The following is a 57,141-nucleotide window of genomic DNA, read 5'->3' as shown; positions in this document are numbered from 1 at the left end:
TCCGATCTGGTACCCGCTCCGCGGGTACCCTGCCGCTGGCGCGGCAGGCAGCGACGCGCCTCCGCTGCGCTCCGGCGGAATTGCGCGCAAGCGCGCAATTTGAATTCCGCAAGCGGAATTCAAAAGCGAATCAATTCCGCGCAAGCGCGGAATTGGTGAATCCCCGCAAGCGGGAATTCACGGCAGCAAGGAAGGTGGCGACGAGAGGGTGCCGGCCCCCCTCACGCGCGGCCGTGATGAACTGTGTAGAGACTGCAACTCTCCTTCGCGCCCGTAGAACTGACAGACCGTCAGTGCGCGTTGCCCAGGGGCCGGCCCCCGCAGAGACGGGACTCCGCTGCGCTCCGTCCTACACCCACCGACGCCACCTGACGAGCCATCACACACCCCCTCGAATCACCGAACCAACCCCGCCAGACTACACCACCACACCCCCATTCGGAAGCAGAACACGCCACCCGAAAGGAACGCCAACCGATCCTGTCAAGCCTGATGTATCACTGTGATGCACTGTGTAGACTCAGCCATACCGCTGCACCCCCCTACCCCAGTCCCATCGGAGCGGCACGCGCGCCCCGGAGCCGGGAATGCGGAGCCCCGTGGATAATCCCAGAACCGCACCCAATAATTCGGCGGAATTCCCGGAAAGCGAAACCGGGAAAGGAGAAACAGGAAATGGCCTTAAAGCTGCGGGACCACCAGAAAGAAGCCGTCGACGCGATCATCCGGGGACTCGACATCCCGCCCGGGAAACGCGTCCCCGCGAACGGATTGCGGGCACAGGTCCACGCGGCGTGCGGCACGGGCAAGACCGTCATCGGCGCTACCGCGGCGAAGCGGCTCGTACCCAACGGACGGGTGCTGATCCTCGTCCCCACCCTCGACCTGCTCACCCAGACCGTCCGCGCGTGGCAACAGGCCGGCCACGTGGGGCCGTCCGTCGCCGTGAGCTTGGGTGTCCACCCCTCCAGTGGGGTGAGATGCGCCAGGGCTGGGGCTGCGGGGGTTGGACTGCAGGATGCGCGCCCATTTCAGATATAGGGCGAGGGACAAAGAACCGCAGGTCAGAGGCCTAGTAGCGCAGCTGTTGTGTACCCCCAGGAGGGACAGATCGTCTTCGTTGTGTCCCTCCTGGGGGTACACAACGCGCTCCAAATGTCAGCAGGACCGACAGGAAGAGGTGCGAAACGTCGGCGTGGCTGACATTCCGAGCGCGCATGTGCGGCGTGGGCGGCGAGTTGGTCGAGGGGGGAGTTCTGTCCCCCCTGAGGGGACACAAGACACGCGGAACGTCAGCGAGACCGACGTTTTTGTCGGTCTCGCTGACATACTGCTGCCTCCGCGACGGTTGGGTGTTGAGCGCTGAGAAGGGGTGCCAGTGGTCTCCGAGCCTGAGGGCAGCGCGAGGGCCGGGGTTCCGCGGCCGCAGCTGCCGGTCGACGACGCGCTCCAGGCATGGAGCCGGCCTGTGGCGCCGGTGAAGGACCTGGATGACGTCGCTCGGCGCTATCCCGGCCGGAGCCTCTCGTTGGGCCCTGAGCGGCAGTCGGTGGAGTTCTACGGCACGCCGGACCGGCCCAACGCGTTCGCGATGGACAGTCTGGAGTTCCTGTTCATCTGCGCGCAGTACTTCCGCGAGGCGCTGCCGCTGCGGATGATCTTCCTGCTGATCTCGTGCCAGCGCGCCGGTGGCCGGATCCCTCTGACCCAGGAGGAGATGGCGTATGTCCTGGACGTGTCGCGGTCGAAGGTCGCCGACGTCATCAAGGAGATCGCCGAGCACGGCATCGTGTTCAAGGTGAAGCGCGGCGTCTACCAGTTCAATCCGCCGTACTCCTACCGGGCGGCGGAGTTCATCCCGGGCACCGAGACCGCTGGCAGGAAGCCGGAGTACATTCGCGTCGAGCAGTACGACGCGATCACCGAGATCCGCGAGAACAAGACGCTGCCGGAGCGGGTGCGTTACCCGTCGCTCGCGCACATGCGCGTCGCCATCGAGGAGCGGCGCCAGGAGCGCGCCGAGCAACGCGCCGCGCGCCGCCAGGCCCGCGCCGCCCAGCAGGAGGAAGGGACACTGTCGTGAGCACACTGCGCTTCGCCGCGGTCAACGCCGACGGCCTCCTGGCCGACCTGGACCTCCCGCCGGCCGCGTACCGGGCCCTGCTCAAGCTGCGCTCGATGAGCGAGGCCGGCGGCCTCATCACCATCGACCAGGCCAGCATCGGCGCCCTGCTGGGACTGAGCCGGTCCAGCGCCAACGCCGCGCTGCGCACCCTGGAACTGGCCCGCCTGGTAACCAAGTTGCGTAACGGCGTCTACCAGATCAATGCCATGGTGGCCGGGCACAACTCGCCCCAGGACGCCGTAGCGGCCGTCAACGCCATGCCCGCGGCCGACCGCTTGGACGCGCCCGACTTCGTGGCGAACTACCACCGCGCGGTCGCCCTCTACCAGGACCAGCTCGCCGAGCAGCGCAAGAAGCGCGCCACTCAGGCCGCGGCGAAGAAGGCCGCCGACGCCAAACGCCGCAGCACCCTCCGCGCTGTCGTCAGCTGAGCACACCGCCGAAGAAGCACATGGCACCTGCGGCCGCATTCTGTACGAGTTAATCTCCCTACCGGACGCGGTTGGTGTGCAGACATCGGTCGGCCTCCTTTGCCATCGTGAGCCGCACTGATCCGACGCGTTACGAAACTCGCCAGATGAAGGGGCAAGTTTCAGGAGGCGCGCTGACCTGGGCGAACGCGCGAAGAGGCAGATCTGGCACAGGAGTTGACCATCCTGTATGCTGCTTTCAGAGCGGGATACGTGTGCCCAGACGCCACGGTCCTCTTACCCCCGAATCTCGGGGGTTTCTTCGTTTCAGGCCTCCGCAGGTTTCCTGCGGAGGCCTTTCGCGTTTCTGGAGGGGTGTTCATCATGGTGGACATGTCGGCGGGCGTCGCCCTGGTTGTCGCGTGGATGTCTGTTGTCCTGGTCTTGGCAGGCTTGGTTGGCTTTGTGACGTGGCACGCAGTGGGGAAGGCCCATCCTTCGGACATTCCGGCTGTGCTGTCCGAGGTGCGGGGCCTGGTGGCTGTCCTGACGATGCTGCTCCCCCGTCCCGGGCCCTCAGCTGCCAGCGGGATCGAGGGAGCTTCGGCAGGACCGTCATCGCCGCAGGTGATCCCGGGGGAGCTGGCCACCGGCGAGGAGCACCGCCCCGCGATCCGCGGAGGGCAACAATGAAGCGGCACCGACAGCATCGAGACCCTACTCCGCAACGAGCACTCGACGTGAGTGACCAGTTCGCAGCGGCGATGGGGAGCCTCTCCGACAGGGATGCGTCCGTCTTCTATCAAGTACTCATCGACAAAAAGACACTGGATGAGGTCGGCCGCATCTTCGGCATCTCCCGGCAGCGCGTGGCTCAGGTGCTGCGCGCGGCGGCCAAGCGGATGGCCATCGCGGAGCGCTCCGGTTGGTTGCGCTCAGAAGACGGCGGCATCGATCTCGATTTCAGCGTTCGTAAGTTCTTCAAGGAGGTCGAACGGGAGAACGCTGAGTGGGAGGCTGAGCTCGCTCGGATCTATCAGGAGGGGTACGTCCCAGGGCGCTGCTCTCACTGCAAGGGACGCTTGACAGCGATCAAGGAATCAAGGGTCGGGCGACCTGCCCAGTACTGCAGCGGGCGCTGTCGGCAAGCTGCATACCGGGTGCGCAAGGCCGCTCGGACGCCCGAGGCCTCGAACTCCCCTGGCACCATTGAAGAGTGACCGGCCGATGTCGAAGGCAACGGTCTCATTGCAGTGGTGGTCCGGGCAGCCTGGACTGCGGCACTGGTCCTTCCGGATGCTGGCTGGCTCCTCGGCACCGTTGGTGGGCTTGCCACCTACGGTGCCACCAGCGAAGCACGGCCCGTGCCGGAAGCAGATGATTTCGCGTATCTCCACCGTGTGGAGACTGAACTCGACTCACGCGGTTCAGTTCACGCGATGGAAGCGATCGAGCCGAGGGTGACGTTTGGGTGACGTCGGCACCGTCACCCAAGCCCGCCGTGACCTGCGGTTTCCCGATGAGAATCTGGAGACCACCTACCGCTTGGAGCTCTGTTTCGCTGGCGAGCGGTCAGCCGAGCCAGGAGACGTCCAGGACGTTGATCCGCTGGCGTATCCGGTTCACCCAGAACACGACGACCAGCGGGCCGACGGAGGCCATGCGCGTGTCTTCGCCGTCGGGGTCGGTGGGGTCCCACTGGGCCACCCTCAGGGGGCGCGGGAGGCGATGCCGAGGACGTCGCGGGTCATCTCCTGTGCCTGCGGCGGGAGTTCGGCGAGGACCTTGACGGCGTGCTGGGAGAGAAAGGCTGGCCATGCCTGGTCGGTCTCCGGCGGGCGCCGATGACGGACTCGAGGGTGACGGCGTTGGCGTCGTCCAGGCCGTGGTCGACGAACGCGTCGACGGCGGGCGCAGTGTCCAGGCGGCCCTGCCAGGTGCGGACAACCTCGTGCAGCGGGGTCAGGTCGAAGGTCTGGCGGGAATCCTCCAGTGCCTTGGCCCAGTCGCGGACGAACGCCGGTTCCCAGCGGAGCGCGCGGTGGTCGACGCGGATGCAGGCGAGCAGCTGCGCGGCCGCGGCGGGAGCCGGGGGCGGGGCGGGCGTGTACTGGGGCTGTGCGCTCATCGGGTGCCTGCCTTCGGGGCGGCCACGGTAGCGACTGCGACAGTAGCTTGACCGCCCGTTGGTGGCTTGCTCAGCAGGTCTGGCTGTTGCTTAAGCACCATCTTGCAAACGGCTTGCTCAGCGACGCAGCTGCCTCGATCATCGCGGGATGGCCGCTTTGCGATCCCCCCGCCTCAATCAGGTTTTCGGCGCCGAACTGGCCGACCTGACGACTGCCAACGTCGAAGCCCTGGTGACTGGTGGAGTCACTGAGGCCTTCGACTTGGACTTCAAGGTCGCTTTGTACAGCGGCAACGACAAGGGCAAGCGGGACTTATGCGGTGATGTGGCCGCGCTGGCGAACGGCGCTGGCGGAGTGATCGTCATCGGCGTCGGCGAAGACGACCAAGCGCGTGCGTGCGCAGCACCTGGCGTCGCGCTGAGCGACGACGAGAACCGCAGAATCCGCCAGGTGGTTGCGGCAGGGGTCTCCCCGCTTCCACGGTTCGACATCGTCACCGTGCAGGGGTCGGCCCCGGAGCACGGCTTCGTGCTGATCGCCGTGCCGCCGAGCCCGAACGCACCGCATGGAGTGTCCGTCAACGACGGGTGGCGCTACCCGCGGCGTCACGACACGACGACGGTGTACCTGTCCGAGGCGCAGGTCGCTGCGGCGTACGCGGACCGCGCGGCAGGGCAACGCGCCCGTGCCGAGCGGGCGGCAGGCTTGCAGGAATCCCTAGTCGCGACCATGAACGCGGCCGAGATGCCGTATGTGGTGCTGACGCTGATCCCGGACACCCCGGGCAGCTTCACGTTGGACACCCGCAGTTTCCGCGAGTTCCGCAACCAGGTCATCGGCAAGCGCCCCCGGATCATGCGAACGGATGTGGACTGGACGCGTACGCGGGTGCGTGCCGGACATCTGGCGGCGGATGCCAGCGACGACCGCATCGGGCCTGAGGGACAGTGGCTCGGATGTGAACTTGCAGCAGACGGCGCGGGAACGTTCGCCGCGCAGGTCGGCTTCTGCGACGACAGCGGCACCAGGGTCTCGGAGGAGTACCTGGCTGAAGGCATCATCAGCGGTTTGCGTTTCCTTGCTGGCCATGCACGAGACCGTGCGTCCACTGGTGGCAGCGCCACTATCCGCGCCGCCATCTGGCCAGTGTCCTCACAGTCTCCGGCACGGCTGGGACACGACCGCGGGTTCAAAAACCAGTACGGCCCAGCCGTAAGCACCGCTCCCACAGCCGAATCCCTAGCGAATCTGGACGACTTGGCTGCGGACGGGCCGGAGCTGGTGGTCGCCGCCCACGCGCTGATGACCGGCATTGTCCACGGCTTCGGCCAACCGGAGGCGCTACAGCTGACCCCCGACGGTCAGCTACGGTCGCGCTACTGGGGCGGGACGCATCTTCAGGCGATCACTCCGTGGGCCAATTCTGCCGGAGTCCAGTTGACCGAAGAAACCGTCGGTTAAAGGCATCAGAGGTTCTTCTGTGGTCGGGATACATGTCCACCTGATATCCGCCCCGGGCGCTTCCCGCTCAGAATGAAGCGTCGAAGAAATCGATATCGATCAACTCGACTTCGAGGCCTTGGGCGCGGTTTCCGCCGTCCTTGAAATACACCTCCTGGAGTCCTTCGGCAACGATACCGCGAAGTTCACGGTCGCTCGCACCCGCGTCCTGTGCGTTGAGCAGTCGCGCGGCGTAGTCGGGCGGCAGGTGCTGGGTCAGCCGGCGCATCCGGGGGTCGTCGGTGGACCCGGCGGCGGACGCGTACCCGAATCGGGCGCGCAGCTCGATCGTGATGCCGCCGGACGCGGCGGCCTGACGGCGGGCGCGCTTGCGCACTCGCGGCTGCCAGGCCTTGCGGACCTCGCGTTCTAGGGCGTCCAGGAGCGGCTTGCGGGGGCGTTTGCGGGTCCCTGCGAGGTAGCGCTCGACCGTACGTCGGGAGACGCCCAGGCGGGCCGCCACGGCCCGTGTGGAGCCCTTCTCTGCCTTCATGAGCAGCCGGAACCGGGCGGCCGCCGTCTTGGGCGGTTCGCGGGTGACCTGCTCGTATCCGGCGCGGTCCAGGGCGTCGTCGATCTCCCCCACGGCCCTACTCTCCTTCGTCCAGGACGGCGTCGCCGCCCTTGATGTGGCGGGCGGGGTTCAGGCCCTGCTCCATCTGGTCGATGGCGGTGAGCAGCGGCTGGACGCCCTCCAGCTTGGCCAGGCCCGGCGTAGCGCCCAGGCGGAAGCTGCCGGGCACCACGTGGCCGGCGCCGAGGGCGTGGTCGGCGTCGGTGAGCGGCAGGAACCCGAGCGGGTCGGCGGTGGGGCTGGCGTAGACGGCGCAGTCCGAGAGCACCGCGAGGGGGTAGTGGCCGGTCAGCCGGGCGGTCGTGGCCATCTTGCGGTGCATGTTGACCCGGGCCTTGGAGATCACCATGGCGCGGATGTCGGGCCGCCAGGTGGGGCGTTCCAGGGCTCCCCAGCGCTCGCCTTCGCGGTAGTGGCGGCCCTGGGGGCGCTCGCGGAGCTTGCCGATGCCGCCCTTGACCGTTGCCTTGATCGCCGAGAGCACCGCGGCCATGCCGGGGTCGACCTGCTTGTGGTGCTCCATCGCGTCCAGGAAGTCGCGTTCGTCGACGACGTCCTTGCTGTCCTTGGGGATCGGCACGCCGAGATCGGCCATGGTCGCCAGGTACGCGGTCTTGAGGCGGTCGTGCCACGGATCCAGATAGGCGCCGGTCTCCTCGCGGACGAACGCCTCCAACGGCCGTACGCGGGCGCCCAGTTCCTCGGCGTAGGCGACGGTGGGCGTGGCGTACCAGGCCGGGCCGTCGGGGCGCTTGCCGGTGGGGGTGAACGGGCTGGGCAGGCGCGGGTCGATCTCGATGCCGGACAGATCGACCAGCCAGCAGCCCGGGACCTTCTTGTCGAAGGCCGGCGCCACGCGGTGGACCGGCGCGCCCAGGCCGACGTTCATCCGGGACGCGGCGGCGAGGAACGCGGTGTTGATGTCGATGCCGACCGCGAACTCCAGCAGGCACTCGGCGTCCTCGAGGAGCGAGGGATCGCGCACCCACTGGTACGCCTCCTCGTCCAGGAAGCCGCGGTCCCAGCCCTGCGCGACGGGGTGCTCGGTGGGGGCCTCGGGCGGGGCCGGGTCGATCGGGCGGACGAGGGCGCCTTTGTTGGTCGCCTGCACCCATTCCTTCTCGCCGGTCTCGTCCCGGGCTGCGCGGGTGGGCGGCCGCAGCGAGGACATCAGCTCCAGGCCGCACACCGCGGTCGACCCGCGCGGGGTGAGCACGCGTTCGGCGTAGGTGCCCAGGATGCGGGCGACCTCGGGCGCGGCGAAGTCGCCGGCGTCGGACCAGGCGCGGGAGTCCAGGGCGTCCCAGGACAGGATCGCGAGCTGGACGCAGGTGCGCTGGTGGCCCTTGGCCGGGCGGTAGATCCGCGGCCAGGGGCCGAACCCGCGCTTGGTCAGCTGCCACTTCGCCTTGGCGATCTGCTTGACCACCGGATGGTCGTCCGGCAGCCGCAGGCCGCGCCGGGCCTCGGCGCCCTCCAGGCGGGCCGGGAGCCCGAGCCGCACGGCGGCGGCCTCGGTGAGGACGACCAGGGGGTCGGAGTCGCGGCCGTGGTGGTGCAGGCGCTCGGCGCCGATCCCGGCCTCCGACAGCGTCCACTCCACCAGCTCCGGCACGGTCGTGGCCGGGCAGGCCAGCATGACGCCGCCGACGCCGTGCGCGGTCCCGTCACCGTCCAGCACCAGCAGCGGGCCGTGCGGATACTTGCCGCCCGCGGCCGCCGTCCTGGCCGCCGTGGGGGTCTGAGCGGGGGCGGTCTTGCGGGCCGGGCGGCGCGACGTCGACGGCGGCCTGGTCGCGGTCGTGGTCGGCGTCGTCGTGGTGGTGGCCGCGGCGTCCTCGGCGTGCGCCGGGGAAGGTGTCGCGGGGGCCTGCGGGGCGGCCGCGAAAGTCGGCGGGATCTCGGGCGCGGGTTCCTCGACGGGCGGCGCGCCCGCGGCGAAGGTCGCTGCAACGGGATGGGCGTCCCCGGTCGGCGGCGCAGGGGCGGGGTAGAGCTCGGCGAGCTGCGAGAGCAGGCGGGCATAGGCGTCGCGCTCGGGCGGCTGAGGCTCGGTCTTGCCGGCCTCCCAACTGCTCATGGTCGCCCGCCGCACCCCCAGGGCCACGGCGACCTGCTCCAGCGTCAGACCGTGCGCCAGCCGCAGACGCTTGCGCTCGGCGGGCGGCGGCAGCGGGGACCGCGACGCGATCAGCGCGTCCACCGCGTTGAACAACTCGGACATCGAACACCTCCTATGCGCATCCTAGACCCTAGCGCGTACGGATGGCGTACATATCGCGTACGAAGCACGTGCATCACTCGTACGAATCGCGTACATTCCTCGGCGTGGACGTAGATCGCACGGGGATACGGACGCTGCGACCAGGCGCGTTACCCGCCGCCGAGGCGCAGGAGCTGCTGGCATCGCGGATCCTTCCGACGTCGGCAGCAGCCTCGACGCGCCAGCAGCCGGTGGTGGTGCTGGTCGCCGGCCAACCGGGCGCGGGCAAGACCGTGACTGCGGACCTGGTCCAGGCGGCGCTGGAGCGGCGCGGCCTGGTGGTGCGGGTGTGCAGCGACCTGTACAAGGCGGCCCACCCCTCCTATGCCGAGCTGTTGGCGGCGGATGTGCGGCTTGCCGGGATCGGGGTGCGCGGGGACGTACGTCGTCGGCAGGCCGAAGTCGAGGAACACGTGCGTGTTCACCGCTTGGACGCGGTGGTCGAAACAGGTCTGGCCGATGCCGACGAGGCGCGGGCCGCGTCGGCGGCCTACCGGGCGGCGGGGCACCGGGTCGAGCTGGTGGTGGTCGCGACTGCGCCGGCGGCGAGCGCGCAGGGCATCCTGGACCGCTACCTCGCCACGCACGCGGACGGCGGCGGCCGGTGGGTGTCGTGGGAGAACCACGACACCTGCGTGGCCGGGCTGCTGTCTACGCTCGCGGTGGTCGAGGACGAGCGCCTGGTCGACCGGGTCACCGTCGTACGCCGCGACCACACCGTGCTCTACACGAACCACCTGAGCCACGACGGTCGGTGGACCGGCACGGCTGGAGCGGCGGCGGCGGTCGACGCCGAGCACCGGCGGTGGTGGACAGCCCCGGAGACGGCGGCGTTCCGGCTGGGGCTGACGCTGTCGGACCGGCGGCTGCACCGCGAGGTCGTGGACGAGGACCGGCGCCTGGCCGTGCAGCGGGACGCCGAACGTGCGGCGGCGCTCGCCGAGCCGGTGCGCCGGACCGCGCAGGCCATCCGGGAGGCCCCTGGGGTGCACTACCACCGGCTCTCGCCCGCCGAGCACCGTTGGACGTTCGACGCGCTGATCCTGCCCGGCTACCTGGCCGACATCACCGCGCACGACCGCCCGGTGACCACCTACGTCATGGGCCAGCCCGGCGCCGGGAAGACCGACGCCGCCTACCTGGTGCGCCGCGCGGCGCGGCACCGCCGCCCGGTCGGCATCAACGGTGACAACTACAAGGCCATGCACCCCGACTACTGGAAGCTCCTCCTCGAGGAGCCACGCACCGCCGGCGCCAGGATCCGCGCGGACTACACCGCCTGGCAGCGCCAAGCCGAGGCGTACGTACGCGCGCACCGCGGCGACATGACCATCGAGATCTCCCCCGGCGACACCGAACACTTCCTCGCGTGCGCCCGCGCCGACTGCGCCGCCGGGCGCCGCATCGAACTGGTGGTCCTCGGCGTCCGCGCCGCCGACAGCCGCCAAGGCGCCGCCGCCCGGTACGTACGGCTCGCCCGCACCGGACCTGCACGGTTCACCACCGCCGCCGGCCACGACCGCTGCTTCACCGCGATCCCCCACGCGGTCGCGGCCGCCGAACAGGCCGGGCTGGTCGACGCGGTCACCGTGCTGCGCCGCGACCGCACCGCCGCCTACCGCAACGAACGCGGCCCGGACGGACGATGGCAGCACCCCCTCGGGGCGGTGCCCGCGCTGCTCGCGGAACAGCACCGCCCCTACACCGTGCCGGACGCGGCCCGGTTCCTCAGCGTGCAGAAGCACCTGACCGAGGCGCTGCCGCAGTACCGGTTCGAACTACGCGACATCACCCGACTCGCCTGGCCGCTGCTGCCCGTCGACCTACGTCCCGGGACGCTCGCCGGGCCGACCAGCCGCGCCGCGCTACCGGTCCGCACACGGGACGTGAGGGGGGGCTACGACGTGGGCAGGTCGTTCAGCCGCGCCTCGTAGTCCGCGGCGATCCGCGCCAGGTCATCCGGGTCGGCGTCCTCCAGATGGCGCTGGTCGGCCAGGCACGCCGCCAAGCCGTCCAACAGCTCCTGCAGCCGCGTCTGATCGGGGACCGCGGCGCGCTGCTCGTCGGCGAGTTGCGTGCGGTACCAGGCGATCACCCGCCCGACGGCGGCGTCCGCGTCCGCATGGCTGACGGGTTCTGCGGGTTCCTTGGGCACGGTGGGCCGCCTTGCGTGATGTCGGCTGGACTTGGCCAACGGATTCTCCGCAGCCAAGGGCCGGTTCGGCAATTCGCGTCCGTCATCGGTGGCTGCCTTGTCCGGCGCCAACATCGTCCCCACCGCAGCCGCCGATGACGGACCGAAGTCATCCGACCGGCCACCTCCCCATCACGGCTCCGAGAACGGTGAGGGTGAACACCACGGTCCCGGCGAACACCGCGCCGGCCTGGATGATGACGTCGGACCACCGCATGCGCTGGTGTCGCCGCAGCGCGGCGAAGACGACCGTGACCAGGACGGCGATGACGAACACGCCAAGCGAGACCGCGGCGATCTCGGCACCGTTGGCGCCGGAAGCGATCGACGAAGCAGTCCCGCCACGCACCGGGGTGCGTGGCGGGACGGTAGCGTCAGCCATAGCGGCTTGCTCCATACCCGAGTAGTCGCAGATGTGTTGTGAGGCCGCTCGGTGTCGTTGGTAGCGGTCCGAGCGGTCTCACAAACGCTACTGCGCGGGGCCGACCGAACTTTTCCAGCTATTCGGTTGACCGAGGTGGCTTTAGGCGGAGAAGCGGCAATTCTTCCCGCAATACCCCGGATCGCTTCGACCTCCAAGAAATCCCGGATGGTCCTCCATCGTGACGGCCTCACCGGTCCCGGACTCGCCTTCCACCGGTCCGGCACGCCTCCGACGGTGGACTCGCCCCGCTCCGGACAGTTGATGCTGCCGAAACGTACTTGAGCGGGACCGCAAGTAAGGTGCGCGTCGTCGACTTCGGCAGTTGTTCGCACCGGTCAGATGCCGATATCCGACCTTGGACGAGCACGTCGGCAACAACGTGAACGCACGGGAACTCGGTTAGCCCTCACACCCTGGAAGCCTGGATGCGGGATGCGGCCCGGAGCGCCGATGGCGGTCGATCCACGCAGCGCGGGCGGCCCGAACTCCGACGTCTGTCCGACAGTGCCAGCCCTCGAAGGTGAAACAGGCACGTAGGTTGAGCGGGACAGCTGGTTGCTCAAGGGGGATGACGGTGGCAGGGCGGGATCTGCGGGCGCTGTTCAGCACGAACGAGACGGCGTTGGACGTCGACGAGGCGTTCGTCAACCGCCAGTTGCAATGGGAATTCGCCGCCGGGTTGGTCGCCGACCAGCTGCGCAGGGCCGCCGGGCCCGGGGTCGACGTGGAGGACTTCGAGGGGCCGCGCGACAACATCGCGGTCTTCCACGGCGTCGGCGGGATCGGCAAGACCACCCTCTCCCGCGCCCTCGAAGCTGCCTTCACCGGCATAGGTCAGCGTCCCGCCCAATGGGGTGCACCGGCCTGGTCCGGCGGCCGACGCGTCCTGCCCGTGCGCATCGACCTCGCCCGCTCCGGCGGCGCCGACTTCGAACGCGTCGTCCTCACCATCCGACTCGCCCTTACCGAAGTCGGGCATCCGCTCCCGGCGTTCGACCTGGCCTTGCGCCGCTACTGGGACCACAACCACCCCGGCGAGCCGCTGGAGGAGTACCTGCGGCGCGGCGGCCTGGGCGGCAAGGTCGGGCAGGCCCTGCCCCGGCAGATGGAGAGCGCGGCCGCCGAGGTCGCCCAGGCCCTGCTCCCGATCCCCGGTGTCGGTGCCGCGGTCGGCGCGGCGACCGGCTCCCTGGTGCGGGCGCTGCGTGAACGCCGCCAGGCCGTCCGGGCGCTGGCAGGGTGCGCGAGGCTCCCGGATCTCCTCGAAGCCGAGCCGGACGTCGACGCCCTCTCGTACTACCCGCACCTGCTCGCCTGGGAGCTCGAGCAATTGCCCGCCAAGAAGCAGGTCCTGCCGGTCGTGCTGCTGGACACCTTCGAGGACATCGGCGACCGCACGCACCGCGATTTCGAACGGCTCGTGCAGCGCGTGGTCTGGCTGATGCCGAACGCGGTGTTCCTCGTCACCGGCCGCTCCCGCCTCGACTGGGCCGACCCCGCCCTGACCGGCCAACTCGACTACACCGGCCCCGACGCGTGGCCCGGCCTCGCCGCGCCCAGCACGCAGGCGCCTTCGGGGCGGCAGATGCTGATCGGGGACTTCTCGCCCGAGGACTGCGACGACTACCTCGCCCGCCGCCTGACCGCTGAAGGCCGGCCCCTCATCGAGCCGCCGCTGCGCGCGGTCATCTCCGCCCGCTCGCACGGCCTTCCGCTGTACCTGGACCTGTCGGTGATGCGGTTCCTGGAGATCCGCCGCACCGGCCGCACCCCCGCCCCGGAGGATTTCGACGCGGACTTCCCCGCGCTGATCGCCCGCACCCTGTCCGACCTCACCCCCGACGAACGCCACGTCCTGCGCGCCGCCGCCCTGCTGGACGCGTTCGACCTCGACCTCGCCACCCAAGCGGCGGGGCTTACCCACCAGGCCCCCGCGCAGCGCCTGACGGAGAGGCCGTTCGTCCGCGAGGACCCGTTCGGGATCTGGCCGTACCACCTGCACGCGCTCATCCGGTCCACGATCCGCACCGCCGACGACCGCACCGACGACCGCTGGTCCCCCACCGACTGGACCACCGCCGCCCGACGTGCCCACACCGCCGTGGGCGAGCAGTGGGCCGCGGGGCCCGCGCACGACCGGCGGATGCTGGTCGCGTGCCTGCACCAAGGACTCCGGCTGGCTCGCGACTTCCGCCTCGACCTGAACTGGCTTGCCCCGGCCGCGTGGCAGTACGTCTCCGACTCCGTGTGGGAACCCCTGGCCCCGCCTGACCACGACAGCGCCCGCCCGGTGCCGCTGTCCACGCCCGCCGGAGCGCTCGTGGAGCTCTTGGCCGCGCTGGCCCGCCGGCAGCACGAGCACCGAGCACGTACGGCGGAACGCCTCGGCGCCGTCGCCGCCTCCAACCTCCTCCCGCCCGACCTGGAGGAGATGGCCGTCTACTACGAGGCCAAGGCCCTGCGCGACCTCGGACGGTCCGCCGAATCCGCCCGGGGGATGCGGATCGTCGCGGCCGGTGGTGGCCGTCTCGCGCCCGCCGCCCGGCGTGGCCTGGCCCACCTCGCCCGGCTCTCCGGGGACTTCCCCACCGCCCTCGATGCAGCACGCGCCCTCGGCTGGCCGGGCCGGCATCACCGCGTCGAAGGCGGTGTCCGGGACGGCCGAACGCGCGCCCGAACCGGCGCCGGCACCGACGCCCGGGCGCTGGCCGTGGCTTCCGCGGTTCGTGCGGGACGTCGCCGTGGAGACGATCGGCGCGCTGCTCGCCATCGCCCTGGCGGCGCTCGCGGTCGCGTTGGTGACGTTGTTGTAGCGCGTCGGCCCGGACTCGCCCGCGCGCCGCTGGCGAGTCCGGGTCGAGGCGCATCTCTACGATATTCGAACGTTTGTACGTACGATGTGGAGGGTGGGCGAGAGGTCGAAGGCGCGCGGCGCCCTGGAGGCGTGGCGGGGTGACCGCCCGTCGCTGGGCGACCGGGTCGACGCCACCCTCGCCGGCGCCGCCCAGGACGCCGCCGAGGCCGGGCCCGCGGAAGACGAGGGCATGGAGGAGGTCCCGGCGGTCCCGATGGGCGCCGAGATGCCGATGCCGCCGCCGGGGGCTGCCGGGTCGTGGGTGTGGGTCGCCCTTTTCGAGGGGGCCGGCACGTTGTGCGCCCGCGCGGTCGATTGGACCCGGGTGACGCCCGACCCGCTCTCCCCCACCGGCTGGGCGCTGCGGGTCTCCTCCCCGTACTGGCGTGCCCTCGCCTCTTGGACCGGTGCTGGCAGGCTCCGCGATCGACGTGGAGGAGCGAGAGTCGTCCCGTCGTCGCAGGTGAGCCCGATCCCGGGCACTACGACGGCTTCCACCAGCATCCGAACTTCAGCTGAGAAGTCCCACCGCGCTCCAGCGGTTCCTCGACGTCAACCGCATCCCACGCTCACGATCCTGGCGCAACCAGCTGCCACGGAGGATTCCATCGTGTCGCGGCCAGTCACAGATCGAAGTGCTGTCGGAATGCCTCCGAGAAGCGTGTGACTTGAGGTGAGATGCCCAGAGGTCCCAAAGTGGCGTCGGCAAACCGCTCCAGCGCACGGAGAGCGGCATCAGGGTGCCCGGACAGTTGCTCTGCAATGGCCAAGTGGCCTGCTGCTACCTGATCGTGGGCTGTGCTAGCGAGTCGGGCGCGCAAGTCCTCCAGTGTCGCAAAGTGGGCGAAGAAGGCCGCTCCGACAGCCCCAACCTCTCGCGAGATCTGGTCCACAACGCCATCGATCTCGTCCTCGGAACACACCTTCCAATTGCCATGGTGCCCGCGATTCTCGTTGACGAGATCCGAGAGAGTGCGGCCGTAGGAGCACAGGGAGGGTGCGCCTGGGACGCCCAGGAACGCCGAGAAGAGCTGGCTGGTTTGCGGGTGCCGTACCCCCAGAATCGGCAGCACCGTCGGCTCGGTCATCCTGCCTGAGAACAGAAACCCAACCTGGTGTTCGAGTTCTGGTCCAGTTCTCAGAGCTGTCGGCGCCTCATCATCCTCCAGCCACGCCCATCCGTCCCCACGGAACCGAGACTCCAGCTTCTTGGCAACGAGATCTGTCAGCCGCATACCGGGCATGTCCAATGGTCGATCTGAAGGGGTAGCTGCATCTGTGTTCCCTTGGGGAACCCCAGGTGGGTCAGCCTACTAGTGTCGAGAGTGGCTCCCACTGAAGTCAGCTGTGGATAGCCGATCTTCTGATTGGCCGTGAAGCCCCCATTGTTCATCTTTGTCTCGACTCCCTTCAGGATGCCATTCGGGTCACGCGCCACGAAGTCCGCGCGGAAAGGCGTGCCGTCAGGTGCTACGAAACGGACCTCTTCGACGATGTCAGTCCAGCCCTCGGCTTCCATCTGAGATTTGCTTGCAAATTGACCAAGGTCTCCGTGGTCGAGACTGGGGTCTAGAGGGCACTTGCCGACGCTGCTGTTGTGAACCAGCAGAACCGTCGTCCCACCCTCACCAGCGACGTAGTACGTGTGGACGCGCTCGACGGTGAGGTTATAGGTGGTGATGGTCTGGCTGTAGCTGCGGACAGTGAGGACAGTGAGGAGGTCCCCGCTTGGTTGGCGGAGTTGGTCGCCCGGCTTGAGGTCTCCGGCGTCGGTCCACAGCTGGGCAGTCTGGTTCCAGTACGGGTGGTGGGTGGTGGAGGTGACGGTGTCGACACCCGTGGGGGTGGCGACAGTAACGTCGGTGTACTCCTTGTCCTTGTGGGTGACGATGACATCCGTGACTCGTTCGGCGGTGGTTTCGCCGGTGAGGGGGTCGGTGGCGGTGACCTGGTCACCGATCTGGATGTCGCTGATGGCCTTGCGGGTTCCGTCGGCGAGCAGGACGGGAGTAGCGCCGGGGAAGCTGTTGCGCCCGGGGACGGCGCAGGTTCCGGCTTCGATCAGGTCGTCGGTGTACTTGCCGCCGACTTTTTCGGTGACCTTGGCTCCGGTGCGGGCGGCTGCCTTGCCGGCACCGCCGGTCCCCGCCGTCACGGCGATGTTGAGGACGGTCCATCCGCAGTCGGCAGCCCGGTTGCCGCCTCCGCCGCCGACCATGCAGTTTTTGGTCTGGTTGTAGGTATCGCGGATGCCGAGGGTGTAGTCGTCGGCCTTCTTGACGAAGTCGCCGGCCTTCTGCCAGAAGCTCTTCTTCTTGGGCTTCGGCTTGGGATAGGGGTACTTGACGGACAGCGATGCGCGCTGTCCGGCGCTGAGCCCAGAGCATCCCGGGTAGTACGTCGGCGTCACGACGATGCCGTCGGGTGTGGCCTCGGCGCGTACCCGGCTGTTGTCGATCATTCCCCAACTGCCGCCGCGTTCGCGGACGTAGGTGTTCTTGAGCTTTCCGGTGTTGGGGTCGATGGGCTGTCCCCAGGGGCCGTCGTACGGGATCAGGCCGGTGGGGTCGGACAGGGTCGCGGGGTTGTTGTTGCCGTAGCTGTAGCCGTTGATCTGTTGGGGGTCGGACAGGTCCATGATCGGGTCGATGGACAGGAACCGGCCGAGCTGGTTGTCGTATTGGCGGGCGCCGAGGGTGGTCAGGCCGGTGGTGATGTCGACGGTGCCGCCGACGAAGCCCTTTTGGCCGGGCCAGTTGCTGGGTTGCGCGGTGCGGTCTTCGCCGAACGGCTTCATGGAGCGGCGGATGACGGCGTGGGTGGTGGCGTCGATGTTGGTGGTGTTGGTGCCGTGGTGGTCGGCAGCCATGTAGGTGCGCTGTCCGGCGCTGGTGCGTACGACGGTGGGACCGCCTCCGCTGGAGTAGTAGCGGGTGCCGCTGACGGTGTTGGCCGCGGTGTCCAGGACGATCTCGTCGCCGTCGAGCAGCAGGGTGTTCTTGCCGGGGTCGCGGCGGATGAGTTCGCTGCCGTCGGCGTCGTAGACGAAGGTGGTGGGGGCTGCGGCTTCGCTCGTCTTGATCGAGTCGATCTTGCCTTCGGTGTTCCAGGTGAGGACCTGGGAGCCGGAGGGCCCGGTGCGGGTCAGCGTGTTGCCGGACGTGTCGTAGGTGTAGGCGGCGCCCTGCGTTCCGGCGGGGGTCTTGGTGGTGACGCCGGTGACGGTGTGCGGCTGGGGGGTGCCGGGTGCGGGGTAGGTCTGGGTGATGGTGGTGTCGTTGGCGGTGTTGCCGGCCGGGTCGTGGTTGACGAGCTGGGTGCGGTTGCCGACGACGTCGTAGCTGAAGGTCTGCCAGTAGGGGTTGGGGCCGCCGACGCTGGCGGGTGCGGGTGCGCCGTTGACGCAGCCGCCGACGCCGGGCACGGACGGCGACGGGAGGGTGCTGATGGCGCCCTTGTCGGTCCAGGCGTCGGTGAGGCGCCGCTGGTGGTCGTAGGCGAAGCACTGCCGGTCGGGGGTGCCGTTGTCCTTGACGGTGGTGATGGAGGTGACGTCGCCGTTCGGCTTGTAGGTGTAGGCCGTGGTGTCGACCGCGTACGCGCCGCCTTCCTTGGCCAGGGAGGTGTTGAGCAGGCGGCCGGTGGCGTCGTCCCAGGTGTTGGTGAAGACGACCTGCTTGGGCGTGATGCCCATGGTGTAGCGGGTGGCGCGGCCGAGCGGGTCGTAGGTGGCGGTGTGCAGATAGGTGAAGTCGCCGCCGCTGCCCTTGAGCAGTCCGTTGACGGTGTAGCCGAACTCGACGGTCTCGGCGGGCAGTCCGCCCGCGGCGGGCCGGTCGGTGTAGTCCGGGTTGCCGGTGATGACGTCGTAGGCGCTGGCGGTGGTGTAGGTGCCTTGCAGCTTTCCTTCGACCGCCGGGATGACCACGCTGGTGCTGGTGGCCCGGTAGCCGACGTCGTAGGAGTTGACGCGGCTGACGTACGCGGCGCCGGTCACGCCGCCGACGTAGCGGGTGGAGGAGGTCAGCTGGCCCTTGGCGACCGTGTCGTAGACGTAGCCGGTCAGCTGCGGTCCGGTCAGGGAGCCGTCGAACGTGCCGATGACGCGGGAGAGTTCGTCGTACTTGGTGGCGACGGTCTTCCCGCGGGCGTCGGTCGTGGAGGTGACGCGGTCGGCGCTGTCGTAGGTGGCTGTGGAGGTGCCGGCGTCCGGGTCCTCGGTCTGGATCTTGTTGCCGCGCAGGTCGTAGGTGTACTTCCAGGTGTTGCCGGCGGGGTCGACGACGGTGGCCAGGGCGCCGCGGTGGTCGTAGGTGTAGCGGGTGGTGTCGTAGTCGCCGGTCGGTGTGCCGGTCTTGTACTGGCGCAGCTCGGTGGTCTTGCCCAGCGCGTCCTTGATGGTGCTCGTGGCGACGCCCCCGGTGGGCGGGGTGGTGTCGACGCGGTCGGCGCCGGGGTAGGCGGTGGTGGTGCGCCACTGCTCGGTGCCCTTGTGGGAGAACGTGGTCGCGGTGGTGCGGCCGAGGCCGTCGTAGAAGACGCCGCTCTGGCCGGGGACCTGGTTGTCGTTGGCGGTGAACAGCGTGGTGGAGGGGCCGGAGCTGTTGTAGTAGGCGTTGTTGGTCTTCACGACGCGGCCGAGGCTGTCGTAGAAGGTGTCGGTGACCACGCGGCCGGTGGAGTTGTCCGCGGGGGTGGCCTGGGTCTGCCGGGTCTTGAGGAAGCTGTCGAGGATCTCGTGGGAGACGAAGTACGTCTCGTCGCCGCGCAGCGTGCGGGTGGTGACCGAGCTGGTCGTGGTCTGGGACAGCGTGTAGGTGTAGGTGATGGAGGCCGAGGACGCTTTGGCGCGGCCGGGCTTCCAGAGCGCGGTGGTGCGGCCGAGCGCGTCGTAGGTGGCTTCGGTGGTGCGGCCGTTGGGGTCGACGACCTTGACCGCGAGGCCTCGGGCGGGCTGGTAGGTGGTGGTGGTTTCGAAGCTCTTGACGTCGCTGGTCTTCACGCTGGTCGGCGCGGCACCGGCGGCGGGGGTGTACGTCGTGGTGGTGGTCGCGCCGGTTTCGTCCTTCTCCGTCAGCGGCCGGCCGTAGGCGTCGTAGGTGACCTCGGCGACCGTGGCGAAGACGGGTTGTCCCGTGGTGTCGTAGCGGTCGATCTGCTGCTCGCTGGACGGCAGTCCGGTTGCGCCGAGCACGTTGAGCGGCTGGTTGTCGTAGAAGGTGCGGGTGTGCGCGACGGTCGTCGCTGCGGAGAGCGCGGTGCCGCAGTCGCCGACCACCTCGGTCACTTCGGCGACGCGGTCCAGCATCCACCGGGTGGTGTCGCGGGCGTAGCCGGTGGTGGTGCAGCGGCTGGGCACGCCGTCCGCGCGGTTGTGCGCGGTGGTCGGCATGCCGTACGCGTCGAAGGTGGTGGTGGTGTCGGCCTTGCGCCAGGTGCCGTCGGACAGCAGGACGCGGGAGTGGGTGGCGCCGGCGCGGACGAACTGCGCGGTCAGGTCCGGCAGTCCGGTGCGCTTGTGGCGTGAGGTGACCTCTGAGGTCCAGTAGTCGGTGACGGTGGAGGAAGTCACAGGACCGGTGTCACCGTTGAAGCTGCGCACCTCGCGCGGGCTGCCCGCCAGGGCCTCGGCGTCGGGGACGGTGACGTTGTTGGAGTCGGTGATCGTGGCCGCGGGGGTGCTGCCGTCGGCCTTGGTGTCCTGGTCCATGCCCGTGTAGTAGAGCGTGGCGGACTTGGTGATCGGCGCCGGTGCCATGCCGGCGCGGGTGATGACCTCGCGGTAGCCGCGGAAGTCGTTCCAGGTGCGGTACTTGGCCTCGGTCAGCTCGGAGTCGTCGCGGTGCCAGTACGCCGGGCCGACGTACTCGTACCGGGTGGAGCGGGCAGGACTGATCGTGCGGGCGTCGACCTCGTCGATCTGGGCGACGACGTACTTGTGGAACCAGTCCAGCGTCGGATCCTTGGCCGGGTCGAGGGACCAGTACACCGGGATGCAGCGCTGGGTGTTGGTGGCTGGCGCGGCCGGGAGGTTGCCCTTGGCGCAGTTGGTGGCGGTGTAGGTGATGTTGGTCTGGGCGCCGGCCTCGCTGGTGATGGTGGTCATGCGGCGTCGGTTCATCGCGGGGCGGTCGTCGCCGGCGTAGTCGACGCGGTTGTTCATCAGCTGGCCGGTGAACGTGGTGGCCGGCAGCTTGATTGCGGTGCCGTCCTTGCCGGTGCGGGTGATCGAGTCCAGCCACATCGACGGGCTGGTGGTGTCACCCGGGTCGGGGAAGGACTGGACCAGTTCCCAGGTGTCGACGTCCTTGAGGGCGCCGCCTATGAGGGCCTGGGTGGTGACGGCGGTCAGGCGGCGGGTGGTGAAGAACGTCGGCGAGGTGACGTTGCAGGTGCCGGTGGCGGCGCACTCCTGGTCGACGGGGACGTCGGGCCACTTGGTGGGGTTGGCCTTGCGCTGGGCCGGGTCGCAGGTGAAGCCGCCGGTGACCGGGAGGCAGCGCTCGAAGGTGGTGAAGGTGACCTTGCCGGGCGGCAGCGTGGTGAACGCGTCGGTGGTCTTTTGCCCGAACGCGATGGACTGCAGGTGGCCGCCGCGCACGTAGGAGGTGAGGGTGCGGGCGGCACCGCGGGCGTAGTGGTTGGTCTCGGCGACGTAGGTGTAGGTGGCCAGGCCGCCGTGCGGGTCGATGACGTAGTCGAGGTTCCACCGCCACGCCTGGGCGCAGGACGCCTGCTCGAAGTCGGCGTTGTAGCAACCCTCACCGGGGTTGTTGCCGTACACCGGGACGGTCCAGGCGGAGTTGGTGGCCGCGTCGGTGCCGTTGCCGCCGGGGCGGTGGTTGACGCCGAAGAAGTACTGCACGCCGTCCGGGGTCGTGATCTTCCAGTGCTCGCCGGCGTCGCCGTCCGCGCCTGCGGTGCCCTGGTCGCCGTTGTTCGCGCCGATCAGCCGCTCGACGCGGGTGGCGTCGTCGCCCTGCAGCTTCCAGGTACCGGTGGTGTCGTCCCGGATCAGCTGTCCGCTCTTGCCCTCGAACGACGCGGTCAGCGTCTCCGCGCTGCTGCGGCACAGTTCACCGGTGTTGGTGCGCCCGTCGTTGCGGCAGGCCTTGTAGGAGCGCTCCACGAAACCGGGGGCGTAGTCGAAGCCGTCGCCGACCCACGAGGACTGCGCGTTGGTGGAGGCGGTGCGGCCGTCGACCGAGGCGCTGTTGTAGCCGAGCGCGACGCTCGGAGTCGGCCCGCCGGGCACCTCGGGCATGCCCAGGGGGTAGTTCCACGAGAACGACCCGGTCGCGCCGGTCTGCGACCACGACCCGGTCGAGGACAGGCTGGTCGCGCCGAAGTCACCGGCCGGCCCGGACGCGCCGGCGGTCGCGGCCAGCACCATCGCGCCTGCGGCCGGCGCGGCGCCGCCCGCGGTTGCGGGGGCGGCCAGTGCGGACAGGTCGACGTCGGCGACGACCTGGGAGGCGTCCGCGTCGTTGACCGACGGCAGCGGCGTCTGGACGCGGCACTGCGCGAGTTCGGGGGTGGTCAGCGCGCACTCGGGCAGCGTGGCCAGCCGGACGCGGGAGCCCCAGTCGGCGCCGAACGCGCCGCGGATCGCCGCGTAGTCCACGCCGACCTTCACCCGGCCCTTCGCCGTGTTGTCGGCGGGCCGCACGGCGAGCATCAGGCCGGTGACGCCGGCGCGTTCGCCGGTCTGCTTGTCGGCGACCTGGACGCGGACCTGGCCGGCGGCCGCCGGGGAGGCCGCGAACATGCCGGTCACCGACGAGGTGCTCTCGGCGGAGGTGATCCACACCGGGGTGCCGGGGACCTTGCCGTGCGGCATGGCCGGTCCGTTGACGGCGAATGGCGAGGCCTGCGGGGCGGTCGGTGTCAGCGGCGCGGCCGCCAGGACGACGGCGGTCTCCGTGCTCGTGGGCCAGGCGGACGCGTGCGGGGTCCACGGCTTGGCGCCGTCGCCGCGCGGAGCCGGGGCGGGCGGCAGTTGGGCGTTCTTGCCGTCGACCGAGGGGGTCTTCGGCAGGTCGCCTGGCGACCACACCGTGGGGTCGTCCGGCTTCCAGTCGGAAAGCGCCTGCGCCACCGTGCCCTGCGACAGCAGGGCGAGGGCGACGAACGCAGACAACGCCCCGCGTCGAACGGCCGTCCGCCGCTTGGACGCACGACGACGAGAACCAGCGAGCATGAGACGCCCCCGACGAAGATCCAGAAGTGCGCCGGAACGTATCGACAAACTGATCACACGGGCAACGGTGACCAACTTCGCACCAGGAAACTTTGCGCAGCTCATGCGTCACATACGGTGGCGTAGGCCCCAAAGGAACCGGTTATTTGTCCGAGTTAAAAATGAAGTGAGAGTCACGCTCCTGGGACTGCTGTGACTCAAGTGGTCTAGACATGTGATGCGGATCACAACTCCGCTCAGCGGCGCCGTTGCTCCGCTGAACGCTGTCCGGCTACGGTCCGGCGACCTTTGCTCGGCATCAACTAGGAGTCCCTATGAGGGGTTTGCGCCGGCTGCGGCCGCGCCGTCCCATAGGTGCGGCGATCCTCGTCAGCACCGCCCTGGCAGCGGGGCTGGTCACCGCCCTACCGGCTGCCGCGGCCACCGCCGCGCCCGATCCGGCCGCCGCGGCGTCCCCCGGGGTTCCCCCAACCGCGCCGACCGGCAGCGGGCCCTCCCCGGAGACGGTCACCAGCGCCGAGACACGCGCGATCGCCGAGGCCAAGCGCACCGGAAAGCCCGTCCCCGTCCCGGAGTTGATGACCGAGACCGACGACGTCGTCGCCAACCCCAGCGGCACGCTCTCGCTCACCCGCCGCGCCGAACCGGTCCGTGTACAGCAGGGCACTGTGTGGCGGGACCTGGACGCCACCCTCGTCAGCGACGGCACCGGCGCGGTCCGCCCGAAGGTCTCCACCACCGACCTGGTGCTGTCCGGCGGCGGCACCGGCCCGATGGCCGTGATGGACGACCGCGGCAGCAAGCTCGCGTTCACCTGGCCCACCGCGCTGCCCGCGCCCCAACTCGCCGGCGACACCGCGGTCTACGCGAACGTCCTGCCGGACGTCGACCTGAAGGTCACCGCCGCGACCAGCGGCGCCTTCTCACACGTGCTGGTCGTCAAGACCGCCGCCGCGGCGAAGAACCCGCAACTCGCCACGCTCAAGCTGGCCACGCAGACCAGCGGCGTGACCCTCGGTGAGGACGCCGGCGGCAACCTACGCGCCGTCGACGCCGCCGGCGATCCGGTCTTCCAAGCGCCCGCACCGAAGATGTGGGACTCCTCCCGCGCATCGACGGCCCCCACCGCGGCGAAGTCTGCCGCCGAGGCGCAGGACGGCACGCAAATCACCGTGACGTCCTCTGAGGACGGCCCCGGCAGCGGGGCGCAGGTAGCGCCGCTGGAGGCACAGGTCGGCAGCGGAACCATCACGCTCACGCCCCACCAGGGCATGCTCACCTCTCCCGAGACGCGGTTCCCCGTCTACATCGACCCCACCTGGATCCCCGTCTCGCGCGGGAGTTCGGCCTGGACGTACGTGCAGTCCGCGTGGCCGGACACTTCGCACTACAAGGAGGCCGCCGACACCCTGGGAGTCGGCTACCAGGGCTGGGAGACCAGGACCGGCACCGAGATCGCCTACTGGCAGGTCGACGTCAGCCCGTTCCCCGTCGGTGACGGCCGCAACCTCACCGGCAAGGTCATCAACAAGGCGACGCTGACCGCCAAGGAGGTGTACTCCGCCGACTGGTCCTGCACCAACCAGCACCCGCTGACGCTCAAGCTCACCGACGGCATCGGCGCGGGAACCACCTGGGACACCCGGCCGCCGGCGCGCGACACCTGGGGATCCCGGACTGCCGGCGGTTCCTTCAACCCCGACAAGGGCACGCAGAACTGCGGGGAGCTGCCGGTCGAGTTCAACGTCCTCGACGACATCCGCGAACGCGCCCACTGGCCGAACGTCACCGTCAGCCTGGAGGGTTCGACCAGCCGCGACGGGTTCAAGCGGTTCAGCCGCGACACGCGCCTGACCGTCGAGTACAACAGCGTCCCCAACACGCCGACGAACCTGAACGCCGATCCCGCGCCGACCAACGCCAGCGGCACCGCGCTGCAGGGCTGCGCCGGCGCCGAGGCCGGCTTCCTCGGCATCACCAACCCGGCCACCGGCGGCATCCACCTGCGCGCCAAGCTCACCGACCCGGACAACACCCTGGTCCGCGGGCACTTCTCCGTCTCACGAGACTACGACGGCGGCCCCGTCGTCGCCTCCGGCACCAGCGCCTGGGTCAACTCCGGCACCACCGTCGACGTCGCCGTCGGACAGCTCGAATCCGGCCGCACCTACTGGTGGTCCGTCCAGTCCGACGACGACCTGAGCCGCTCCGCCTGGGCGCCGTCGTGCCGGTTCACCGTCGACGGCACCGCACCCACCAACCTCGCCGTCACCTCCACCGACTTCCCCGTCGCCGGCGGCGGCAAGAAGAGCAACGAGAACGGCGCCTTCACCCTGTCGGCGACCGACGCCGGGACCGGCGTGAAGAAGTTTGAGTACAGCCTCGGCGGCACCCTGTCCGTCGGCGGCGACAACGACTCCGTCACCGCGACCAACAACAAGGCCACCCTCACCCTCAAGCCCAGTGTCTGGGGCACCAACACCCTGACCGTGCAGGCCGTCGACGCCGCCGGAAACCGCTCGGCCGTCTACAACTACATCTTCTACGTCCCCGCCAACCCCGTGGCAAGCACCTACGGCGACATCACCAACGACGGCTTCCCCGACCTGCTGGTCGCCGACGGCGCCGGCGACCTGTGGATGCACCAGATAGGCGGCGCCACCCCCGGCAGGACCAAGGCCAGCGACACGGCCAACAGCCCCCTCGCCCCCGGCCAGGAGACCGGGACCGGCGCGGGCTGGACCGGCGTACAGACCTCGCACCGCGGCGGCAACGGCTCCACCGCGGACGACCTGTTCGTCCACCGCAACGAAGCACCGAAGCTGTACATCTACCAAAACAGCGTCAACGCCGGCGGCCTCGGAGCCAACGGCAACCTCTACTTCACCACCACCAACGTCGGCGAGGTCGACCGCAAGCCCGCCAGGAACTGCGTCGACCCATGCGTCTACAACAGCGCAGACTGGTCCGACGTCGAGCAGATCCTCGCCATCGGCGACGCCACCGGCGACGGCCGCCCCGACCTGATCACGGTCGAACGCGGCACCGACGGCACCCGCCGCCTGTGGCTGTTCCCCGGCAGCAGCCTCGTCGGCCAGGTCAAGAACCCCATCCTCCTCGGCACCGGCGGCTGGGAGAACTACACCCTGATCGCCCCCGGCGACGTCACCAACGACGCGCTGCCCGACCTGTGGGCCCGCAACCGCGACACCGGCATCCTGTACCAGTACCCCAACAGCAAGACCACCGTCGACGGCGTCGTCACCGTCACCCCCGAGTCGCTCGGCGCGATCAGCACACGCACCCAGATCGGCACCGGGTTCGCCCCCGCCGCCTATGCGACCCTGTCCTCCGAAGGCGACTTCAACGCCGACGGCAAAGCCGACCTGTGGGGCCTCGCCACCACCGACGGCTCTCTGGTCCGGCTGATGGGCCAAACCCCCTCGGGCGGCAACCAGTTCGGCGCCCCGATCACCATCTCCGCCAGCTCCTGGACCACCTGCGAAACGATCAGCGGCCAGCAGCTCTGCGGCCCGATCCTCGCCAAGTACCGCTCTCTGTCCACCGCCACCCAGACCGCCTTCGGCGCCCCGGTCACCGGCGTACTCGCCACCGCGGACGGCCGCAGCAAGTACGTCAACTTCACCAACAACGCCTCCATCCACTGGACCCCGCAGCACGGCACCTACTTCGCCAACGGCGCCGTCCGCACCCGCTGGGGCGCCACCGGCTGGGGCACCGGCCCGCTCGGCTACCCCAAGTCCGACGAGTACGCCGTCGCCGGCGGCATGCGCTCCGACTTCGACAACGGCTACATCCGCTGGACCGCATCGACCAACGTCGCCGCCGACCACACCTACACCGACGGTGAGACCTCGGCCGCGCACCTGACCGTCACCGGCGACTTCAACGGCGACGGCCGCACCGACCTGGCCACCGTCCATGACTACCAGGGCGGCGCAGCGGCCCTGTGGACCAGCCTCACCACCGACACCGGCGGCGCCTCGAAACCGTTCGAGTCGTGGAAGGTCAGCGCGGGCAACTGGTGGATCACCAGTGCCAAATGGGTGGCCGGTGACTTCAACAACGACGGCCGCGACGACATCGCCGCCTTCTACAAGTACGGCGACGGCCGGGTGAAACTGCACAGCTTCACCGCTCGCGCCGACGGCGGATTCAACAACTCCGTCGGCAGCTGGGAGCAGGCCACCGGATGGGACTGGGCCCGCACCACCTTGATGGCGGGCAACACCGACGGGACCGGCGCCGACGAACTCGTCGCCGTCCAGGGCACCGCCGACGGCCGGTTCGCCACCTACACCGTCACCGCCAAGACCGACGGCACCTTCAACGCGCCCACCAAGGGCTTCGAGGAGACCCACGCCGGCTGGTGGTACACCAGCCAATCGCACTTCGCCCTCGGCGACGCCAACAACGACGGACGCGCCGACATCATCGGCACCTACATCTACGACGACAACACCCTCAAGACCTTCACCTCGCTGGCGAACACCAACGGCACCTTCCCCGGCTTCACCATCGCCGGCTGGGCCAGCGGAGCCAACGCCTGGTGGCACAACGCCATGCAGGTGACCGCAGGGGACGCGGACGGCGACGGACGCGCCGACCTAGTGGTGATGTACGACTACGGCAGCGGCGACATGGGCCTGTGGACGTTCCCCGCCGCCATCAACGGCAACCTCAACACCCCCCTCGCCAGCGTCCGCACTACAACCGGCTGGTGGGCGTTCCGGTCCGTGCCCCACGCCGGCGATGTCAACGCCGACGGCCGCGACGACCTCATCACCCTCTACCGCCTCGCCAACGGCGGATTCATCCGCTACCAGTTCACAGCCCAAACCTCCGGCGGATTCAGCAAGGAATCCAACGCCTGGTACGCACCCCCTGGAACCTGGTAGACCGCCGGGTCACCACCGGCTGACCCACAACCCTTGCGCCAACACACGGCGCCCGGCTGCAACAGCAACCCGCAGCCGGGCGCCCGCCGCCCACCTCCACTTTCCCCCCACATCCGATCGCCCCCCGGAGCACCAGATGCACAGCCGCACCGCGGTCACCACCGCCATCGCCGTCGCCCTCACCGCCGTGCTCACCTCGTGCAGCAGTAGCAGCAACGATGACGCGGACAGCAACTCCCAGGCCTCCAGCGCCTCCAGGGCCGAACTCGACGCCCAGCAGATCGCCCTCGCAGCCCTCGACGCCGTCACCAACGCCCCGACCTACCGCATCACCACCGACGGAACCGACGAGAACGGCACCCCCACCAAAGCCGACCTGTGCTTCACCCGAGCAGGCGACTTCACCGGGACCTTCACCCTCGGCGACCACACCAGCGACATCGTCGCCACTGGCGCCGAGATCTTCTGGCGCGCCCCCGGAGCCATGTACAGCTCCCTCGCCGACAACGCGGGCGACGGTGCCCTCGACCAAGCACGCGTCGACCTGATCGACCGGGCCCTCGCCGACCGCTACGTCCGCTACGCCGGCCCCGAGGCCCGCAACGCACCCTTCACCGGCATCCGCGACCTCGTCGACCTCGTCGAACCCGCACACACCGGCGAACTCACCAAAGGCGCCCCCACCGCCCTCGGCGGCCGCAGCGTCATCCCCCTGCGCATGGACTACGACGGCGGTGCCGCCACCACCTTGTACATCCCCGTGGACGGCGACCCGTTCCCCACCCGCATCGAAGAGACACCCGGCACCGCCGGCGGCCCGACCCTCACCACCGCCTTCACCAGCCCCGCCGAACCCTGCACCCCCACCGCCCCCCAACCCGACCGCTACCTCGACAGCCTCAACCTCGAAGCCGCCTTCAAACAAGCCGCACACGGCGCGTAGCGGACCAACAAGGACGACAGCGGCACAGCCATGCCGTGCCAACAACCGGCACCCCAACGAGGGCATCCTGTTTCACCCTTCCCCCGAAGACGGCAGCCACCCGGCTGCTGCCCCTGTGCCATCACTCAGAGCGGTGGTGTGACCTGCATGATGTACACGCGTTCGTGGCGCTGGATGATCAGGTAGTCGAACATGCCGCCGCCGACGAACACCGTGCCCGGCTCGGAGAACCCCTCGTAGAGGGTGCCGTCCAGGTACTTCGCCTCGGCGGCGCGTACGAGTTCGGCGGCCTTGCCCTCGACGAGGGCGACGAACACCGGCGGCATGCCGCCGACACGCGTGTCCTCGTCGGGGTGGTACTCCCAGGCCCAACTCACCGGCCCTGGACCCCAATTCGCAGCACGGAATGAACGATCGAACGCGTGGCAGCGTGCACGTCAGTCACGGACGGCCTGCATAGCCTCGCCGAGGATGCGGGAGACCTCGTCCATGGCCGACTTCCAGTCGAGGTCGTCTTTGTCGAGGACCTGGGCGGCGTGCACGGCGTTGCGGTACCGGGTCGCGGTCGCGGGGTGGCGTTCGATCTCGATGTCCCGGGACCAGGCCAGCAGGAACATCTGCACCGGCCCCACCGAGCCTTGTTCGGCGGCCTGGTCGAACGCCTGGTCCTTCTGGGCTTCGAACTCGGCGATACGGTATGGCGCGACCTGCGCGAGGGCGACACGCAGCGCCCCGACGGTGCGCTCCGGCCGGGGAATGATCGGCTCCGAACCGTGCGGCTGCGCGGTCATCGACAAGGCTCCCTCCCCACCGTGGGGCCTCCCCCGAAGGTGTGGGACCAGACTACGGGGCTACACCGCCGACGAATGGTGTCGATGCTCCGACCTTCTGGAACCGGTGGTGGATGACCGATGCGTGCTCGCGCCTGCGACTGTGTGCCGTGGCGGTGGTTGGGTCTCCCTCGCGCGGGAGGCCCAACCACCGGCTCGTCCGCCGTTGTGGTCAGTTCCTCCAGATGGGCATGTCGCCGACCAGGGCTCGCAGGGCCGGCATCTGGTGGATGTGGACGGTGCGGTAGCTCGTGGTCAGCACGCCGGCGTCGCGTTGCTCGCGGAAGAACGTCTCGGCGCTGGCGCGGCCGGCGCCGACGGCCTGGGCGATGTCGCGTTGGGAGAACCCGAGGACCTGGCGGTCCTGGCCGCCGCCCAGGAGGTCGGTAAGGAAGACCAGGTACCGGGCGATGCGCATCCCGGTGGGGCCGCAGCGTACGTGCACGTTGAAGAAGACCTCGGCTTTCTCACGTTGCGCCATGGAATGGGCGAGCGCGGTGAGGATGGTCGGGCTCTCGGCGAGTAGGCGGCGCAGGATCTGCCGCGGGAGCACGCCGAGGAGGGAGGCGCGGACGCCGCGCATGGCCACCGATCCGCCGTGGGCGTCGAAGACGGTGGACGACTCCACGATGTCGCCGGGCAGGCGCAGGGTGGTGTGGGCGGCGCCGCCGATGAGCGGGGTCTCTCGGACCACGCCGTCCAAGACGAGGTAGAGGGCGCCGCTGCGGGCGATCTCCAGGGTGGCGCCGCTGGCCATGTAGTGCAGCCCCAGGTACCTGGAGATCCGTTGGGCGCTGGCGTCGCCGAGGGCGCCGAGGAAGCTGTGTTTGGGGAAAGGGGGCAGTCGGTCGCGCAGGTAGTCGTGGAACCACTGCGGTCGCAGGTCCGTGGCGTCCGGGCTTGCCCGCCGCTGCCGGGGGATGCGCGGTCCGCTCGTGCCGGTGTCCATGGCGTTCACCGCTGGACCGGCAGGGCGGGGGAGGCCGTAGGGGCCGCGGACGGGGTGGGGTCGGTCTGTCCGGGGGCGGCCGACATGTGCGGCGGGGTGCCGGGGGCGGCGCTGGGGGCGGGCTGCATGGCGACCAGCATCGTGGGCAGTACGGCCACCAGGGCGGCGATCGCCGCGATGACGCCGGGCAGGCGGGCCGGCGCGGACTTCGACAGCCGGTGCACGGCATAGGCGACCACCGCGCACACCGCGGCGGTGGCCCAGAAAGCGACTAAAGGCGTCGCGGGACTTTCGGACATGCTGATCCCTCTCAATTCACCGGAGCTCTTGGCATGAATTCATCGACGCCGTGGTAGGGGGCGTTGATGAGGTCATTGTGCCATGTGGCGCGAGCCAGCTTACGCCTTCGCGAAGTGGATTACCAAAGAGACAAAAAGCCTCGTCTACCTGCGGATTCTTCCGCTACCCGTGGGTAATTCCCTGACTTTAGGGGGTTGTTTTCCGGGAATCGCAGTATGGTGGGTGGGCTGACATCGGCCTCAATCACCGGAGCTCGACGCAGCATCCGGCGGCCGCAGGTGGGGGTGGTAGCCCACCGCACGCGCGCCGTCCGCCGTACGCACCGGGTCCCGTTCCCCCGTGATCGGACCCGGTGCGTACGCGCGTTGCCTCGGCCCGCTGCGCGAACTCGCGATGTGCCGGACCGCAGGGGTCTCAGGTCCGTACCGCCGGCCCGGGCGGCGGGCGGCCTCCGTGTGTCTGCGGGCCCTCCGCGCTGCGCTGCGGCGGAATGATGCCGCGGCGACGGCGGCCGTCGCCCGTGAGCGGCCGCAGCACAAGGCCGCCGCCCAGCCCGCCGCGGGGGCCGTCTTTCCTGGTGGGGACCCGCGGCATTCCGCGTTCCCGCGGCGGCTTCGCGTCGGCGTCCTCGCCGGACAGCAGGGCGGCGACGTACAGCGCGATGTCGTCCAGTCCGGGGCCGCGCTGCGTCCGTACCCACGCGGCCTTCCACCGCGGCAACATCGCGGCGGGCACATCGCAGGCCTGCACGAACGCCTCCACCAGACCCCACGACGGGGGGCGCTTCTCGCGCAGGATGTCGTTCACGGTGCTGGTCGCCAGGGGGCCCAGGCCCAGGTTCCGGGCCCGCATCTCCAACTCCTGCAGAGACGGCTGCCCAGCCGCCAGGCGCACCGCCCGCATCACCGCGACCAGGTCCCCGGGCGTCACCACCCGGTCCAGCGGGCCGTGCCGCCGCGCGTGGGGCTCCGCCGCCTGCCGCTTCCGGGCCTTCTTCCACAGCCGGACCGCCGTCGCGGGGTCGGCCCCGGACAGCCGCACGTACTCGTCCAGCACCTTGCGGCCGGGTATCTGCCGTCCGCCGGCCGCGCGTGCCAGTGTCGCCGCCGAGCACACGCGCGTGCGGGCCGCCATCTGCTGGTAGGTCAGTCCGCTGCGGCTGCGCGCTTCGCGCAGGAACTGCGCCATCGCACCGACGGGGCCCGCGGGCACCGGCACCTCCGGTCGTCCCACCGCCGCTCCTCAGCCGCGGTCCGAGGCGTGGACCGCGCTGCTCGCCACCGACATGAGCATTTCCTTCCCAAAAAGACTAAATGGACGACTCGGGACGATGCCGAAATGACAACCGCGGCGATTCCGAGCCCCGCCCATAGCGTGGACCGCCGGACTCCGCCCGTGCCACTCGTTCCCCGAATTGACGCAGAGTCATCCGGACCCAGCCTGCGACAAAGGGCCTGTTTCCCGGATTCGGACCATGCGTGCCACCGCAGCGTGCTGAACGGCATTTCCGCAGGCCACAAAGATCAAAACTGCGAGAACGCGTTTCCGTCGGCGCGCAATTGACGCAGCCCCGTCCGAGTACGTCCCACCCAACCGCCCGCGACGCAACCGTCCGGGCTCCACACACCCCACCGGCGCGCACGCCGCGCCCCGGCGTGCGTCTCGCAACCGCCCCGGCTGAGGACCGCCCCGGCGCGTACCCGGACGGGCCGCGGCGGGCGGCCGGCACCGGCGGCTCCACGGCGAGCACGCGACGGCATCGCAGGACGCGCGGCCGCACCGGGCCCGCGCGCCGAGTGGTTTCCGCGATCAACACCCATGTTCCTGATGCCCTGCCCTTCGGCCTCGAAGCGATGGGCACGAGTCTGCGGCTCCCGCACCCCGCAGGCCAGTGGGGACGTCATGCCAGGTCAGCAGGCAACACCCCGGCAGGAGAACGGTGTTGCCTAACACGCGGCAACACCCGCACCGGGTGTTGCCGCATCCGCTTGGCACCACATTCCGCAAGCGCAGCCCCCGACGACCGGGCCACAATCAGCGGTTGGCGACGAACAGCCCGGGTGCCCAGGCACGCACGGCGACCGGCAGGAACGACGAAGGAGCGCAGTGGAGCGGAACGCTGTGGCGGAGCGGACAACGCAGTCCGCCGCCCAGGCGCAGACGGAGCTGGCGGCGAACCTGACGGTGCTGTTCGGGCGCCTCGGGATGACGATCCGGCGCTTCGCGACCCGGCACAGCTGGCACGCGAGCACGGTGTCGCGGTACCTCAGCGGGGCGCGCCTGCCCTCACGCGCGTTCGTCGAACGGCTCATGGACGCCGTCGACGCCAAGGTCGGCCAGGACGGCGAGGGCGCGATCACCGACGAGGTCCGCGAACTGATCCGCCACCTCCACGACCGCGCGTCGCAGTCCTCCCGGACCCCCGCGCGGCGCGCGCAAGCGCTCGAGGACCAGTTGGTCGAGGCGGACGCCGACGTCCTGCGGCTCCAGGAACAGGTCCTGCTGGCCAGCCGGGAACTGAACTACACCCGGCTGCGCAGCCGCGAGGTGTCCCGGCGCATCAACCGGCTGCTGACCGAGCAGCGGCGCCTGCGCGCGGACAGCCTCCGCGTCTGGGTGCGTCTCCAGGCCCAGTACGAAGAGCTGACCCACGAACACGCCGAACTCAAACGGAAGACCAGCGCACTGGAGGAGCACCTGGAGCACGTCCAGGAGATCGCGGACACCGCCGAGCAACGCTGCCTCTCCCTGGAGCAGCAACTCGACCAGGCCGAAGCCGCCGGCGGCCACGCCTCCCTGGTGCGCGCCCTCGACTCCACCGAGGCGGCAGCGCTGCCCGCGGTGGTGGACACCATCGCCCAGCTCGACCCGGCGACCCGCGGCGGCATCGCCACCGAACTGGTCAAGTCCGTCGCCGTCCGCAGACCCGTGACCGAGGCGGCCCAACTGTTTCAACTCCTGGTCGACAAAAGCCTCCACGACCACGTCTCCGCCGCGCTGCCGTTCGTCGCCCAACTCAAGACCCCCGGCGAGACCGCCGTCCTCGTCGAGGCGTTCCACCACGGCAGACTGGACCGGTTCACCGCACTACTGCTGTCCACCAGCGCGGTCTCGCACTCGTGCGACGACGTCGCCGCACTGGTCGCCCAGTTCGTGCGCCTCGGCATGCCCGGCCCCGCCGAAGTGCTGCTGACCGCCACCGTCAGCACCCGCCCGGCCTCCGATGTCGTGGCCATCGCCGCCACCCTGCGCTGGGCCGGCCTGGGCGGCATCGTCAACGAGGCCATGGCCGGCGCCCACAGCGAACGCCCGCCCCACGACCTCGCCCGGCTCGTCGCCGCACTGGCCGCCGCCGGCCTGGACGGGCCCGCCGACGCGATCGTCACCAGTACCGCGGCCACCCGCCCGGCACGCGATCTGGCCGACGTCGCCGACCAGCTGTACCTGAGCGGCGAGTGCGAACGCGCCCACACCCTGCTGTGGAAGACGTTTCACCACCGCCCCCCGCACCTCGTCGCCGGCACGGTGTGCGCGCTACGCGGCAGCATCGCCGCCGAGACCGCCGACGCGGTACTCCTCGACGCCGTGACCGTGCGCTCCCTCCCCGACGTCGTCGACCTGATCGCCGCATTCGACATGGCCGGACAGCGCCAGCGGGCCGCCGCCGCCGTGATCACCGTGCTCAACCGACGCCGCCTGCGCGACATGCACGAACTCGTCACCGCCCTCCAGGACGAAGGACGCGCCACCCGAGTGCTGCAGGACACCGCCCACTTCCGCCCCGTCGGCGAAGCCGCCGCACTCGTGCACGCCCTCACCGCCATAGGCCTCCACAACGCCGCGGCCACCGCCACCGCCAGCGCCGTCGCCTACCGCCCCGTCGGCGATGTGGTCGCCCTGCTCCTGCTGATCGCCGGGGAACACAACGCCGACATCGTCCGCATCACCCTCACCCGCCGCGACCTGCTCCCCAACCGCGAACGGCGGCGCCTCGCCGCCGAACTACGGCTGGCCGGCCGCCCCGACCTCGCCGACCACCTGCACCCCGACGAAACCGAACGCCAGGCGGCCCGGCGGCCGTGAAGCCCTTCCCGGCGAAAATGGGACTCGGCCGACGACACCGATCGCCTGCGAGCCCCTAGAGGCGGGACCAGTCGGGTCGCCGTGGTGACGCGGCGGTCAGGCGGTTCGCTGGGTGGCACCGCGGCGAAGGCATCAGGACGGGTCAGGTCGGCCGTGGCCTCCTGGACCTACTCGATCGGGCGTAGCTGGTCGACGAACTCGGCGAACGAGTCCGCCACGCGGCGCAGGCCGTGGTCCGGGTCGTCGAACACCACCGCGGGTTCCGGGTCGGCCAGGTCACGGCCGTAGTCGAGCAGGACCTCGCCGCCGCCGGGCGCGGCGGCGAACACGGCGATGCGGGTGTGCCCGTCGGGGTCGCGGCGCAGCTGCGCGCCCGGCTCGGGGGCGCCGGGGCCGACGCCCAGGAGCGGCCCGACTTCGAGGGCGCCGTCCGGTGTGGTGAGGTGGCGGTGGCGGGGCAGGCCCCCGTTGCGCAGGTAGAGCAGCCGCGTGTACGCGTCTGGCAGGCGGACGCCGTCCAAGTCGGCCCGCAGCGTCTTGTGCAGCGTCCCCGGGTCGGCCGGTTCCGCAGGCTCGGGAGTGTCCTCGAACCACAGTGCGGCCAGGGCCTCGCGCTTGAGGACGCGTACGTCGTCGTGGCGGGTGACCCCGGCTGCCGCACGGGCGGCCAGAAGCTCCTTGAGCAGGCGCATCTGGGTGTCCCGCAGGAAGCCCAGGGCGGCGGGAGTGCGGCGGGCGGCGTCGTGGCACGCGAGGTCGGCGCGTTCGTACGCGATCTGGAGGTCGAGCAGCGGAGCGAGGTGGTCAGGCACGGGCACGCGTTCGATCGTATGTCCGGGACACCAGCGGTCCCGGGCGGCGCGCAGCACGCCCTCGGCAGGCGACCCCGGGGGCGGGTTGACCGATCGGTTGCGCCTCGGCGCCTCCCGCGCGACCCTGGCCGGGACGCCGCCGACCATGCCGAGCGGTAGTCCAGGGGTGACCGACAGGCTCGGGGAGAACCTGCGCAGGAGGCACCGGTGCCGCGACCTATCTGGAGTGGGGCCATCAGCTTCGGGCTGGTGTCCATCCCCTGCAAGGTGGTCTCGGCGATCGGCAGCGAGCACGCGGTGAAGTTCCACCAGATGCACAAGTCCGATCAGGGCCGGGTGCGCTACCGCAAGGTGTGCGAGCTGGACGGCGCCGAGCTGGGACCCGATGAGATCGTGCGCGGCTACACCGCCCCGGACGGCCGGGTCGCGATTGTCCGCGACGAGGACCTGGAAGACCTGCCGCTGCCGACGGCCCACACCGTGGAAGTCAGCGGCTTCATTCCGGTTCAGGACGTCGCTCCGGTCCGCTGGGGCAAGCCCTACTACCTCACCCCGGACAAGTCCGGCGTCAAGCCGTACGTCCTGATGCGGGAGGCGCTGCGCCGCTCCGGCAAAGCCGCGGTCGCCAAAGTGGCGATGCGCGGCCGCGAGCAGCTGGTCCTGGTGCGCGTGCACGAGGACGTCCTGGTCATGCAGCAGATCCACTGGCCCGACGAGGTCAACCCCGCCGACCACGTGGCACCATCGGACCGGGTGACGGTCACCGACGCCGAATTGGACGCCGCCGACGCCCTCATCGAGGCGTTGGGCCCGGTCGACCTGGACGCGATGGAGGACGAGTACCAGCGCGCCGTCGACCAGCTCGTCACCGCCCGCCTCGAAGGCGAACAGCCACCCGAGGCAGGAGCGGAACGGGAGGCGGCGCCGGCGATGGACCTGATGGCCGCGCTCCGTGCGAGCGTCGCCGACGCCACCCGCCAACGCGAGGAAGGCACCGCGCCCAAGGGATCGGGCGGGAAGAAGAGCACGGCCGCGACTGCGGCGAAGCGAGCGAAGGCCTCCCCGAAGAAGACCACCGCCAAGAAGACCGCGGCGGCCAAGAAGGCGACCGCGTCCCGCGGCGGCGGAGGCCGCCGGGCGAGCTGACCCGGGCGCCGGCCGTGGACGACGTGCTGCTCGGGCCGCTGCCCGCCGTCGCGTGGGTCGACGAGACCCGCGCCCGGGCCGGGTTCACCGTGCGGGTACCGGGCTGGCCCGGGATGCGCGCCGGCGATACCGTGCACCTGGCCTGGGGCACCCGCATCATCGAGACCGTCGTCGGCCCCGACGTCCTCGGACGGCACGGCATCGGACCGGTCGATGTCCCCGTGTCGCCACACGAGATCGCGTTCGCCGGGGACGGACACTTGGTCGCGGCGTACCACGTCGAACACGCCGACGGTTTCCGGTCCGAGTGGTCGCTGCCGACCAGGACCCTGGTGGTCACCGAAGAACCGGACGCCGTCCCCGGCCAGTTGCTCTACGCGGACGGGCACCACGTCGTCTTGGACGAGGACATCGACCCCGGCCGCGTGAGGCACGCCCGTCTGTACCTTCCCGGGCCGTTCCCGGCCGGCACCGACATCGATGTCGCCTGGACCGGCTTCGGACCCGGCGGCGCGCTCCGCACCACCACCTGGCACGGCACCGCCGCCACCTTCACCCCCGCCGCGGACATCCCCGCACCCGCCGGAACCATCACCTGGTCCGCCGGACACTTCGTCGCCTTCGCGCACACCGCCACCGAGCCCGGCGGCCGGACGCTGCGGTCACCGGGCATCGCGCTGCTCGTCGCCCCGGCCTGAGCCGCAAGACTCTTCCTCGGCCGACTGGGTACCGGGCCGGTTCCTGCCGCGTCTCCCCACACTGCAGGAACCAGCACTGGCCCCTCCCCCAGGCTGCGGGACAGTCAGGCGGGGCTGACGTTCTCGGCCTGCGGGCCCTTCTGGCCCTGGGCGATGTCGAAGGACACCTTCTGGTTCTCCTGGAGCTCGCGGTAGCCGGAGCCGTTGATCGCCGAGTAGTGCACGAACACGTCCGCGCCGCCGCCGTCCTGGCTGATGAAGCCGAAGCCCTTCTCCGCGTTGAACCACTTCACGGTGCCCGTCGCCATCGACCGGTCCCCTTCACTCACGCCGCAGACGCCCCGAAAGGGGCGCCCGCCGGGCCTTCTGCGACCCGGCGATCAAGGGCCTGCCCAGTCGGCCCACCCCGCAACCACGCCTATGCGCAGCGGTCGACGCGGCCCCGGTCGCCCACGCGGTGCGGCCCGGCCGCCGTCCCTAGCCGCGCCGGGCCACACCCCTCAGGCCGTGCGTGCACGGCCCGGGACAGCAGAGTGTGCCGCGCCCCAACACGTTGGTGGAAGAGCGATGCCCGTTCTGTTCGACATCTCGCGGCCACCGCCCAGGTCCAACGCCTCTTGGAGGTGCACGCCGACCACGCACACGACGGCCGGACACCCGCCGACCGGAACGCCGGCCGCGTGTACGCGTCGGGCCCGCGCACCTGTTGGTGTGCGGGCCCGACAACGAAGGTGGGCGGTGAGCGGGCCGCCTCTCGGCGGAAGGCTCACCGAGGCTCCAGCCAGACGGTATTCCTCAGCGGCAATAGGTGAGGCCCGGGGGCACCGAACTCACCGACCATGCCGCACAACATCACCGGGACGGCGGTCATTCCCGCGTCCAGCCAGCACATCTGGTCAGCGGGCGCGGGCGCCAGCGATTTCCACGTCCGGGCAGGCGGCGACCTGGGCGGTGAGCGCGTCGTACTCGGCCTGGTCGACCGACAGGCCCCAGCGGATCTTCATCGCGATCCAGTTCCCGGTGTACTCGCATGCGTACGCCTCATACGGCGGCATCCACTCCGCCGGATCCTTGTCCGCCTTGGAACGGTTCGACGCCGCAGACACCGCAATCAACAAACGCTCGTCGTCCAGGTCGTTCGCGTACGCCTGACGCTCCGCAGCGCTCCACGCAGACGCCCCAGCTGGCGAGGAGCGCTATTGGGAACGTGCTCTATTCCTGTCGAGAGACGAGTGACGCCGTAGGTGGTGGGCTTGCCGCATTGCTACTCGTTCCCCTGCGGATCCTGAGGGCGGGGTTTGCGTGTGGTGAGGATTCCTCACTGTGGCGTGGGGTGGTCGGGATTGAGCAGGGGGGCGATGTCCTGGTGCCAGGTGCTCATTTGGTCGAGGAGTTCGGTCAGTGAGCGGTTGCGGAAGCGGATCTGGAGGTGGTTCACGCCCATCTCGCGCAGGGTGTGCATGTGTTCGGCGATCGCGACGGGGTTTCCGGTGATGGTCGGGCCGACGAGATCCCAGGTAGGGGTGCCCACGTAGACGGGTGGGGTGATGTGGCCGATGTCCAGCGGGTCGGCGATTCCGGCTTGCTCCCGGATGCGGTGGATGCAGGCGATGTCCTCGGCCATTTGGGCGTAGGGGGTGGCCTGGGGGATCCAGCCGTCGCCGCGCAGGGCGACGCGTCGCAGGGCGGGGCGGGCTTTTCCGCCGATCCAGATGGGGATGGGGCTTTGGACGGGGCGTGGGCGTAGGCCGAGTTTTCCGCCGCTGTAGGTGGGGCCGGCGATGTCGGGGTATTCGGCGGCGAAGGCGGCGCGGATGGCGTCGAGGGCTTCGTCGGTGCGGGGGCCGCGTTGGTCGAAGGGGATGCCGAGGGCGTCGAATTCGCCGCGCAGGTGTCCGGCGCCGACGCCGAGGATGACGCGGCCGTCGGAGACCCGGTCGAGGGTCATGAACGCTTTGGCGGTGGCGAGCGGGTGCCGGTAGGCGACGGTGTAGACGTTGGACAGCAGGCGGACGCGGTTGGTGATGCCGGCGAGCCATCCCAAGGTGGCGACGCAGTCGTACCAGGTGGTGGACATGTGGTCGGCGTCGGGGCCGGCGGGGATGCCGATGTGGTCGCAGACGCCCAGGTAGAAGAACCCGGTGCGTTCCGCGTGACGGGCGACGGCGGCGAGTTCGTCGGGGCCGGCGTCGTGCTCCCACGGCTCGGCGGTGCTCGCGGTCGCGGTCTGGATGGGGAGTTGCATGCCGTAGACCAGGAGGCCGGGCGGGACGATGGATGCCATGCGGAGCTCCGGAAGGGGCGGAGGGGAAGGTGGCGGGCCGGGTCGGCGGCGTCAGCTCATGGCCTGGATGACGTCCTTGCTGAACTTCTCCAGCCTGCGCGGGACTTCGTCGTCGAGGTCGCCGCTGGGCGGGAGGAGGACGACGCGGTCGGCCCCGAGTTCCGCGCACAGTTCGACGGTCCCGGGGCGGCGGTTGGCGGTGAGGGTGACTTCGATGTCGGCGGGGTTCCGGCCGGCGTCGGTGGCGGTGTCGTGCATGACATCGCGTAGGCGCCGGTATTCGTCCGGGTCGGGTCCGGCGATGGTCCAGTGCGGGTAGAAGCCGTTGCCGCGCAGGCCGGCGCGGCGGGCGGCGGCGTCGGTGTGGCCGCCGACGACGAGCGGGACGCCGCCGTCCTGGTAGGGCTTGGGGTTGGAGACGATCCGTTCGAAGTCGAAGTAGGCGCCGTGGAATTCGGTGACCTCGGTGGTCCACAGGGCGCGCATGACGTCGATGTACTCGTCGCACCGGCGGCCGCGGTCGCGGAAGTTCTGGGCGAGGGCTTCGACTTCCTCGCGGACCCAGCCGACGCCGATACCGAGGGTTACGCGGCCCTGGGCGTACCGGTCGAGGGTGGCGAGCATCTTGGCAAGGATCATCGGATGCCGCTGCGGGAGGATCAACATGCCGGTGGCCAGGCGGATCGTGCTGGTGTGGGCGGCCAGGTGCGTCATGAGGATGAGCGGGTCGGGCATCGCGCCCACAGCCGGGAGGGGGGTACGGCCGTTCTCCTTGTAGGGGTAGCGGGAGTCGTACTCGACGTTCATCAGCGCGTGGTCGATCGTCCACACCGACTCGAAGCCGAGGTCCTCGACGAGCTTGGCGAAGCGGGCGACATAGGCGCCGTCGTCGAGCGGGCCCATCTGGGGCACGGGCATGCGGATGCCGAACTTCACGGGGTGTCCTCTCGTCGCGCCGCAGCAGGTGCGGCCGGTGCGGCAGATGGCGAAGCCCCTCATTAATTGCATCACCTATGTCGCGCGTCAACTAGAATGCAAACTATTGAGGCGTGCGTCACCCCAGGTTCGGACGTGCGCCGTTCAGTCGGCGGTGAGTTCGCCGAAGTGCCGCCCGCCCGGCTCGGCGGTGGCCGCCCACAGCTCCCGGACGGTGTCGCGGACCTCGTCGATCGGCCAGTCCGCCAGGAGGCTCGGCGGCAGCGCGGGATGCGGGTCGACCAGGGCGAACCAGTCGCGGGACAGGCCCGAGCGGACCTGGTATGCCTGCGCCGCGTCCAGCCGCGCGCCGCGCAGCGGCCCGTACAGCTCCAGGAACTCCGCCAGCCGGGTGCGGTGGCGGGCCACCTCGGGGCCGGCGATGCGGAACGGCGCGGCCTCGGGCGCGTCGACCTCCGCACGGAACACGCAGCCGCTCTCCACGCCGAGGTCGCTTAGCAGCTTGCGGGCGTGTCCGGCGCGGTCGCGGGTGGCCGCCCACAAGCCGTCGAAGAGGCTGACGAATCCGGCGGCGGACAGCTGGGCGCGCAGTTCGTGGCGCAGGTCGCGCTGCGCCTCGGGGATGCTGAACGCGACCAGGCTGAGCGGCTGTTCGGCCGGGGCCGCGGTCGCGAGCATGCGGTCCCGTTCGGCCTCGGACCCGGCGCGGGTCGCGGGCGCGAGGAGGTAGCTGGTGCGCCGCCCGTCCCGCTCGCGCACCACCTTGCCCTCCGCCTGGGTGCGGCTCAGCGCGGTACGCGTGGACGACTCGGACAGCCCGAGCGCCTGCACCGCGCGCACCAGTCCGCGCGACGGCACGGCCTCGCCGGACGCGGTGTACATCGACAGCAGGCCGACGATCACCGCCGGGCGGTGCCCCCGGGCCCGGATGGCCTCCACCTGCCGCTCCACCTGCGCCGCGCTCGTCATGTGGGCCATTGTCGCCGACCTGCGCGCGCTGCGGACGCAGGGCGCCACTCCCACCTTGTTTTGCATAGATATTGACGATCGATCGAACTCATGCAAACTTTTGAGCGTCGCGCAGGTCACATTGACGGAGGAATCATGAGAGATGCCATGAACAGGTCGATTCCGCCGCGTGGTGGCTCCGGCACCCTTGAGCCCCGCGGATGCGCGGCGCGGCGTCGGCGCGCACCGGCCGGCGTCGCCCTGGTGCTCGCGGCACTGCTGGGCGCCGCGGCGTGCTCCGATGACGCCCCGAGTCGGCCGGTTGCCACGGGCACGCCGACCACCCCCGGCGTACCGGCCCCGGCCGACCCGCACGCCGCAGCCGACAACCCCCTGGCCACCGACGCGCAACGCGAACTGCTCGCCGCCGCCGGGGAGATCCTCGCGCGTCCCGAGGTCCGGCAGGCCACCGAGGACGCGACAGCCAAGCCCGCAGCCGGCTACCTCGACCCGCAGGACCGCGCCGACGTCCAGGCGTGGGTGCCCGAGCTCGCCCGCAGCATGGCGATCTCCACCGCCAACCTCGACCCCGCGCGCCCGCGCCTCGAGTGGAACAACTTCGCCGGCGCCCGCTGGGGCGTGGACAACCCCGACACCATCTACCGGTTCGCGCCGGTGTCCGCGGACTCCACGTACACGATCACCGGCCGCCGCAACACCGCGGCCGACGTCTCAATCCAGGTCGTCGAAGGCATCGGCGACGGACGCGAGACCCGCACCCTCGCCACCTTCCCCTCCCCCGGCACCGGACTCACCACCGCACCCGACGGCACCTTCACCCTCACCCTCGACGCGACCCCGGCGAACGGGCGCCCCAACCACATCCAACTCCCGCCGGGCGCGCAGCGCCTGGTCATCCGCGACACCCTCGCCGACTGGACCCAGATCCCCATGGACCTGGAGATCGCCCGCACCGCAGGCCCGCCGCCCGCCCCGCCCGCCGACAACGCGGCGCTCGCCCGGACCACCGCCGAACGCATCCGCGCCCAGGCCCCGTTTTGGCCCACCCTGACCGCGAAATACTTCGGCGGCCCCGCCAACACTCTCAGCGCGCCGCGCGGCACCGGCGGCTCGGGCCTGCCCACCCAGGTCTCCTCCAGCGCGAACTTCCGCCTCCCCGACGGCCAGGCGCTCGTCATCACCGTCGGGCGAGGGCCCGCCGCGTACCTCGGCCTGCAAATCGCCAGCTCCGCCGCGTTCGCCTCCTTCGACCACGACGACCGCACCAACTCCCTCACCGCCGCCCAGGCCCGCCCCGACGCCGACGGCCGTTACACCTTCGTCATCTCCCGCACCGACCCCGGCACCCCCAACTGGCTCGACCCCGTCGGCCACGACCACGGACTGCTCTTCATCCGCTGGCAAGGCCTCACCGGCGCCCTCGACCCCGCCGACGCCCCCCGCATGACCCTCGTCCCCACCGCCGAACTCACCAAGAACCTCCCACCCCTCGCCGCACCCGCCACACCGACCGACCGCCAGGCCCAAACCACCCAGCGCAACGCCGAGTTCCGCGCAAGGTTCAACGGCCTCCCGGCCCCGTCGTAAGGGGTGCGCACGGACCGTCTCGGCCTGGGCTGCGGTAGCCGGGCCGCCGTCGGCCTGCCGTTGCAGCGGCGAAGAGGCCCGCCTCATGCTGTTGCGACACCGGCCCGGTCCCTCTGGCCGTCGTCATGCGCTCACCCGAACATTCGTCCTTGGCAACAGCTGTCGAGCCGGCTGCTTGCGCTCGACCTGGCCGAGCACGCGCAACGCGGCCAGTGGGGATTCGTCGGCGAGAGTCGTCAGGCGCGCCCTCAGATCGGCGAGCAGGGACGCCACCTCGTCGGGCACCGGGACCGTGGCGGCGTCGACGTCGGCGATGTGCGCCTTCCAGTCGTCGAGGCAGGCGTCGACGTCCGCGGTCGGACGCTCCGGCTCCGCGTCCGCCCTCTCGCCGTGCTCCTGGGGATTGCCGCAGGCGATCCACACCAGCGGATAGGTGCGGGTGCCGCGCCAGCCGCACGCGCACGCCGCGCGTACCGCGTCCGCCCGAGGTGCCCGCGACCAAGCGGCGCCGTCGTAGAGCCACCAGTCTGTGCGGGTCTGGACGTTGCTGCCGCTGCCCGCGTCCACATACACCGGGCCCGGCTCGATCCCGTCCGCCAGGACGACCCCGCCCCGCCCCGACGCGGTCGCGGTGATGTCGAAGGACCAGATGAAGGCCGTGACGAAGCTCGACGTCTTCGGCCTGAGCCTGGTACAGGGCGTGGTCATGATGGATCGCGTCTTCGGGGAGAAGGTCCTCGCGGCGCTCTCGCTGACCGGCGAGGCCGCCGAGGCGTTCGCCGGGCACGCCGACATGTCCCTGTGGCAGGACGAGGACACCGCGTCGCTGGTGGCGTTTTTCCGCGCCGCCGTCTCCGAGACGTCGGCGAAACGCGTCGCCCGCGCCAACAGCGCCCTGGTGAGGAAAATCAACGGCGCCCGCACCGCGCTCGACCAGTCCGAGGACTGCATTTCCCAGGCCGCGAACTCCCTGATCGAGCTGATCGACCGGATCATGCGGGAGTCCTTTTCCCAGGCCGAGGTAATGGCCTGGGTGGAAGACAATTTTTCGACGACCGCAACGGACTGGTCTTTTCCGACAACGGCCGGGCCCGGGCCACCAAACGCGCGGAAGCGCTGTGCCTGGTGTATGGGGCCGGGCCGGTCGCGCGTCCCGTGTCCGCAGCCGACGACGGCACCGGGCCGAGCCCGTTCCACGACGTCCTCGCCACGGTCCTGGTCTCCGCCCGCAACCGACTCCAGCAGATCAAGCACGACGACGCCGGGACCGAGGAGGAGCGCGCGCAGGTCACGCAGCTGTTCACCGTCAGTCGTTCACAACGGTACTCACCGTCTTGGGATGGAATCCCCCGGGCCCGCCGGCCCGGGACGAGGGACCGCGACCGATGTGGACTGCTGACCCGAAGCGCGCGGCCGAGTTCCCTGAGGGGGTGCCGCAGACCGGCGTGCTGCGAGTGCCCTCGCGAGGGGAAGAGGGGCCGTACCTGCTCCGCGAGCAGAACGGCTGGGTCGAGATCACTGGGGCTGGACCAGTGCGGACGGTGTAGCTGCCTTTGGCTTTGGCCATCAGAACCAACCGGGATCGTTTGTCCTCTGGTTCTGGGACGCGGGCGCGCTAGCGACGGGTAAAGATGTTCACGAGTTCTAAGACCGCGTCCTATGTGGTCGGATGGTCGTCGGGTGCGCATACCGCCAACCCGCCCTGAAAGGGTCGGTCTGGCGCGAACACCAAGCCGCCGCCCGCAGAAGCCACTGACGCCGACGGCAAACCACCAGCTCGGGACACGATTCCCGCCGTTTGCTGGCGCTGATTCCGATGCGTCCTGCGGGCGCCGCGTCCCTGGTCGGAGTGGGCGGCGCCGGTTCTGGCCTCGGAGGGCATGCCCGCGTTCAGCGACCTCCCGCGCTTTGAGCGCACTCAAGGCCGCGACTGCTGTTGCATTTCTATACCACCTGGCTTAGTTTGCGGCGCATGGTCAGTGGTCCTGTCGCGCGCCTCCGCCTCGTCGAGGCCGCCGAACGCCTTTTCGCCGAACGCGGCGCTCATGCGGTCTCCCTGCGGGAGATCGCCATCGAGGCCGGGCAGCGCAACACGCATGCCGTGCAGTACCACTTCGGCAGCAAGCAGGCCCTGGTCGACGCGGTCTTCGAGCACCGCATGGGAGCGATCAACGCCCGCCGCAATGCGCTCCTCGACGCGTTCGAGGCCGAGGGGCGCGGCGACGACCCGTACGCGCTGACCGAGGCGTTCGTCATGCCGCTCGGCGAGGTGCTCGGCGAGCCGGGGCGGCCAAGCTGGTACCTCCGCTTCTGTGTCCGGGCGGTGGCCACCGGCGATCCGGCACTCCCTGAAGGTCCCGCCGGGTCGGAGCGCGCGGACCTGCTGCTGTCCGGCGTACGCCGCATCCACCAGCGCACCGACATCCTGCTGGCCCACCTGCACCCGGCGGTCCGAGCCGACCGCTGGACCTACTTCACGAGTTCGTGCACGCACGCCCTGGCCGACCGTGAGCAGCGTGTCGACACCGGGCCGCACGAACCCCTCACCCCCACCGACCTGTTCCTTGCGGGGCTCGTCGACGCCGCCGTCGCCGTCCTGACCGCGCCGGCCCGCGTGACCACCACAGCCCTCGCCCCCTGGCCACCCACGCCCGAGGAGTCCGCATGACCAGTCCAACCGCGTCCACCACCCGTGTCGACGTACGTCCGCTGTCCGGCTTCATCGGCGCCGAGATCCACGGCGTCGACCTCACCGCGGAGGTCTCCGCGCCTGTCGTCGCCGAGATCCGCGCCGCGCTGCTGAAGTGGAAGGTCGTCTTCTTCCGCGACCAGCACGTCAGCCAGGCGCAGCACATCGCCTTCGGCCGGTTGTTCGGCGAGGTGAGCCCCGGCCATCCGACCCTGCCGTCGGCATTCCCCGAGCACCCGGAGATCCTGCGGATCGACAACCGGACGTCGGCGTCGGACGCGGTCGGCCGCAAGGCCGCCGACGCCGACGCCGCGGTGCAGATCGAGACGCGGTGGCACACGGACGTCTCGTACCTCGCGAACCCGCCGATGGGGTCGATCCTGCGCGCGGTCACCGTGCCCCCGTACGGCGGTGACACGCAGTTCGGGAACATGGCACTCGCCTACGAGCGGTTGTCCGCGCCCCTTCGCGACCTCGTGGACAACCTGACCGCCGTCCACGAGAACACGCTGCACATCGCGCGCGGCAACGGGCCCAGCGCGTACATGAAGAAGTTCCAGGGCAACGGCATCCGCACGGTGCACCCTCTGGTGCGCGTGCATCCGGAGTCGGGCGAGAAGGTCCTGTTCGTCAATCCGCAGTACACGAGCCACGTCGTGGAACTGACGCGCCAGGAAGGCCGCCACCTGCTCGCGATGCTGTACGAGCACCTCACCTCACCGGAGTTCTTCGTGCGCTTCCGCTGGGAGCCGGACAGCATCGCCTTCTGGGACAACCGCGCCACCGTGCACCGCGTACCCAAGGACGTGCCGCCGGGGATGCACCGTTCGATGCAGCGCATCACCCTGGAAGGCGACGTCCCCCGCGGCCCCAACGGCTTCGTCTCGCACCAGCTGCCCTCCGAGTAGCCGCCCCGCAGCGCCCTCGGATGCCCTTGACGCCGGCCCCTGCGGTCGAGGCCTTCCCGGGCGTGGGTCGGGACCGAGGCTGATGAGCATGCACCCGTACGGCGGCCAGCCGCCGAGGTAGCGGTCCTCGATCTGCGCTTGGGCGGCCATCGCGGCTGGACCAGGACACGTATGCGGTTGCGTTCGCCTTTGCGACATGCCGCCGAACGCAGTCGTGATCAGGTCATGGGCCTCGTTGCGCTGGTCGATCGGCCCGCCGACCTCCGGCACCCAAAAGCGGCAGCTGGTAGTCCGTGAACAGCGGGAACGTGTTCCCGAACTGGTCGCTAGAAACGCGTTGCGGCTCACCAATGCCGACCGCGTCGAAGCCGCCTTGTGAGTTCGCGAGTTCGCGGAGGAGTTCGGCCGCGGGGACACCACTGCCAGGGCAAGGCGGGGCACCGACGAAACTCGGTGGTCTGCCGCCTGTGCTCCACGGTCTTTGGACTCGACAGGCGACCGGTTCAGCCGGCGAAGGCGGGGCGGGACAGCCCTCTCACCACGCCGAGCACTCCCATGCTCGCAACGCAAGGGGTCGGGTGGTCCCAGAACTCGGGTTCTGGCTCAGCTTCTGGATGCTGTTGGTGATCTTTGTGGCGTCAGTCCGGATTCATGGCGGGCTGGCTGGTGGCCGTGAGATCGATGGAGATTCGGGACGCCTGCAACCGACCTGCGACGGTGGGGCATGCTGTCGGTCGTGAGCGAACCGAAGTTGGCAGTGCTTTCGCAGATGTGGGACGAGTTCAGGGCCATGGCGTTCCCGCCCGGTTTCGTCGGGTGGGATCCCGCGGGCGAGTGCATGGCGTTCACGGATTCGATGGTCGCCGGCTGTGTCCACACAGCTCTGAGCCGGGACGGTTCCCTGGATGATTGGCGCCGCGGGGTCCTGGACGACCGTATTGCCGCTCTCGGGAAGGCCCTTCCGGTCATTGCCGAAGACGAGTACGCGACCACGTACTTCACTCACATGCGCAAGGTGGCCGAGCTGGCGGCCGAGATCAGCGCGGATGGTGCATGAGATGTCTTTCGCAGAACCGTCGAAACCGTGTCGGCGACCTGGGGGTTCGTGTGTCCCAGATGCCGGGGGACGTGCTTTCGCTGAGGCGGGCGATGTTGGTTCCGACGGCGGTGAGCACGTGTTGGACATGGGTTTTTGCGCGTCCTCGGTAGCGGCAGCGGCGTAGGCCGTGCGCGCGGACGGTCTCGGAGATGGTGGCTTCGCATCCGGTCCGGAGGGCGTAGTGCCGCTGCCAGGTTTCGGTGTCCTGGTCCTTGCGGGTGCGGCTCTGGATCTCGTGCAGCGGTTGGGGCATGAGGGTGAGGTGGCGTCCGCGCCCGGCGGTGTCTCCGGTGCAGCGGACGCGGTCGTCGCAGACGCGGCAGGCCGGTTTGGGGAACAGGACTGACCACCGTGGGTGGCCGTCGGCGCGGGCGGGTTTCCAAGGTGGGCTGGTGACGCCTCGCGGGCAGGTGGCGGAGAGGGTGTCCCAGTCGTAGCTGAAGTCGTCCTTGGTGACAGATCCGCACGGTCCGGTCTTGGCTGGCGCTGGCGAGCCGGGTCCCGTCCGGGGGGATGGCCAGGTTGGACGTCGAGTCGGTGAGGGTGGTGCTGGTGCCGGTGACCCGGTCCCACAGCCGCACGGTCTGGTCGTAGCTGGCGGTGGCAAGCCAGGTCCCGTCCGGGGAGATCGCCACCGCGCCCACCGAGTCCGTGTGGCCGGAGAGGGTGGCGGCGTTGGTGCCGGTGGCCCGATTCCACACCCGCACCGTGTTGGCCCCGGCGCTGGCGAGCCAGGTGCCGTGCGGGGAGATCGCCACCGCGTTCACTGGAAGGGTGTGATCGGTGAGGATGCCGGTGCAGCCGCCGGTGGCCTTGTCCCAGATCCGTACGGTCCGGTCCTGGCTGGCAGTGACGAGCCACGACCCGTCCGGCGAGATCGCCACGGCGCGAACCCACTCCGTGTGGCCGGTGAGGGTGTTGGTGCCGGTGGCCCGGTCCCAGACCCGCACCGTCCAGTCGTCCCCCTTCACTCACGCCACGGGCGCCCCGCAAGGCGCCCGCCGGGCCCTCTGCAACCCGGCGATCTAGGACCTGCCAGCGCACACACCCGCAACCACCCGAATGCGCAGCGCGCCCCAGGTGCCCTTCGGGTCGCTTGGGACGGCCCTGCCGCAGGCGACCCGCCCCTCGCGCGGATGGTCGACCTGCTCGTCGAGGAGGCCATAACCACCCCCCGCCGAACGCCGCGGGTACCTGACCGAGGCCCGATCCGGATCGATGCCAGCCGCCCCCGGACCCTCGGAAGGCGAGCTCTTACTCCCAGACGGTCGCCTTGAGGCGGATGTGCGGTTCGACTGGTACGCCGAGGACGATCTCCAGGTAGGCCAGGTGCCCTTCGCCGGTCGCCGCACAGAAGCGGGCGCCGACCGTCGGGGCGCCGGCCTGGTGACCGCCATGTGCCTTGAGCGCGGCCGCGCACTGTGCGGGTGTCGGAGGCGGACCGCCCGTCGGCAGGCGGGCAAGGGCCGTGGCCGAGCCTTCCGTGACCAGGCCGCGATCGCCGCGGTCGAACAGTGCCATCAGGTCGGCACCGTCGGCGGACGGCGCCGCCGTGGGCGGCAGCGCGTCCAAGTCCACGTAGTTGAGCCCGGGTTCGAGCATGATGTCGGCGGAGCGGACCACCAGCTCGCGCGGCGTTTCCGCCGAGGGGGACATCTGCGCGGTCGCACCGGAGTCAGGTGCTTCGGGCCGGGCTTGTGCGGGTGCGCGCGGCGTGCCGGTCCCACCGGCCGTGTCGGCCTTGGCGGAGCCGCCGGGATCCGACGCCGGAAGAGTGGCGGCCCACAGCGTCACGGCGATGCCGATGACCGGGATGACGATCCCGATGACCCACCACGCCCACCTCGGCTCACGACGACCGCTCACCTGGCCCCCCGTCCGCGCAGACCCACAGAGTCTTCCGCGAACTTAGCAGCGGCGTATGCCTGAACGCCCCCGGTTACCGCGGTCAGTCAACGGGAAGTCCAGGTTGCGCGGGAGCAGGTTTCACACGTCTTCGAGGCGCACCGGGTGCTTTTCCCACACGGGGGATCCCAGAAGCGAACTGAGGCGCGTGAAGCTGCTGCAGGAATCCGGCGCTTCAGTGCGCAGCTCGATATCGGGGGAGGCGCCGAAATCTGTCTGCTTTGATGCCGTGCCCGTCCAGCCGCTAGTCGTTGCCCTTGAAGTGGTTTTCCCTCAGATCGACACAGGCGCCACGGCTACGCCGCCCGCCGAAGTCGCCTGACTCGTACCGGCAGCAGCGCTACTCGCCGCTCCTGCCCCCCGGCCCGCCCGCTGCAGACGCCCGCTCAGGCGTGGCCCTCCGACGCCCGGCGTGTGTCGTCGGCGGCCGCTAACCTGCGGGGCTGTTCGTACCGAGGTCCGGGGACGGGGTGGCGATGAGCGTATGGGAGTACCTGGACCGCTGGGGAGGGCTCCCGGTGCACTGGTTGGAGACGCCCGTCGACCCAGAGGCGGCGAGCCCGCAGTTGCGCAACATCTGGGCCATGTCGCCGAGCCCCAAGCCGACCACGTGGGCCGAAGTGGGGGCCGCGGGGCCGCGTGCCGATCAGGTGGCGTGGGGGCTGGCCACAACGTACGACTCCGATTTCTCGTACACCGAGGTGTTCGAGGGCTTCCTGCAGGCTGTGGACACCACGCGCGTGCGTTCGTTGGTCCTGGGCTACTGGGGGAAGAGCATCCTGTCCGAGGAGCCGGCGAACCTGCCCGCCGAGTTGCTGTGCACCCATGCGGACCGCTTCCCTGCGCTGAGAAGTCTGTTCGTCGGACACATCACCAGCGACCAGCACGAGATCTCGTGGATTCCGCGCGGCGATGTGACGCCGGTGCTCGAGTCCTTCCCGGAACTGGAGGAACTGACCTACCGGTTCGGCCAACGCTCCCGTCGGGACGAGCCGTCGGACGTGTTGCGGCCTGTCCGGCACGCGCGGTTGCGCCGTCTCACGCTCCAGACCGGAGGTCTGCCCGCCCACGTTCCGGGCGCAATTGCCGCATGCGACTTCCCGGCACTCGAGCACCTGGACGTATGGCTGGGCGTCGAGTTCTACGGCGGGGACGCGACCGCTCGTGATCTCGACGCCCTCCTCGTCGGCGGCAACCTGCCTCGGCTTCGGCACCTGGGGGTGATGAACAGCGAGATCCAGGACGACATCGCCGCGGCCCTCGCCGCCGCGCCGATCGTCGCCCGTTTGGCGTCACTGGATCTGTCGATGGGGACGCTCGGCGACGCCGGCGTCGAAGCCCTGCTCACGGGACAACCGCTGACGCACCTTCAAAGCCTCACGGTGAAGCACCACTTCGTGAGCGAGTCAATGGCACGGCGACTGCGCGACCACCTGGAGCCCGCCGGAGTCGAGGTGAGCATGCCCGACGCCAACGAGCCGTACGACTGGCTCGTCGACGACGGGCAGGACGGACGGTATACGCAGGTCTCGGAATGACGTCGCCGCCGGAACCACGGCCGCGTCGGGGCCTTGGGTGTCAGCGGCCCGGTCGGACCAGGCCGGAACACCCTGCGGTAGACCACGCTGCTCCCAGCGTGGACGAGTGTGGCTGTGTCGATGAGAAGCGGCTCTGGTCCACTTCTTGTTGAGCCAGAACCAGAACTCCTGAACATCAACGCTGGCGAATCCCGGCGCGCACCGAAACACCCGTCCAGGCGCTCTCGCTTCCCAGGTTCTGGCTCAGCTTTTGGATGCTGTTGGCGATCTTGAGGGGACACGCGGTTCCTGCTCCGCGCACCGCTTGGCCTGCCGATATTCAGCTTCCGATGCCGCGGGCCATCCGCGGTCAACACCGATCGGGCCGCGCGAAGCGGAGACCTGCGGCGCAGCGCGATGGTTACCCCGAACACTCAAGATCGCCAACAGCATCGGTTTTGTGGTGCGCAACTCTTCGTCAACTCGGTCGCGGCCGCGGCTTGATCAACACTTGTCTTCGACGTAGAGCATGCGGCGGCCGGGCTCGGCGCGGATGATGGCGGGCCCGTGTCGTCGCCTCCGGCGCAGAGACGGCTGCGGCGCCCACCGGCTGCTGAACACGGGCTCCGTGAGGTGTGCCCCCAAACCACCGCCCGGGCCGATGCGCGAAGGCTGTTGGTTTCGTCATCAACCGCCTTGACGCCGAAGACGGTTCGCGGTGAGCGGGGCGTCGCCCGGGTGGGCGGTGCAGGTCGAGCCGGCTCCCTGATGCGGTGGGGCCGCACTCAAAGATAGGATGACAACTTTAGTTTCCATTCACCTATTTCGGAACTATAGTTGTCGCATGACGGTCTCTGAGATCACCCCAGAAGAGCAGGTAGAGCTCGACAAGGCCCTGTACGACGCCTTGAATCCCCTGGCCTCGGCTATTCGATCCCGTCAGACCGGGCTACCCGAGGACCGCATGTGGGCGGCCGATCCCGTCGACGTGGCGCTGTCCGTCCTGGCCGCTTGGAAAGCCATGGATGCCGAGGTCAGGCGGCTGTCTGCGCAGGCGGCGGCAACCGCCGGCTCCTACGGCGCAAGTTACGAGCAGTTGGGAGCCGTCTGGGGCATCACCCGGCAGGGTGCCCGCAAGAAGTGGCCCGGCGCCGTCAACCGCCCAGGTCCCGCGGCAGCGGGCACACGCACGCTCGCACTCTTCGGAGGCACCGCCGAGTTGGTGCAGGCGCCTGCCGGAGACTGGGGCTGGACAGGCAAGGGTGCTGACGGGGTATCCGGAACGGTCGCCGACGGGACGCGTTACGCAACCACCGAAGAAGCAGCAGCCCACGCCGGTGCATTCCTCAAGGAACACGCCCTCGGTATCGACGCCCAGTCCTGAAGACTCTGTCCTGGGTCATCTGCGCTGGGACGGGCCTGTGCCGGTGGCCGCGTCGAGGGCGTACACCGCGCGGTCGTGGCCGCCGACATGCACCGTCCCGTTCACCGCGACCGGGGTACCGGACACAGTCTCGCCCCCCCGCCAGCTATCAGGCGTCGTTCTCGGGCAACATGCAGAGGCCCCATGCCGGTTCCGGAAGCACTCAGCGTGCAGACACCACAGAAGACGAACACCGTTGCCGCTACCGCCGCCAAGACCGTCGTCGTCGTCCGCGTCCGCATCCCCGTGCCCCCGATCGGCATCGCCACGTGAAGATCACCCGTGCTCCCACGGGACCCTAGCCAATCCCCCGTCGCCCCCGGTTGCGCCCGGTCCCCCGGGCTCCCGGACGGGCGTTCACCGGCGCCCCTTGCGGCCGCCGTCGGCCCGCCGGGCCACCCGGGCCCGGACGGCTGCGGCGAGTTCGGCGTCGTGTTCGCGCATGCGGTGTCTCCCGTCGTCGCGGATGCGCGCGGTGTCCCGGCACGGGCCGCACAGCCCCCGGCTGCTCCCGGACTCGTCCCAGGGGCGGAGGTGGACCTCGTCCCAGCGTTCGTCGGTGAACTTGTCCCCGCAGGTCGTGCATCCGGGGCGCTTGGCTTCGTGTTCGGCCGCGTTGCGTTCGCGTGCGCGGCGGTCGTGTTCGGCGCGTTCGGTGCGCAGCAGGGTGTCGCCGTCCGGGTTGTCCAGCGCCTGGGTGAGGGTCTGCCAGCCGTCCATGCCGGGCAGGCGGCCCAGGCGCCACCACACCGGGCCGGCGGCGCCGTGCGCGTCCCACTCCTCGAGGGCGGTGACGAGGACGGGCACGGCCTGGTGGTGGTTGAGCGCGGTGGTGCCGGCGTACCCGTAGGGGCGGGCGGCGAAGGCGCGGGCCGCGACGTCCAGGCGGCGCATCCTCGCCAGGCGCCGCTCCCGGGTGGTGTCGGTGAACACGAACGCCACCGGCGGATAGCCGGCGCGGCCGGTCGCCGGGTACACCCGCGACCACAGGCGGAACGGGTGGACTTCCTCGTCCCGGGCGTGCTCCGCCTTCTTCGCATCCGCCTTCGGGGCCAGGAGCTCGAACCACTCGCGGTACCGGCGCAGCTTCGCCACCAGTTCGTCGACCGATTCGGTGCCGCGGTCGACTTCGACCAGGAGCACAGGCACCCCCGTGTCGGGGGCGCGAACCACGAGGTCGGCGTACTGGGTGAACCCATACGGCAGCTTGTGGGCGACCTCGGTCTCGCACGAGAGCACGGTGCCGAACCCGGCGCCGATCAGGTGCGCCGCAGCGGAGGTGACCGCGGCGGCGTGCGCGTCGAACCCGCCCGCGCCCCGCGCCCGCACCGCGCCGGCGGGCGGGGCCAGGTGCAGCGCCGACATCCGCACGTGCGGCGGCAGCATCGTCTTCGCCTCCGCATGACCGCGCGCGGTCAGCACCCAGAGCTGATGCCCGGACGCCAGTCGGGACTCCACCCGCACCATCCCCCGGCGCCGCAGGTCGCCGAGCGTGTCCCGGATGATCCGGTCATGGCGGTGGTGGGGACGGAGCATCCTCCACAGCTGCTCGCCGGTCGCCCGCTGGAACACCCCGAGGGCGACCAAGACATCAGACCGGTGAACCCCCGTTGCCTGCCACGCCTCACGTACACGTGAAGACGAGGCAGGCATAAGAGGGAAGTCGAACCCGCCCCCGGGCCCGGTTTCCCGCGCCTGGCCTGGGCTTGCAGCGTCCCCGGCCAGGACGGCCGCGGAGGGCGGCACGGAGGGAGCGGCGGAGGGACCCGCGACCCCCTTGTCCGCCGCCCCCGAACCGCCGCCCGGGGACGACCGCGGGGCGCGTTCCGCGTCGCCCGGCAGGCTGCTCTCCGCTCCCCCGGCCGGCCCGGGCCGGGCCCGCCGGGCATTCCGTTCCGCCGTTCCGCCGTGCTTTTCGTCCACGCTGCGCCTCCACCACGATCCGAGGCCGGCCCTTCGCCGACCCACAGACCGCACAGCGTGAACCGACCCCCCTTGTCCGCGGTCTGGGCCACCGCTCTGACCAGGAGAAACGCACCCGGCCTAGACCCCCTATGCCGCCGTGGCCTAGGGGTACCGCGCATGTCCGATTGGGCCCCTTGTCCTCCCGGTTCGTCCAGAAATCGGGGTGCGGTGCGCCCGGTGCGGTGCGCCCGGTGCGTGTGCGGGCCAGCACGGCGGAACGGCGGAACGGAAGACAAGGGGGGTCGGTTCACGCAGGGCGGTTCGTGGGTCGGCGAAGGGCTGGCCTCGGATCGTGGTGGAGGCGCAGCGTGGACGAAGGCAGCTGGCGCGCACCGCGCACCGCTTGCCTGGTTCGCCCGCTCCCATCCACGGTGCACAGTGACAGCGTGTGCACGCGGCACCCCCTTGTCCTGGGCTTGGACGCTGTTGGCAAAGTCCCGCGTCCGCGTACAAGATCAGGGCGTGGAGTTGCGCCCTGAACTGCTGCCCCCGCCCGTTCCCGCGGAGCGTCTCGCATGGCTGTGTGCGGAGATTGAACGGATCGAAGGCTTGGTTGCGCGCGGCGGCCCCGGAGAGGCGGACGAGGCCGTCGCGGCGTTCAACACCGAGACCGGGCACAACTACACGGTCGCCGACTTCGCGAACTACTGGCGTTCTGGCGACGTCGAGGAGTTCGCCTTGGAGGCGGCGCGCCCGGGATGGCCGAAGGTGCCCGACGTCACGCATGACGAACTTGCGGAGCTTGTACGTCGTGTCATGTCCGTCGCCCCGGACTGGGAGTACTGCCTGCTGCTCCTCCAAGTCAACGTGCCCAACCCGGGTCTAGTCGACCTGCTGTTCCCGGCGGAACTGACTGACGCGACCGCGGAAGAGATCGTCCGTGTCGCCCTGGCGTACCGCCCCACCGCGCTTTGATCTACCGCCCGAAGGGCATGGTGCACCCTGGCGATGTCAGCTGTCGCGGTAGCCGCGGTCGCCGTGTTCACTCACACACTCTGAAGACCGTGGGCGCGGCGTTCCGTTCCCTGCGCTCGGCTGTCCCCGGCAGCCGGGGACGGCGGTGAGGATCGTCGGAGCGCCTCTCGATCAGCCGTTGCGACAGATCGTGCGGATCGCCGCGTGCCATGCGCTTCCCGGATCGGCGACGAGGGGATCCACGGCTTCGAGTCGGCTGATCATCTGCGCGACGCGTTCCTCGACGGGGCCGCCCGTCCACAGGGTGCGCAAGTGTGTTTCCACGACGGCCATGCACCGCACCAGCAGCGACAGGTGTCCGTTCACTACCGCCGGTAGAGCACCCTCACGCGCGGCGATGGCGCTCACGGCGCCCGTAGTGCCGTCCAGGCACAGAACATCATCCTGGATGTAACCGATGAAGAGCAGTTGGTCGTCGAGAGCGCGGTGACTGTCGAGGAAGCCGAACTTCTCCGCGACGGGCTGCATCCGACTCGGGGTCAGGGTGATGGCCTCCATCAACCCGCGTGGCACACCGATCTCGCACACGAGGCGCCTGGCGTCACCATCGACCAAGGCCTCCGGGGCCTCGGCGACAGTGCGCAACGCGTACGCCCGGTACGCCCGAAGGAGTTCGTCGCGTATCGACGACGACATGGTTGCAACCTTTCGCGGCCTGCCATCAGGGCGTACCAATCATGGACGCCAACGCGGCTGACGATAGCCGCCCCTGCCGACAAGGCTCCCCAGCCACCCGTCGGGCGATTGCCAACTTCGCGGCGGCGCCCCCGCCCGGCGGCGTCTCCTGGGAGACAAACGCCGGGCAGAAACCGCACCTTGCTGCTACTGAAGTCTCTGTTCGACGGGCCGTCGGCAGCGCAAGCCTCCTGTGCACCCGCCGGCCTCTAGGCCGAAAACGGTGACGGTGCAGGGGCAGGTCTGCGGCGTCGCCCTTCCGGCGTGAAGGTGAAAGTCCCGGCGAACGGCCCGTCGCCGTAGCGGACGGCCAGCAGCAAAGGCTCGGCGTGTGCCGGTGGCCAGGACTGCTCTGCTCCGTCCTCGGGGCCGTTCCACAGATGGAAGAACACCATGGGCTCCCCGGGCTCTTCACCCACGTAGCCCAGCGTTTTGCCATACAACGGATTCGTCCCGCCGAACAGAACTGAAGGCGGCCCGAACCGGGCGACGACATCGCCCCACACGCGGTCCTGGGCGGCCCACACACCCGCCGTCTGGCGCAGCGAGGCATACGACGCCGAATCCAAGACTCGGTCAGGCACAAGCCAGCCCAGCCGACGCGCGATCTCCGCGTACACAGAGGAGACGCTGTAGCCGTGATCGCGAGGCAGCAGGCAGTCGAACGCCCCCTGCACCCCTGCGGCGGCCCATGCGCCGCGTCCCTCCAGAGCGTGCATTTCCTCGTTCCACGCCTGCGATCGCTGCTCGACGAACAGCAGTGAGCTTGCTCCGCTTTGACGGACACCGTCGTTGTGGTGGTCAGGCCGCTGCGAGGGCGGCTTCGTATTCGACGGGTGTGCGGTAGCCGAGGCTG

At 70.1% G+C, this 57,141-nt stretch carries 46 protein-coding genes and 2 pseudogenes; 22 read left to right on the top strand and 26 right to left on the bottom strand.

What is annotated here, in order from left to right; genetic code table 11:
• Positions 1-675 precede the first annotated feature (675 nt).
• From ACWD12_RS38250 to ACWD12_RS38235, 4 genes and pseudogenes are all read left to right on the top strand, one after another.
• A pseudogene (locus ACWD12_RS38250) lies at positions 676-948 on the top strand (DEAD/DEAH box helicase); the annotation flags it as partial.
• Between the two features lie 430 nt (positions 949-1,378).
• Complete coding sequence (locus ACWD12_RS38245) at positions 1,379-2,083, top strand: hypothetical protein (protein WP_450103492.1); 705 nt, start codon at positions 1,379-1,381, stop codon at positions 2,081-2,083.
• Entirely contained in the window at positions 2,080-2,556 is a 477-nt protein-coding gene (locus ACWD12_RS38240) for a MarR family transcriptional regulator (RefSeq protein WP_450103491.1), read from the top strand. Before ACWD12_RS38245 ends, ACWD12_RS38240 begins: the two co-directional genes overlap by 4 nt.
• A 719-nt stretch (positions 2,557-3,275) precedes the next feature.
• A complete protein-coding gene (locus tag ACWD12_RS38235; protein ID WP_450103490.1) occupies positions 3,276-3,755 on the top strand; it encodes a sigma factor-like helix-turn-helix DNA-binding protein in 480 nt (159 codons plus the stop codon).
• A gap of 352 nt (positions 3,756-4,107) precedes the next feature.
• Here ACWD12_RS38235 and ACWD12_RS38230 read toward each other — a convergent pair whose 3' ends face one another.
• Both ACWD12_RS38230 and ACWD12_RS38225 read right to left on the bottom strand, forming a co-directional pair.
• Positions 4,108-4,242 (bottom strand): hypothetical protein, encoded by a 135-nt coding sequence (locus tag ACWD12_RS38230; RefSeq protein WP_450103489.1) that lies wholly within the window; start codon positions 4,240-4,242, stop codon positions 4,108-4,110.
• Positions 4,243-4,282: 40 nt separating this feature from the next.
• Positions 4,283-4,663: a DUF6247 family protein gene (locus tag ACWD12_RS38225; protein ID WP_450103488.1), complete on the bottom strand. Its 381-nt coding sequence runs from the start codon at positions 4,661-4,663 to the stop codon at positions 4,283-4,285.
• A gap of 148 nt (positions 4,664-4,811) precedes the next feature.
• On the opposite strand from ACWD12_RS38225, the gene ACWD12_RS38220 reads away from it, so the two are divergent.
• Entirely contained in the window at positions 4,812-6,125 is a 1,314-nt protein-coding gene (locus ACWD12_RS38220) for an AlbA family DNA-binding domain-containing protein (RefSeq protein WP_450103487.1), read from the top strand.
• Between the two features lie 67 nt (positions 6,126-6,192).
• Here ACWD12_RS38220 and tpg read toward each other — a convergent pair whose 3' ends face one another.
• A complete protein-coding gene (gene tpg, locus ACWD12_RS38215; protein WP_450103486.1) occupies positions 6,193-6,750 on the bottom strand; it encodes a telomere-protecting terminal protein Tpg in 558 nt (185 codons plus the stop codon).
• 4 nt (positions 6,751-6,754) lie between these two features.
• Complete coding sequence (gene tap, locus ACWD12_RS38210; protein ID WP_450103485.1) at positions 6,755-8,962, bottom strand: telomere-associated protein Tap; 2,208 nt, start codon at positions 8,960-8,962, stop codon at positions 6,755-6,757.
• Between the two features lie 104 nt (positions 8,963-9,066).
• Here tap and ACWD12_RS38205 point away from each other — a divergent pair, with 104 nt between their 5' ends.
• Positions 9,067-10,935, top strand: a complete 1,869-nt coding sequence (locus ACWD12_RS38205; protein WP_450103484.1) for a zeta toxin family protein — start codon at positions 9,067-9,069, stop codon at positions 10,933-10,935.
• Here ACWD12_RS38205 and ACWD12_RS38200 read toward each other — a convergent pair.
• Complete coding sequence (locus ACWD12_RS38200; protein ID WP_450103483.1) at positions 10,899-11,156, bottom strand: hypothetical protein; 258 nt, start codon at positions 11,154-11,156, stop codon at positions 10,899-10,901. The genes ACWD12_RS38205 and ACWD12_RS38200 overlap by 37 nt on opposite strands.
• A gap of 148 nt (positions 11,157-11,304) precedes the next feature.
• On the bottom strand, positions 11,305-11,577 hold the full coding sequence (locus tag ACWD12_RS38195) for a hypothetical protein (protein ID WP_450103482.1): 273 nt from the start codon (positions 11,575-11,577) through the stop codon (positions 11,305-11,307).
• 610 nt (positions 11,578-12,187) lie between these two features.
• Between ACWD12_RS38195 and ACWD12_RS38190 the strand changes: the two genes are divergently transcribed.
• Positions 12,188-14,575, top strand: a complete 2,388-nt coding sequence (locus tag ACWD12_RS38190; RefSeq protein ID WP_450103481.1) for an ATP/GTP-binding protein — start codon at positions 12,188-12,190, stop codon at positions 14,573-14,575.
• Between the two features lie 521 nt (positions 14,576-15,096).
• On the opposite strand, the gene ACWD12_RS38185 is transcribed toward ACWD12_RS38190, so the two are convergent.
• Positions 15,097-15,561: a hypothetical protein gene (locus ACWD12_RS38185; protein ID WP_450103480.1), complete on the bottom strand. Its 465-nt coding sequence runs from the start codon at positions 15,559-15,561 to the stop codon at positions 15,097-15,099.
• Between the two features lie 137 nt (positions 15,562-15,698).
• Complete coding sequence (locus ACWD12_RS38180; protein ID WP_450103479.1) at positions 15,699-22,613, bottom strand: polymorphic toxin-type HINT domain-containing protein; 6,915 nt, start codon at positions 22,611-22,613, stop codon at positions 15,699-15,701.
• Positions 22,614-22,987: 374 nt separating this feature from the next.
• Between ACWD12_RS38180 and ACWD12_RS38175 the strand changes: the two genes are divergently transcribed.
• A complete protein-coding gene (locus ACWD12_RS38175; protein WP_450103478.1) occupies positions 22,988-27,592 on the top strand; it encodes an FG-GAP-like repeat-containing protein in 4,605 nt (1,534 codons plus the stop codon).
• 136 nt (positions 27,593-27,728) lie between these two features.
• Positions 27,729-28,535 carry a hypothetical protein gene (locus ACWD12_RS38170; protein ID WP_450103477.1) on the top strand — a complete coding sequence of 269 codons (807 nt, stop codon included), beginning with the start codon at positions 27,729-27,731 and terminating at the stop codon, positions 28,533-28,535.
• Between the two features lie 125 nt (positions 28,536-28,660).
• Here ACWD12_RS38170 and ACWD12_RS38165 read toward each other — a convergent pair whose 3' ends face one another.
• The 5 genes from ACWD12_RS38165 to ACWD12_RS38145 form a co-directional block, all read right to left on the bottom strand.
• A complete protein-coding gene (locus tag ACWD12_RS38165; RefSeq protein ID WP_450103476.1) occupies positions 28,661-28,912 on the bottom strand; it encodes a hypothetical protein in 252 nt (83 codons plus the stop codon).
• A 60-nt stretch (positions 28,913-28,972) separates the two neighbouring features.
• On the bottom strand, positions 28,973-29,326 hold the full coding sequence (locus ACWD12_RS38160; RefSeq protein WP_450103475.1) for a hypothetical protein: 354 nt from the start codon (positions 29,324-29,326) through the stop codon (positions 28,973-28,975).
• 211 nt (positions 29,327-29,537) lie between these two features.
• Positions 29,538-30,314 carry a Crp/Fnr family transcriptional regulator gene (locus ACWD12_RS38155; RefSeq protein ID WP_450103474.1) on the bottom strand — a complete coding sequence of 259 codons (777 nt, stop codon included), beginning with the start codon at positions 30,312-30,314 and terminating at the stop codon, positions 29,538-29,540.
• Positions 30,315-30,319: 5 nt separating this feature from the next.
• The gene (locus ACWD12_RS38150; protein ID WP_450103473.1) at positions 30,320-30,613 is read right to left on the bottom strand and encodes a hypothetical protein; all 294 of its coding nucleotides are present in this window, start codon (positions 30,611-30,613) and stop codon (positions 30,320-30,322) included.
• A 415-nt stretch (positions 30,614-31,028) separates the two neighbouring features.
• On the bottom strand, positions 31,029-31,847 hold the full coding sequence (locus ACWD12_RS38145; RefSeq protein WP_450103472.1) for a helix-turn-helix domain-containing protein: 819 nt from the start codon (positions 31,845-31,847) through the stop codon (positions 31,029-31,031).
• An 873-nt stretch (positions 31,848-32,720) separates the two neighbouring features.
• Between ACWD12_RS38145 and ACWD12_RS38140 the strand changes: the two genes are divergently transcribed.
• The gene (locus ACWD12_RS38140) at positions 32,721-34,697 is read left to right on the top strand and encodes a helix-turn-helix domain-containing protein (protein WP_450103471.1); all 1,977 of its coding nucleotides are present in this window, start codon (positions 32,721-32,723) and stop codon (positions 34,695-34,697) included.
• Between the two features lie 167 nt (positions 34,698-34,864).
• On the opposite strand, the gene ACWD12_RS38135 is transcribed toward ACWD12_RS38140, so the two are convergent.
• A complete protein-coding gene (locus ACWD12_RS38135; RefSeq protein ID WP_450103470.1) occupies positions 34,865-35,515 on the bottom strand; it encodes an SMI1/KNR4 family protein in 651 nt (216 codons plus the stop codon).
• Positions 35,516-35,716: 201 nt separating this feature from the next.
• Here ACWD12_RS38135 and ku point away from each other — a divergent pair, with 201 nt between their 5' ends.
• Positions 35,717-36,655, top strand: a complete 939-nt coding sequence (ku, locus tag ACWD12_RS38130; protein WP_450103469.1) for a non-homologous end joining protein Ku — start codon at positions 35,717-35,719, stop codon at positions 36,653-36,655.
• Between the two features lie 14 nt (positions 36,656-36,669).
• Positions 36,670-37,353 carry a hypothetical protein gene (locus ACWD12_RS38125; protein ID WP_450103468.1) on the top strand — a complete coding sequence of 228 codons (684 nt, stop codon included), beginning with the start codon at positions 36,670-36,672 and terminating at the stop codon, positions 37,351-37,353.
• Between the two features lie 104 nt (positions 37,354-37,457).
• Here ACWD12_RS38125 and ACWD12_RS38120 read toward each other — a convergent pair whose 3' ends face one another.
• From ACWD12_RS38120 to ACWD12_RS38100, 5 genes are all read right to left on the bottom strand, one after another.
• Complete coding sequence (locus ACWD12_RS38120) at positions 37,458-37,661, bottom strand: cold-shock protein (protein ID WP_450103467.1); 204 nt, start codon at positions 37,659-37,661, stop codon at positions 37,458-37,460.
• Between the two features lie 588 nt (positions 37,662-38,249).
• On the bottom strand, positions 38,250-38,459 hold the full coding sequence (locus tag ACWD12_RS38115; protein WP_450103466.1) for a hypothetical protein: 210 nt from the start codon (positions 38,457-38,459) through the stop codon (positions 38,250-38,252).
• A gap of 212 nt (positions 38,460-38,671) precedes the next feature.
• Entirely contained in the window at positions 38,672-39,637 is a 966-nt protein-coding gene (locus ACWD12_RS38110; protein ID WP_450103465.1) for a TIGR03619 family F420-dependent LLM class oxidoreductase, read from the bottom strand.
• Between the two features lie 51 nt (positions 39,638-39,688).
• On the bottom strand, positions 39,689-40,573 hold the full coding sequence (locus ACWD12_RS38105) for an LLM class F420-dependent oxidoreductase (protein ID WP_450103464.1): 885 nt from the start codon (positions 40,571-40,573) through the stop codon (positions 39,689-39,691).
• Between the two features lie 144 nt (positions 40,574-40,717).
• Complete coding sequence (locus ACWD12_RS38100; RefSeq protein WP_450103463.1) at positions 40,718-41,542, bottom strand: hypothetical protein; 825 nt, start codon at positions 41,540-41,542, stop codon at positions 40,718-40,720.
• A gap of 135 nt (positions 41,543-41,677) precedes the next feature.
• On the opposite strand from ACWD12_RS38100, the gene ACWD12_RS38095 reads away from it, so the two are divergent.
• Positions 41,678-43,129: a hypothetical protein gene (locus ACWD12_RS38095; protein WP_450103462.1), complete on the top strand. Its 1,452-nt coding sequence runs from the start codon at positions 41,678-41,680 to the stop codon at positions 43,127-43,129.
• Positions 43,130-43,252: 123 nt separating this feature from the next.
• Here ACWD12_RS38095 and ACWD12_RS38090 read toward each other — a convergent pair whose 3' ends face one another.
• Positions 43,253-43,837: a hypothetical protein gene (locus ACWD12_RS38090; protein WP_450103461.1), complete on the bottom strand. Its 585-nt coding sequence runs from the start codon at positions 43,835-43,837 to the stop codon at positions 43,253-43,255.
• On the opposite strand from ACWD12_RS38090, the gene ACWD12_RS38085 reads away from it, so the two are divergent.
• The 4 genes from ACWD12_RS38085 to ACWD12_RS38070 all read left to right on the top strand — a co-directional run bounded on the left by ACWD12_RS38085 (position 43,788) and on the right by ACWD12_RS38070 (position 47,783).
• Positions 43,788-44,528, top strand: coding sequence for a hypothetical protein (locus ACWD12_RS38085; protein ID WP_450103460.1), 741 nt, complete (start codon positions 43,788-43,790; stop codon positions 44,526-44,528). The genes ACWD12_RS38090 and ACWD12_RS38085 overlap by 50 nt on opposite strands.
• Before the next feature lie 573 nt (positions 44,529-45,101).
• Entirely contained in the window at positions 45,102-45,797 is a 696-nt protein-coding gene (locus ACWD12_RS38080; RefSeq protein ID WP_450103459.1) for a TetR/AcrR family transcriptional regulator, read from the top strand.
• Entirely contained in the window at positions 45,794-46,726 is a 933-nt protein-coding gene (locus ACWD12_RS38075) for a TauD/TfdA dioxygenase family protein (RefSeq protein ID WP_450103458.1), read from the top strand. Before ACWD12_RS38080 ends, ACWD12_RS38075 begins: the two co-directional genes overlap by 4 nt.
• A 736-nt stretch (positions 46,727-47,462) precedes the next feature.
• Positions 47,463-47,783, top strand: coding sequence for a hypothetical protein (locus ACWD12_RS38070; RefSeq protein ID WP_450103457.1), 321 nt, complete (start codon positions 47,463-47,465; stop codon positions 47,781-47,783).
• Here the strand turns inward: ACWD12_RS38070 and ACWD12_RS38065 are convergent.
• The 3 genes and pseudogenes from ACWD12_RS38065 to ACWD12_RS38055 all read right to left on the bottom strand — a co-directional run bounded on the left by ACWD12_RS38065 (position 47,764) and on the right by ACWD12_RS38055 (position 49,691).
• Positions 47,764-48,432, bottom strand: a complete 669-nt coding sequence (locus ACWD12_RS38065; protein WP_450103493.1) for a transposase — start codon at positions 48,430-48,432, stop codon at positions 47,764-47,766. The two genes, ACWD12_RS38070 and ACWD12_RS38065, sit on opposite strands and share 20 nt — an antisense overlap.
• Positions 48,332-48,775, bottom strand: a pseudogene (locus tag ACWD12_RS38060) (WD40 repeat domain-containing protein); the annotation flags it as partial. The pseudogene ACWD12_RS38060 and the gene ACWD12_RS38065, both read right to left, overlap by 101 nt.
• A 304-nt stretch (positions 48,776-49,079) precedes the next feature.
• The gene (locus ACWD12_RS38055) at positions 49,080-49,691 is read right to left on the bottom strand and encodes a hypothetical protein (RefSeq protein ID WP_450103456.1); all 612 of its coding nucleotides are present in this window, start codon (positions 49,689-49,691) and stop codon (positions 49,080-49,082) included.
• A 187-nt stretch (positions 49,692-49,878) separates the two neighbouring features.
• On the opposite strand from ACWD12_RS38055, the gene ACWD12_RS38050 reads away from it, so the two are divergent.
• The 4 genes from ACWD12_RS38050 (at position 49,879) to ACWD12_RS38035 (ending at position 52,943) form a co-directional block, all read left to right on the top strand.
• Complete coding sequence (locus tag ACWD12_RS38050) at positions 49,879-50,052, top strand: hypothetical protein (RefSeq protein WP_450103455.1); 174 nt, start codon at positions 49,879-49,881, stop codon at positions 50,050-50,052.
• A gap of 154 nt (positions 50,053-50,206) precedes the next feature.
• Entirely contained in the window at positions 50,207-51,268 is a 1,062-nt protein-coding gene (locus ACWD12_RS38045) for an STM4015 family protein (RefSeq protein ID WP_450103454.1), read from the top strand.
• A gap of 823 nt (positions 51,269-52,091) precedes the next feature.
• Entirely contained in the window at positions 52,092-52,631 is a 540-nt protein-coding gene (locus ACWD12_RS38040; protein WP_450103453.1) for a hypothetical protein, read from the top strand.
• Between the two features lie 183 nt (positions 52,632-52,814).
• Complete coding sequence (locus tag ACWD12_RS38035) at positions 52,815-52,943, top strand: hypothetical protein (protein ID WP_450103452.1); 129 nt, start codon at positions 52,815-52,817, stop codon at positions 52,941-52,943.
• 84 nt (positions 52,944-53,027) lie between these two features.
• On the opposite strand, the gene ACWD12_RS38030 is transcribed toward ACWD12_RS38035, so the two are convergent.
• Entirely contained in the window at positions 53,028-54,323 is a 1,296-nt protein-coding gene (locus ACWD12_RS38030) for a replication-relaxation family protein (RefSeq protein ID WP_450103451.1), read from the bottom strand.
• A gap of 774 nt (positions 54,324-55,097) precedes the next feature.
• On the opposite strand from ACWD12_RS38030, the gene ACWD12_RS38025 reads away from it, so the two are divergent.
• A complete protein-coding gene (locus ACWD12_RS38025; RefSeq protein ID WP_450103450.1) occupies positions 55,098-55,550 on the top strand; it encodes a hypothetical protein in 453 nt (150 codons plus the stop codon).
• Between the two features lie 171 nt (positions 55,551-55,721).
• Here ACWD12_RS38025 and ACWD12_RS38020 read toward each other — a convergent pair whose 3' ends face one another.
• Together ACWD12_RS38020 and ACWD12_RS38015 are read right to left on the bottom strand one after the other, a co-directional pair.
• Positions 55,722-56,246 (bottom strand): SUKH-4 family immunity protein, encoded by a 525-nt coding sequence (locus ACWD12_RS38020; protein WP_450103449.1) that lies wholly within the window; start codon positions 56,244-56,246, stop codon positions 55,722-55,724.
• A gap of 248 nt (positions 56,247-56,494) precedes the next feature.
• Positions 56,495-57,141 (bottom strand): hypothetical protein (locus ACWD12_RS38015; protein ID WP_450103448.1); only part of this gene is annotated, 647 nt, incomplete at its 5' end.

It is taken from the genome of Streptodolium elevatio (genome assembly GCF_053592165.1).
Note: the sequence above shows the minus strand (reverse complement) of the source record. Positions and strands in the feature narration are given on the sequence as shown.

Excerpts from the sequence above, each read along its gene's own strand:
- ACWD12_RS38225 (WP_450103488.1), bottom strand. The coding sequence starts at position 4,663 with ATGAGCGCACAGCCCCAGTACACGCCCGCCCCGCCCCCGGCTCCCGCC.
- ACWD12_RS38220 (WP_450103487.1), top strand. The coding sequence starts at position 4,812 with ATGGCCGCTTTGCGATCCCCCCGCCTCAATCAGGTTTTCGGCGCCGAA.
- tap (WP_450103485.1), bottom strand. The coding sequence starts at position 8,962 with ATGTCCGAGTTGTTCAACGCGGTGGACGCGCTGATCGCGTCGCGGTCC.
- ACWD12_RS38195 (WP_450103482.1), bottom strand. The coding sequence starts at position 11,577 with ATGGCTGACGCTACCGTCCCGCCACGCACCCCGGTGCGTGGCGGGACT.
- ACWD12_RS38190 (WP_450103481.1), top strand. The coding sequence starts at position 12,188 with ATGACGGTGGCAGGGCGGGATCTGCGGGCGCTGTTCAGCACGAACGAG.
- ACWD12_RS38185 (WP_450103480.1), bottom strand. The coding sequence starts at position 15,561 with ATGACCGAGCCGACGGTGCTGCCGATTCTGGGGGTACGGCACCCGCAA.
- ACWD12_RS38175 (WP_450103478.1), top strand. The coding sequence starts at position 22,988 with ATGAGGGGTTTGCGCCGGCTGCGGCCGCGCCGTCCCATAGGTGCGGCG.
- ACWD12_RS38170 (WP_450103477.1), top strand. The coding sequence starts at position 27,729 with ATGCACAGCCGCACCGCGGTCACCACCGCCATCGCCGTCGCCCTCACC.
- ACWD12_RS38160 (WP_450103475.1), bottom strand. The coding sequence starts at position 29,326 with ATGACCGCGCAGCCGCACGGTTCGGAGCCGATCATTCCCCGGCCGGAG.
- ACWD12_RS38155 (WP_450103474.1), bottom strand. The coding sequence starts at position 30,314 with ATGGACACCGGCACGAGCGGACCGCGCATCCCCCGGCAGCGGCGGGCA.
- ACWD12_RS38150 (WP_450103473.1), bottom strand. The coding sequence starts at position 30,613 with ATGTCCGAAAGTCCCGCGACGCCTTTAGTCGCTTTCTGGGCCACCGCC.
- ACWD12_RS38120 (WP_450103467.1), bottom strand. The coding sequence starts at position 37,661 with ATGGCGACGGGCACCGTGAAGTGGTTCAACGCGGAGAAGGGCTTCGGC.
- ACWD12_RS38110 (WP_450103465.1), bottom strand. The coding sequence starts at position 39,637 with ATGGCATCCATCGTCCCGCCCGGCCTCCTGGTCTACGGCATGCAACTC.
- ACWD12_RS38100 (WP_450103463.1), bottom strand. The coding sequence starts at position 41,542 with ATGACGAGCGCGGCGCAGGTGGAGCGGCAGGTGGAGGCCATCCGGGCC.
- ACWD12_RS38095 (WP_450103462.1), top strand. The coding sequence starts at position 41,678 with ATGAGAGATGCCATGAACAGGTCGATTCCGCCGCGTGGTGGCTCCGGC.
- ACWD12_RS38090 (WP_450103461.1), bottom strand. The coding sequence starts at position 43,837 with ATGACCACGCCCTGTACCAGGCTCAGGCCGAAGACGTCGAGCTTCGTC.
- ACWD12_RS38080 (WP_450103459.1), top strand. The coding sequence starts at position 45,102 with ATGGTCAGTGGTCCTGTCGCGCGCCTCCGCCTCGTCGAGGCCGCCGAA.
- ACWD12_RS38075 (WP_450103458.1), top strand. The coding sequence starts at position 45,794 with ATGACCAGTCCAACCGCGTCCACCACCCGTGTCGACGTACGTCCGCTG.
- ACWD12_RS38045 (WP_450103454.1), top strand. The coding sequence starts at position 50,207 with ATGAGCGTATGGGAGTACCTGGACCGCTGGGGAGGGCTCCCGGTGCAC.
- ACWD12_RS38040 (WP_450103453.1), top strand. The coding sequence starts at position 52,092 with ATGACGGTCTCTGAGATCACCCCAGAAGAGCAGGTAGAGCTCGACAAG.
- ACWD12_RS38035 (WP_450103452.1), top strand. The coding sequence starts at position 52,815 with ATGCCGGTTCCGGAAGCACTCAGCGTGCAGACACCACAGAAGACGAAC.
- ACWD12_RS38030 (WP_450103451.1), bottom strand. The coding sequence starts at position 54,323 with ATGCCTGCCTCGTCTTCACGTGTACGTGAGGCGTGGCAGGCAACGGGG.
- ACWD12_RS38020 (WP_450103449.1), bottom strand. The coding sequence starts at position 56,246 with ATGTCGTCGTCGATACGCGACGAACTCCTTCGGGCGTACCGGGCGTAC.